Source organism: Streptosporangium sp. NPDC050148 (assembly GCF_055586505.1).
Window position 1 is genome coordinate 125,278 of record NZ_JBVJIA010000020.1, and the last position, 40,826, is coordinate 166,103.

At 73.4% G+C, this 40,826-nt stretch carries 39 protein-coding genes (1 of these 39 running past the window's edge); 21 read left to right on the forward strand and 18 right to left on the reverse strand.

Annotation, left to right across the window (positions count from 1 at the left end):
* The 5 genes from ACZ6RT_RS23130 to ACZ6RT_RS23150 form a co-directional block, all read right to left on the reverse strand.
* Positions 1 to 336: the 5' portion of a DUF1048 domain-containing protein gene (locus ACZ6RT_RS23130; RefSeq protein WP_470155984.1), read on the reverse strand. 99 nt of this gene lie to the left of the window's left edge; 336 of the gene's 435 nt are visible here — the first part of the coding sequence; its start codon is at positions 334 to 336; its stop codon lies beyond the left edge, outside the window.
* Between the two features lie 424 nt (positions 337 to 760).
* A complete protein-coding gene (locus tag ACZ6RT_RS23135) occupies positions 761 to 2,002 on the reverse strand; it encodes an ABC transporter permease (protein WP_470155987.1) in 1,242 nt (413 codons plus the stop codon).
* A complete protein-coding gene (locus ACZ6RT_RS23140; RefSeq protein ID WP_470155989.1) occupies positions 1,999 to 2,685 on the reverse strand; it encodes an ABC transporter ATP-binding protein in 687 nt (228 codons plus the stop codon). Before ACZ6RT_RS23140 ends, ACZ6RT_RS23135 begins: the two co-directional genes overlap by 4 nt.
* Positions 2,682 to 3,803: a peptidoglycan-binding protein gene (locus ACZ6RT_RS23145; RefSeq protein WP_470155991.1), complete on the reverse strand. Its 1,122-nt coding sequence runs from the start codon at positions 3,801 to 3,803 to the stop codon at positions 2,682 to 2,684. Before ACZ6RT_RS23145 ends, ACZ6RT_RS23140 begins: the two co-directional genes overlap by 4 nt.
* On the reverse strand, positions 3,800 to 4,291 hold the full coding sequence (locus ACZ6RT_RS23150) for a hypothetical protein (RefSeq protein ID WP_470155993.1): 492 nt from the start codon (positions 4,289 to 4,291) through the stop codon (positions 3,800 to 3,802). Before ACZ6RT_RS23150 ends, ACZ6RT_RS23145 begins: the two co-directional genes overlap by 4 nt.
* 140 nt (positions 4,292 to 4,431) lie before the next feature.
* Between ACZ6RT_RS23150 and ACZ6RT_RS23155 the strand changes: the two genes are divergently transcribed.
* The 6 genes from ACZ6RT_RS23155 to ACZ6RT_RS23180 all read left to right on the forward strand — a co-directional run bounded on the left by ACZ6RT_RS23155 (position 4,432) and on the right by ACZ6RT_RS23180 (position 11,009).
* Positions 4,432 to 5,817 carry a sensor histidine kinase gene (locus ACZ6RT_RS23155; RefSeq protein WP_470155995.1) on the forward strand — a complete coding sequence of 462 codons (1,386 nt, stop codon included), beginning with the start codon at positions 4,432 to 4,434 and terminating at the stop codon, positions 5,815 to 5,817.
* 155 nt (positions 5,818 to 5,972) lie between these two features.
* Positions 5,973 to 6,674 (forward strand): response regulator, encoded by a 702-nt coding sequence (locus ACZ6RT_RS23160; RefSeq protein ID WP_470156048.1) that lies wholly within the window; start codon positions 5,973 to 5,975, stop codon positions 6,672 to 6,674.
* A 142-nt stretch (positions 6,675 to 6,816) separates the two neighbouring features.
* Positions 6,817 to 7,773 (forward strand): D-alanine--D-alanine ligase family protein, encoded by a 957-nt coding sequence (locus ACZ6RT_RS23165; RefSeq protein ID WP_470155996.1) that lies wholly within the window; start codon positions 6,817 to 6,819, stop codon positions 7,771 to 7,773.
* Positions 7,770 to 9,149, forward strand: a complete 1,380-nt coding sequence (locus tag ACZ6RT_RS23170; protein WP_470155998.1) for a UDP-N-acetylmuramoyl-tripeptide--D-alanyl-D-alanine ligase — start codon at positions 7,770 to 7,772, stop codon at positions 9,147 to 9,149. Before ACZ6RT_RS23165 ends, ACZ6RT_RS23170 begins: the two co-directional genes overlap by 4 nt.
* 210 nt (positions 9,150 to 9,359) lie before the next feature.
* Complete coding sequence (locus ACZ6RT_RS23175; protein ID WP_399191643.1) at positions 9,360 to 10,052, forward strand: aspartate/glutamate racemase family protein; 693 nt, start codon at positions 9,360 to 9,362, stop codon at positions 10,050 to 10,052.
* A 102-nt stretch (positions 10,053 to 10,154) separates the two neighbouring features.
* Complete coding sequence (locus tag ACZ6RT_RS23180) at positions 10,155 to 11,009, forward strand: class I SAM-dependent methyltransferase (RefSeq protein ID WP_470156000.1); 855 nt, start codon at positions 10,155 to 10,157, stop codon at positions 11,007 to 11,009.
* 256 nt (positions 11,010 to 11,265) lie between these two features.
* Here the strand turns inward: ACZ6RT_RS23180 and ACZ6RT_RS23185 are convergent, their stop codons facing one another.
* A complete protein-coding gene (locus tag ACZ6RT_RS23185) occupies positions 11,266 to 11,955 on the reverse strand; it encodes a DUF4097 family beta strand repeat-containing protein (protein WP_470156002.1) in 690 nt (229 codons plus the stop codon).
* 222 nt (positions 11,956 to 12,177) lie between these two features.
* Between ACZ6RT_RS23185 and ACZ6RT_RS23190 the strand changes: the two genes are divergently transcribed.
* Positions 12,178 to 12,912 carry a GbsR/MarR family transcriptional regulator gene (locus ACZ6RT_RS23190; RefSeq protein WP_399191637.1) on the forward strand — a complete coding sequence of 245 codons (735 nt, stop codon included), beginning with the start codon at positions 12,178 to 12,180 and terminating at the stop codon, positions 12,910 to 12,912.
* Between the two features lie 117 nt (positions 12,913 to 13,029).
* Here ACZ6RT_RS23190 and ACZ6RT_RS23195 read toward each other — a convergent pair whose 3' ends face one another.
* Entirely contained in the window at positions 13,030 to 13,377 is a 348-nt protein-coding gene (locus ACZ6RT_RS23195; protein WP_470156004.1) for a YciI family protein, read from the reverse strand.
* A 437-nt stretch (positions 13,378 to 13,814) separates the two neighbouring features.
* Between ACZ6RT_RS23195 and ACZ6RT_RS23200 the strand changes: the two genes are divergently transcribed.
* The 10 genes from ACZ6RT_RS23200 (at position 13,815) to ACZ6RT_RS23245 (ending at position 27,113) form a co-directional block, all read left to right on the forward strand.
* On the forward strand, positions 13,815 to 18,284 hold the full coding sequence (locus tag ACZ6RT_RS23200; RefSeq protein ID WP_470156006.1) for a ThuA domain-containing protein: 4,470 nt from the start codon (positions 13,815 to 13,817) through the stop codon (positions 18,282 to 18,284).
* Positions 18,285 to 18,745: 461 nt separating this feature from the next.
* Positions 18,746 to 19,903, forward strand: a complete 1,158-nt coding sequence (locus ACZ6RT_RS23205) for an inositol-3-phosphate synthase (protein WP_470156008.1) — start codon at positions 18,746 to 18,748, stop codon at positions 19,901 to 19,903.
* Entirely contained in the window at positions 19,903 to 20,787 is an 885-nt protein-coding gene (locus ACZ6RT_RS23210) for an SCO3242 family prenyltransferase (protein WP_399191629.1), read from the forward strand. The genes ACZ6RT_RS23205 and ACZ6RT_RS23210 overlap by 1 nt, the downstream gene beginning before the upstream one ends.
* Entirely contained in the window at positions 20,784 to 21,701 is a 918-nt protein-coding gene (locus tag ACZ6RT_RS23215; protein WP_470156010.1) for a sugar phosphate isomerase/epimerase family protein, read from the forward strand. The genes ACZ6RT_RS23210 and ACZ6RT_RS23215 overlap by 4 nt, the downstream gene beginning before the upstream one ends.
* Complete coding sequence (locus tag ACZ6RT_RS23220) at positions 21,698 to 22,372, forward strand: EboA domain-containing protein (RefSeq protein ID WP_470156012.1); 675 nt, start codon at positions 21,698 to 21,700, stop codon at positions 22,370 to 22,372. Before ACZ6RT_RS23215 ends, ACZ6RT_RS23220 begins: the two co-directional genes overlap by 4 nt.
* Positions 22,372 to 23,226, forward strand: a complete 855-nt coding sequence (locus ACZ6RT_RS23225; protein ID WP_399191623.1) for a TatD family hydrolase — start codon at positions 22,372 to 22,374, stop codon at positions 23,224 to 23,226. The genes ACZ6RT_RS23220 and ACZ6RT_RS23225 overlap by 1 nt, the downstream gene beginning before the upstream one ends.
* Positions 23,226 to 24,353, forward strand: coding sequence for a metabolite traffic protein EboE (eboE, locus tag ACZ6RT_RS23230; protein WP_399191621.1), 1,128 nt, complete (start codon positions 23,226 to 23,228; stop codon positions 24,351 to 24,353). The genes ACZ6RT_RS23225 and eboE overlap by 1 nt, the downstream gene beginning before the upstream one ends.
* A complete protein-coding gene (locus tag ACZ6RT_RS23235; protein ID WP_470156015.1) occupies positions 24,350 to 25,726 on the forward strand; it encodes a nucleotide pyrophosphatase/phosphodiesterase family protein in 1,377 nt (458 codons plus the stop codon). The genes eboE and ACZ6RT_RS23235 overlap by 4 nt, the downstream gene beginning before the upstream one ends.
* A gap of 76 nt (positions 25,727 to 25,802) precedes the next feature.
* Positions 25,803 to 26,288: a hypothetical protein gene (locus ACZ6RT_RS23240; RefSeq protein WP_470156017.1), complete on the forward strand. Its 486-nt coding sequence runs from the start codon at positions 25,803 to 25,805 to the stop codon at positions 26,286 to 26,288.
* 162 nt (positions 26,289 to 26,450) lie between these two features.
* On the forward strand, positions 26,451 to 27,113 hold the full coding sequence (locus tag ACZ6RT_RS23245; RefSeq protein ID WP_470156019.1) for an O-methyltransferase: 663 nt from the start codon (positions 26,451 to 26,453) through the stop codon (positions 27,111 to 27,113).
* 62 nt (positions 27,114 to 27,175) lie between these two features.
* Here ACZ6RT_RS23245 and ACZ6RT_RS23250 read toward each other — a convergent pair whose 3' ends face one another.
* The 4 genes from ACZ6RT_RS23250 to ACZ6RT_RS23265 are packed head-to-tail and all read right to left on the reverse strand — an operon-like array spanning position 27,176 to position 31,226.
* Positions 27,176 to 27,808 (reverse strand): hypothetical protein, encoded by a 633-nt coding sequence (locus tag ACZ6RT_RS23250; protein WP_399191613.1) that lies wholly within the window; start codon positions 27,806 to 27,808, stop codon positions 27,176 to 27,178.
* A 3-nt stretch (positions 27,809 to 27,811) separates the two neighbouring features.
* On the reverse strand, positions 27,812 to 29,014 hold the full coding sequence (locus ACZ6RT_RS23255; protein ID WP_470156021.1) for a hypothetical protein: 1,203 nt from the start codon (positions 29,012 to 29,014) through the stop codon (positions 27,812 to 27,814).
* A gap of 44 nt (positions 29,015 to 29,058) precedes the next feature.
* Entirely contained in the window at positions 29,059 to 29,517 is a 459-nt protein-coding gene (locus ACZ6RT_RS23260) for a hypothetical protein (RefSeq protein WP_470156023.1), read from the reverse strand.
* Entirely contained in the window at positions 29,514 to 31,226 is a 1,713-nt protein-coding gene (locus ACZ6RT_RS23265; protein WP_470156025.1) for a hypothetical protein, read from the reverse strand. The genes ACZ6RT_RS23260 and ACZ6RT_RS23265 overlap by 4 nt, the downstream gene beginning before the upstream one ends.
* A gap of 142 nt (positions 31,227 to 31,368) precedes the next feature.
* Here ACZ6RT_RS23265 and ACZ6RT_RS23270 point away from each other — a divergent pair, with 142 nt between their 5' ends.
* Together ACZ6RT_RS23270 and ACZ6RT_RS23275 are read left to right on the forward strand one after the other, a co-directional pair.
* Entirely contained in the window at positions 31,369 to 32,064 is a 696-nt protein-coding gene (locus ACZ6RT_RS23270; protein WP_470156027.1) for a response regulator transcription factor, read from the forward strand.
* Entirely contained in the window at positions 32,057 to 33,151 is a 1,095-nt protein-coding gene (locus ACZ6RT_RS23275) for a sensor histidine kinase (protein ID WP_470156028.1), read from the forward strand. The genes ACZ6RT_RS23270 and ACZ6RT_RS23275 overlap by 8 nt, the downstream gene beginning before the upstream one ends.
* Positions 33,152 to 33,233: 82 nt before the next feature.
* On the opposite strand, the gene ACZ6RT_RS23280 is transcribed toward ACZ6RT_RS23275, so the two are convergent.
* Positions 33,234 to 34,178 carry an NADP-dependent oxidoreductase gene (locus tag ACZ6RT_RS23280; RefSeq protein ID WP_399191601.1) on the reverse strand — a complete coding sequence of 315 codons (945 nt, stop codon included), beginning with the start codon at positions 34,176 to 34,178 and terminating at the stop codon, positions 33,234 to 33,236.
* Between the two features lie 319 nt (positions 34,179 to 34,497).
* Between ACZ6RT_RS23280 and ACZ6RT_RS23285 the strand changes: the two genes are divergently transcribed.
* Together ACZ6RT_RS23285 and ACZ6RT_RS23290 are read left to right on the forward strand one after the other, a co-directional pair.
* Positions 34,498 to 34,686, forward strand: coding sequence for an NmrA family NAD(P)-binding protein (locus ACZ6RT_RS23285; protein WP_470156031.1), 189 nt, complete (start codon positions 34,498 to 34,500; stop codon positions 34,684 to 34,686).
* Positions 34,687 to 34,700: 14 nt separating this feature from the next.
* A complete protein-coding gene (locus ACZ6RT_RS23290) occupies positions 34,701 to 34,961 on the forward strand; it encodes a hypothetical protein (RefSeq protein WP_470156050.1) in 261 nt (86 codons plus the stop codon).
* Between the two features lie 9 nt (positions 34,962 to 34,970).
* Here the strand turns inward: ACZ6RT_RS23290 and ACZ6RT_RS23295 are convergent, their stop codons facing one another.
* The 6 genes from ACZ6RT_RS23295 to ACZ6RT_RS23320 all read right to left on the reverse strand — a co-directional run bounded on the left by ACZ6RT_RS23295 (position 34,971) and on the right by ACZ6RT_RS23320 (position 40,638).
* Positions 34,971 to 35,543 carry a TetR/AcrR family transcriptional regulator gene (locus tag ACZ6RT_RS23295; RefSeq protein WP_399191595.1) on the reverse strand — a complete coding sequence of 191 codons (573 nt, stop codon included), beginning with the start codon at positions 35,541 to 35,543 and terminating at the stop codon, positions 34,971 to 34,973.
* 12 nt (positions 35,544 to 35,555) lie between these two features.
* On the reverse strand, positions 35,556 to 35,690 hold the full coding sequence (locus ACZ6RT_RS23300) for a hypothetical protein (RefSeq protein WP_470156033.1): 135 nt from the start codon (positions 35,688 to 35,690) through the stop codon (positions 35,556 to 35,558).
* Between the two features lie 139 nt (positions 35,691 to 35,829).
* The gene (locus ACZ6RT_RS23305) at positions 35,830 to 37,524 is read right to left on the reverse strand and encodes an amylo-alpha-1,6-glucosidase (RefSeq protein WP_399191591.1); all 1,695 of its coding nucleotides are present in this window, start codon (positions 37,522 to 37,524) and stop codon (positions 35,830 to 35,832) included.
* A gap of 33 nt (positions 37,525 to 37,557) precedes the next feature.
* Complete coding sequence (locus ACZ6RT_RS23310; RefSeq protein ID WP_470156035.1) at positions 37,558 to 38,376, reverse strand: carbohydrate ABC transporter permease; 819 nt, start codon at positions 38,374 to 38,376, stop codon at positions 37,558 to 37,560.
* Positions 38,373 to 39,341, reverse strand: coding sequence for a carbohydrate ABC transporter permease (locus tag ACZ6RT_RS23315; protein ID WP_470156037.1), 969 nt, complete (start codon positions 39,339 to 39,341; stop codon positions 38,373 to 38,375). Before ACZ6RT_RS23315 ends, ACZ6RT_RS23310 begins: the two co-directional genes overlap by 4 nt.
* A 10-nt stretch (positions 39,342 to 39,351) precedes the next feature.
* A complete protein-coding gene (locus ACZ6RT_RS23320) occupies positions 39,352 to 40,638 on the reverse strand; it encodes a sugar ABC transporter substrate-binding protein (RefSeq protein ID WP_470156039.1) in 1,287 nt (428 codons plus the stop codon).
* Between the last annotated feature and the right edge of the window lie 188 nt (positions 40,639 to 40,826).

Sequence of the window (40,826 nt, forward strand, 5' to 3'; positions counted from 1 at the left end):
GCTGATCCACCGCCCCGTCGGGTAGTTCTGGACGAACGCCTCGACGAACCCCACGGGGTCGTCCCCGACGACGTCGCGGATCGGGGTTCCGCTCGCCGCGCTCTGCTCGAACAGGTCGGCGAGGTCCTCGTACATCGACGCCGCCTCGGAGCCGTCCCCGGGCCCGAACTGCATCAGGTAGCGCTCGATCGCCTCGACCGTCGTGCGGTAGTTCTCGGGAAGCTCCTTGACGCGCGCCCTGTACCGCCACCAGCGCTTCTTGTCCTCCAGCGGCCCGGTGACCACCTCCAGGTACTGCCGGTAGCGGCTCTTCGGCTCGTCCGACTCTGTGTTCATGTCTGCCTGCCTTCTTCGCGGAGCTGTCCGAGCCGTCCGGTGAGGGGGCTCCAGGTCCTCCGGAACCCTTCGAGGTGCTCTCGTCCCCGGGTGCCGAGGGGGCACGCCTTGCGCGGCGGCCCCGTACGGGAGGGGATCTTCTCCACCTACTCGGTGTCGCTGACTACCGGTACAAAGTAACACCGACTACCGGTATGCAGCAACACTGAATAGCTGGGGCCGCGGCGCGCGGACACCGTGATCGACGGGCACCTCATGGCGACCACCATCGCCGACCGCCCTGACACCGGGCCGTCGCGGCGCTGACACGACCGCTGACGCGACCGCTGACGCGACACCGTGGCGGGCCCGATCCGGTCCTCTCGGCGGACGGCCCCGTTCACGGTGCCGTCCTCCCGTGGCCGGGATCCACCGGCCGTCGCCGTCAGGCCGTGCGCAGCGCGTCGGTGGGGGACAGGCGGGCCGCCCGCATCGCCGGGTACAGTCCCGCCACGGCGCCCACGACGACCGCGGTGACCAGCGCCGCGCCCACCGCCGCCGGGGGGACCAGCGGCTGCCACCCGCGCTGGAGCGCCAGCGCGTACGTCACCGCGGCCCCGATCACCACCCCGCACACGCCACCGGCCACCGCGAGCATCAGCGACTCCACCAGGAACTGCACCGCGACATGGCCGCGCGCGGCGCCCAGTGCCCGGCGCAGCCCGATCTCCGTACGCCGCTCCAGCACGGCGATCACCATGACGTTCGCGATGCCGATCCCGCCCACCAGCAGCGCGACCGCTCCCAGTCCGACGAACAGCGAGGTCCCCGCGTCCGCGACCTCCAGGCGGGCCGACAGCGCGTCGGACGGCCGGCTGACGTCCACCTCGTTCGGACTCTCCGGGTTCGTCGCCCGCCCCAGCAGCCCGGAGACCTCCGTCGTCCGTGTCACGTCGGCCCGCACGTACACCCGGCTGGGCCGTCCCCCGTACCGGAGACCCTGCGCTGCGATCTCCGGGCCGATCAGTGCCGACAGGTCGATCTCCGGCGCCAGCTCGAGCGGCTCCAGGATGCCGATCACCGTGAACCAGCGGTCCTGGACCCACACCCGCGGGGTGCCGGCGAGATCCCGGATCCCCAGCGTCTGCGCGGTGGCGTGGCCCAGCACCGTGGTGGGGTAGGCGCTCGTGGCCCGGCTGAGGTACGTGCCGTGCGCCACCTTCGCGTTCAGGGTGGGCAGCAGCGAGGGATCGGCGACCCGGACCGAGAGCCCGCCGGTCAGCGTGGCCGGGATCCGGTCCGACCGGAACACCTGGACCCCGGGCAGTTCGGCGGTCGGCGCGGCGGACCGCACACCGTCGGTCCTCCTGATCGTCGCCGCGGCCGTCACCGGCAGCGGCACCTCGCGGCCGCTCGCGGACCGTCCGTCGGTCACCGTCAGCAGGTTCGTTCCCAGCCGGTCGATGCGCGCGAGCAGGTCGGCCTGGCTCGACCGGGTGATGCCCAGGACCGACACCACCGCCGCGATGCCGATGGCCACGCCCAGCGTGGACAGAACGGCACGCATGCGCCGCGTGCGCAGTCCCACGGCGGCCACCGGCAGCAGGTCCGCGGCGCGCAGCCGGGACGGCGGCGCGGCGCCCGCGGGCGTCCGGGAGGGCCCGGAGGGCTCGTCCGGCCCGGTCACGGACGGCTCGCGGAGTCGCGCACGATCCGGCCGTCGCGCATGTCGATACGCCGGCGCATGGCGTCCGCGACGCCGTGGTCGTGGGTGATGGTCACGATCGTGGTCCCGTCGTCGTTCAGCTCGCGCAGCAGGGCGAGGATCTGCGCGCCGGTGGCGGAGTCCAGGTTGCCGGTGGGCTCGTCGGCCAGCAGCAGGCAGGGACGTCCCACCAGGGCCCGGGCGATGGCCACCCGCTGCCGCTCGCCGCCGGAGAGCCGCCGGGCGAGGTGGTGTGCCCGGTGCGCCATGCCGACACGGGCCAGCGAGACGGCGGCCGCGGCCCGGCGCCGGGTGGCCGGTACGCCCCGGTACAGAAGGCCGGTGGCGACGTTGTCCAGCGCGGTGAGCCGGTCGAGCAGGTGGAACTGCTGGAACACGACACCGAGCCGGTGCGCCCGCAGCCCGGACAGCCGCCGATCGGTCATCGGCTCGATCGCCTGGCCGGTGATGCGGATCGACCCGCTGGTCGGGCGGTCCAGCCCGGAGGCCAGGTTCAGCAGAGTCGTCTTGCCGGAACCGGACGGGCCCATGACGGCCACCAGCTCGCCGCCGTGGACGGTGAGGTCGACGCCGCGCAGCGACTCCACCGGCGGCGTGCCGGGATACACCTTGCGGACGGCGCGCAGGTCGAGGACGGCGGTCATGGCGACGGCACCTCGACCCGGTCGCCGGGCCGCAGGGCGCCGGTCACCTCCACCGTGCCGGCGGAGTCGTCGAACAGTCCCGGCTCCACCCCGGTGAGCCGGCCGTCCGCCAGGCGCACCTGGTATCCGCCGCCGGGGCGGGCGAGCAGCGCGGTGACCGGCACCATCAGCACGTCCTCGCGGGTCGCGGTGGTGATGCCCAGCCGTACCGGAGCCTGGTCGAGCGCCGCGCCGTCCCGCGGCGGCCTGACGCCGATGACGACGGTCACCGTCGCCGCTGCCTCACCGCCCTGCGCGGGGTCGTTCCGCGGTGCGGCCGTGGCGACCCGTCCGATCCGCAGCACGGTTCCCCGCAGCGGTTCCGCACCGGTCATGGAGACGTGGACCCTGTCGCGGGCCCGCACCAGCCGCCGGCGGTCGGCGCCGATCCGCGCGGTGATCACCAGTCGCGTCGACGTCGCCCCCAGCACGGGCGTGTCCGGCCTGACGGTGCTCGCCGGCGTGGCGCGCACCTGCCGTACGCGCAGCCTGCCCGGCAGGAACACCACCTCGCCCATGGCCAGCCGGCCGTCGCGGCGCCAGGAGGGCAGCCCCCAGGACGCCTGCCAGCGCCGCACCGCCGCGCTCGTCGCCCAGGTGAAGCGCGCGTCGACGACGATGTCCCGGCCGGGATCCATGCCCAGCGCGACGAGGTTGCGTTCGAGCTGCCGGACGTCGGCACCGTCGGTGGTCGCCGGTCCGAGATCCCGGTAGGCCGGTGTCGTGCCGTACAGCAGGCGCACCGGTCGCGCGTCCACCGAGTACAGGCGTCCGCCGCGTGCGACGACGTCGCCCGGGGCGGGCAGCGTGGTCAGCACGCCGGGGGCGCCCTGGTGGACGACGGTGTACGAGCCGTCGAAGGTCAGGGTGCCGCCGATCCGGATCCGCTCGGTGACGGTGCCGCGGGTGACGGCCGCCGTCGCGGTCCGCACCTGAGGGGACGTGTCGCCGGGAGCCGGGCGGTGGGCGGTGGCGCGCCAGAGGGTGACGGTCGCGGCGCCGGCGACGACCACCACCATCACCGTGATCGCCGCCCGCCTGGACGGGCCGGAACGGCGGGGGAGATCCGTCTGTGTCACGAGACGCTCCAGCTTCGGTCCCAGTGCTTCCGGCACGCCGCCAGGGCCCGCTGAAGCTCCGGGGTCTTGCCGTCCAGCGGGGTGCCGAGAACCGGGAAACTGCCGTCGGGCCTGGGGTCCGGCCAGTCCGGCACGCCGTTCTCGCGCAGGCACCGCGCGAACGTGCGCAGCCGGGGCACGTCGCGCGCGCCGGATCCCTCCCCGCCCGGCCGCCGGGGGATGCGGTCGACGATGCTCCGGCATGCCGCCATGGCGTCGTCCACCGCGTCGGCCGGCTGGTCCTGGGGCATCACCAGGTCGCCGTCGCGGACGGTCGGGTCGGGGAACTCCGGCACCCCGTTGTCCCGTACGCACTTCGAGAGTTCCCTGCCGAGCGCCTGCAGGTCCGTGTCGCTCGTCCGCCCGCCGGGTTCCCCGCCGCCCGGGCCGCACGCGGCCGGGCCGATCAGGAGCGTGACGGTGGCCACGATCCGAAGGAGTCTTGTCATGGGTCCAGGGTCGCGGCCGGGCGGAGGGACGTCGTCGGAGCATGATCCGGTCTCGGCGTCGCGGCCGTACGACCGCAGGGGGAGGCGGTGTACGAGCCGGGTCCGATGCCGGGCGAGGGGCGGCTGCCTACGATGGGCGTATGCCCGGCTCCGCCCGTGTCCTCGGCCACGTCCCACCCGGCCGGTGGGCGGTGGCGCGCGACGCCGGCCTCGTGCTGCCGCTCGTCCTGCTCTCGGCCGCGTCGGCCGCGTGGCCCGGCACCGGTGAGACCGTCACGCCGTCGGTGTGGTGGTGGTGGGCTGCCACGCTGCTGCTGGTCGCCGCGGTGCCGGCCCGGCGCCTCTGCCCGCTCGTCGCGGTGGTGCTGGCCGCCGTCGGCGGCGTGGCGCACCAGCTGGATCCGTACGTGCCGTTGCAGCCGATCGACCTCGTCGTGCCCTGGGCCCTGTACGGGCTCGTCGCGAGCCCGCGCGGCCGTCGCGGCGGGCGGGCGGCCTTCGGCGTCCTGCTCGTCGTCACGTACGCGGCGAGCCTGTGGGCGGTGTGGCGGCCACCGGTGCGTGGCGGGTGGCTGGCCTTCCCCGGGATGGCCACCAAGGCCGACCTCGTACGGGGCGCCGCGGCCGGGCCAGGTCTCCCCGACGTGCTGGGCGTGGCCGCCGCCAACGCGATCGGGACGGCGATGGTGCTCGCGCTCGCGTACGCGTGGGGGATCGGGGTGCGCGACCGGCAGGAGCGGCTGGAGGTGCTGGGCAGGCACGCCGAGGACCTGCGGCGGGAGCAGCGGCAGCGCGTCGCGCTGGCGACCGCGGCCGAACGTGCCAGGATCGCGCGCGAGATGCACGACGTCCTCGCGCACAGCCTCGCGGTGATCGTGGCGCAGGCCCAGGCCGCGGTGGCCGTGCAGCAGCGCCACCCCGAGCTGAGTGCCGGGGCGATGCGGGAGGTGGTGACCGTCGGCCGCGCGTCGCTGGCCGAGCTGCGCCAGCTGCTCGGCGTGCTGCGCGGCGACGCCGGGGAGGAGCGTGACCACGCCCCCCGGCCCGGGATCGGCGAGCTGCCGGCCCTGGTCGACCGCGTGCGGACGGCCGGGATCCCGGTGCGGTTCGACATGGCGGGCACCCCTCGGGTGCTGCCGGCGCTGCTGGACATGTCGGTCTACCGCATCGTGCAGGAGGTATTGACCAACACCGTGAAACACGCCGGTCCGGGCGCCGGGGCCGTGGTCCGCGTCCGGTTCGGCGACGACGGCGTGGAGGTGGAGGTCACCGACGACGGAGCCGGTCCGGCCGACGGGACGGACGACGGCGAGGGCAACGGGCTGCGCGGCATCGCCGAGCGGGTCCACCTCCTCGGCGGGCACCTGGAGACCGGGCCGGCCGGCGCGCGCGGGTTCCGCGTCCGGGCGCGGCTGCCCGTCGGCGGCCACCCGACCGGCCCGGTGCAGACAGCGAAGACGCCGCTGGAGACAGGGGAGACGGCGGAGACGGTGGAGACAGCGGAGCCGGCGGGAGATCGGGCGTGACCGGCTCCGAGGGGACGGCCCCGGGCGTTCGCGGGCGGACGGGCGCCTTCACGGCGACGGGTGGTCCCGGGGCGTCCGGAGGTTCCGCCGGTTCCGCCGCGGGGAGTGGCCCTGGGACGGACGCGGCCGGTGGGACGTCCCCCCGCGTCGTGCGGGTGGTGCTCGTGGACGACCAGGCGCTGCTGCGCACCGCGTTCCGGCTGATCCTCGACCAGGCGGACGACATCGTCGTGGTCGGCGAGGCGGCGGACGGCGACAGCGGTGTCGCCGTGGTGGAACGCACCGGCCCCGACGTCGTGCTGATGGACGTCCGCATGCCCGGCACGGACGGCATCGAGGCCACCCGGCGCATCCGGGCGCTCGACGGCGGCCGTTCCACCGCGGTCCGGCCGAGGATTCTCATCCTCACCACGTTCGACCTCGACGAGTACGTCTACGAGGCCCTGCGCGCCGGTGCCAGCGGTTTCCTGCTCAAGGACGCCCTCGCCGAGGACCTGTTGTCCGCCGTCCGGGCCGTCGCCTCCGGCGAGGCGGTCACCGCTCCCAGCGTGACGCGCCGGCTCATCGCCCACTATCTCGACCGCGCCGAGCCGGAGCCGCGGCCCGCGGCCTCTCCCGTGCCCGACCGGCTCGCCGTGCTCACCCGGCGCGAGCGGGAGGTGCTGACCCTCATCGCGCGGGGCCGCACCAACGGTGAGATCGCGGCGGAGCTGCATCTGTCGGCCGGCACCGTACGGACCCACATCGGCCGCATCTTCGCCAAGCTGCAGCTGCGCGACCGGGTTCAGGCGGTCATCCTCGGCTACGAGTGCGGGCTGGTGCCCCCGGCCGACACCAGGGGAGAGCGGCACCGGTGATCCGGCCGGTACGGCCGTGACACGACCATGACACGGCGCTGACGAGGCGGGGACACGGCCGCCCCACAGTGGACGGAGTCGACCGGCGCCCCTTCCCGGAGGGGGCCGGCTGTCTCGTACCACCGAGGAAGGCTGATCGATCGTGACCGAACGCGTGCGCGTGGCCGTGCTGGCGGGCGGGCCGTCCGCGGAGCATGAGGTGTCGCTCCAGTCGGCGCAGGCCGTGCTCAACGCCCTGCCCAGGGATCTGTACGAGCCCGTCGCCGTCATCATCGACCGGCAGGGCAGGTGGCCGGTGGAACTGCGGCGCGATCTGGCGGACGTGGTCTTCCCCGTGCTGCACGGGCCGTTCGGCGAGGACGGCGTCGTCCAGGGTCACCTGGAGACGCTGGGCATCCCGTACGTGGGCTGCGGCGTCATGGCCTCCGCCGTGGCCATGAACAAGGTCGCGATGCGGCGCGCGTTCCTGGCGGAGGACATCCCGATCACCCCGCACGTGTGGTTCACCGAGTACGAGTGGCGCACCACCACCGACCCCTGGGGGCTGGTGAAGTCGCTCGACTGGCCGATGTACGTCAAACCGGCCGGCATGGGCTCCTCCATCGGCATCTCACGTGTCACCTCCATGGAGGAGCTGCGCGCGGGCGTGGACCTGGCACTGGGTTACGACCGGATGGTCGTCGTCGAGCAGGGCGTGACCGCGCGCGAACTCGTCTGCGGCGTGCTCGGCGACCATGACACCCCGGACGCCTCGGTGCCCGGCGAGCTCATCGTGCCCGGCGACTGGCTCGACTACGAGGCCAAGTACCTCAGCCCGGCCGAGATCGCCACCATCCCCGCGGCGCTGCCGGAACGGGTGGCCGAGGACGTGCGCGAGCTGACCCTGCGCGCCTTCCGGGCGGTCGGTGGCTACGGCCTGTCCCGCGTCGACTTCCTCTACGAGCAGGACACGGGGCGCCTGTACGTGCTGGAGATCAACACCATGCCCGGCTTCACCTCCCGTTCCGTCTACGCCAGGGCGTGGGCCGCCAGCGGTGTTCCGTACCCGGACCTGCTGCGCCGTCTCGTCGACCTCGCGTTCGCCAGGAGCGGCTCATGATCCCCATGACGCTGGAGAGGATCGCGCGGGTCGTCGGCGCGCGCCTGCACGACGTGCCCGACCCGCGGGCGCAGGTGACGGCGCCCGCGGCGGCCGACTCCCGCGAGGTGGTGCCCGGCGGCCTGTTCGTCGCGACGGCGGGCGCCCGCGCCGACGGACACGACCACGCGGCCGGTGCCGTCGCGGGCGGCGCCGTGGCCGTGCTGGCGTCGAGGCCCGTCGGCGTGCCCGCCCTGGTGGTCGAGGACGTCCGGCTCGCGATCGGCCTGCTGGCCGGGCACCTGCTGGAGCACATCGGCCCGACCGTGATCGGCCTGACCGGCTCCGTGGGCAAGACCACGACCAAGGACCTGCTGGCCCAGGTGCTCGAACGGCACGCCGCGACGGTCGCCACCGACAGGTCGTTCAACAACGAGCTCGGGCTGCCGCTCACCGTGCTGCGTGCCGACGCCGCCACCCGGTACCTGGTGCTGGAGATGGGCGCGGGCCGCAAGGGCGACCTGACGTACCTGACCGGGATCGCACCGCCCCGGGTCGGGCTGGTCCTCAACGTCGGCACCGCCCACGTGGAGCGCATGGGAACCGGACCGGCCGACGTGGCCGAGGCCAAGGGCGAGCTGGTCGAGGCACTCCCGGCGGACGGGTTCGCGCTGCTCAACGCCGACGACCCGTACGTCATGGGCATGGCCGGCCGTACCGGGGCCCGGATCCTGTCGTTCGGCCGGTCGGCGCGGGCGCAGGTGCGGGCCGAGGCCGTGCGCACGACCGGCCGCGCGCGACCCGCGTTCGAGCTGGTGACGCCCTCCGGCCGCGCCCCGGTCGAGCTGGACCTCATCGGCGAGCACCAGGTGGGCAACGCCCTGGCCGCGGCCGCCGTCGCCACCGCGCTCGGCCTGGGCGTCACCGAGATCGCCGACGGGCTGACCGCGGCACGGCGCCGCTCCGCCGGCCGCCTGGAGATCGTCGAACGGCCCGACGGCGTCACGGTCGTCGACGACGCCTACAACGCCAGCCCCGAATCCATGCGGGCCGGGCTGCGGGCCGTGAAGGCCCTGGCCGGGACCCGCCGTACCGTCGCCGTGCTCGGCGCGATGGGGCAGCAGGCGGAGGCCTCCCGCGCCCGGCACGCGGAGATCGGCCGGCTCGTCGCCGACCTCGGCTTCGACGTGCTGATCGCGGTCGGAGCGGGGGACCCGCTCGCGACGGCGGAGGCGGCGCGGTCCTCGGACCGGGACGTGGCCGTCCACACCGTCCAGGACGTGGCCGACGCCCTCGCGCTGGCCACCGCGCTTCTCGAACCGGGAGACGTGGTGTTCGTCAAGGCCTCCAGCGAGATCGGGCTCGGCGCCTGCGCCCGCGCGCTGGCCCGCGGCTGACCGCCGGCGCGCCCGTCACCGAAGGACCGGGCGGATCGGGCACGTCCACGCCGGCGCACCGCCCGGCCGCACCCAGGCCGCACCGCCCGGCTGCACCGCCCGGCCGCACCGCACTTCCATGCCGGCGCACCACCCGGCCGTGCCAGGCCGCACCGCTGGCGGCACCGTCACCATCACCGGCACCGTCACACGTCATCGAAACGGGGTTCCATGCGCACCATCGGTCTCATCGGCGGGTTGAGCTGGGAATCGACGGTGGTCTACTACCAGATCATCAACCAGCGGGTACGAGAACGGCTCGGCGGCAGCCACTCCGCCAACAGCCTCATCTGGTCGGTCGACTACACGACCGTCGAGGACCTCATCTTCGCCGGCCGCTGGGACGAGGTGAGCACGCTGCTGGCCGACGCCGGCAGGAAACTGGAGGATCTCGGCGCCGAGGTCCTGCTCGTCTGCAGCAACACCTTCAGCCGGGTGAGCGACGACGTGGCGCGGGCCGCGAACGTGCCCGTGCTGCACATCGCCGACGCCGTGGGCGCAGAGGTCCGCGCCAGGGGGATGCGCAGGGTCGGCCTGCTGGGCACCCGCTTCACCATGGAGCAGTCCTTCTACCGGGACCGGCTGGCGGCCCACGGCTTCGACGTGGTCGTCCCCCGGCGCGAGCAGCGGGAACGGGTCCACCGCGTGATCTTCGACGAGCTGGTGCGCGGGGTGCTCCGGGAGTCCTCCAGGGACGCGTACGCCCGGATCATCGCCGAGCTCGCGGCCGACGGGGCCGAAGGCGTCGTCCTCGGCTGCACGGAGATCGAGCTCCTGATCACCGAGAAGGACACCGCCGTCCCGCTGCTGCCGAGCGCCCGGCTGCACGCGGAGGCGGCGGCCGGCTTCGCGCTGGCCGACTGATGCCCCCGGCCGCCTTCCTCTTCCCGATCATTTCTCATGGCGATCAAGTTGATCGGAAGTAATCGCTTTTCGCGATGGAGGACGGCTCCTAACGTGGTCCGCATGACAGTGACCGCCGACGGGTCGGCAGGAGCCCGAAGCCCCCGCCCCCTCACCGGGCAGGCCGGCCTGTTCGACTACGACGCCGAGCTGCGCCTGCACAACGAGCTCTTCCGCGCCGCCGCCCGCGTCGGCCCGCGCGACCGTGTGCTCGACATCGGCTGTGGTACGGGGCAGTCCACCCGCGAGGCCGCCCGCGCCGCCGCCACCGGAAGCGTGGTGGGCGTCGACCTCTCCGCACCGATGCTCGAACGGGCCCGCCGGCTCAGTGACGACGAGGGACTGACCAACATCACGCACCGGCGGGCGGACGCCCAGGTCCACCGCTTCCCACCGGCGCACTTCGACCTGTGCATCAGCAGGTTCGGGGCGATGTTCTTCACCGACCCGATCGCCGCGTACACCAACATCGGCCGGGCCCTGCGCCCCGGGGCGCGCCTCGTGCTGCTGGTCTGGCAGGGGCGCGACCGCAACGAATGGGCCTCCGCGATCCGGCGGAGCCTCACCGCGGCGACGGCCGCACCCGCCCCGCCCACCGGGGGGCCGGGCCCGTTCTCGCTCGCCGATCCGGCCGTCACGCGAGGCGTCCTGACGGCGGCGGGCTTCACGCGGATCGGCTTCACCGACGTGCACGAGCCCGTCTTCTACGGCCCGGACACCGCCACCGCCTTCGACAACGTGCTCCGCCTCAGGGAGTACGGGGACCTGCTCGCCGGCCTCGACACCGCGACGGCCGAGCAGGCGCGCACGCGGCTGCGCGCCACCCTCGCCGCCCACGACACCGGCAACGGTGTGTACTTCGACTCGCGTGCCTGGATCGTCACGGCCCGCCGTCACCGGTCACCGCACCCGGCCTGACCCGGACGGCCCTCACGACGGGCCCGGCGGACGTGCGAGCCGGAACCCGGCGCGGTTCCGACGCGGTCCCGGCACGGTCCCGGCACGGGGTCCCGGCGCCGGGAGCCGGTGGGCCCTCACCGGCGCCCTTCCCGGCGTGCCCGGCGCGTCGTGAGCCGCGCGGCCGGTTCGACGAGTCCTCGGGTCGTCTTCCGGAGGGCCTCGCCCGGGTCGTCTCGGCCCGGGTGAACGGGCCGGGGCGTCGCACCCGGGGTTCTCACAGGCTGCGGGCGGTGATGTCGCCGTGGGAGGTGGTGGCGTGGATGGTCAGGTCGGCGCCGTCGGCACTGCCGGTGCCGCCGGTGCCGGTGTTGGTGAGGGCGTTGTGGATGCGGCCGTAGGTGGTGCCGGCGTCGAGGGTGGCGGAGGCCCCGCGGGTGGCGCCGATGTGGATGTCGCCGGAGTCGGTGCGCAGGGTGAGGGTGCCGCGGGTGGCCTCGGTGATGTGCAGGTCGCCCTTGTGGGTGCTGATGTGGGCGGGGCCGTTCAGGCGGTCGACGGTGAGGTCGCCGGACTGCAGGGTGAGGCGGGCGGCGGTGGTCTCGTCGAGTTTGGCCGAGCCGTGGGCGCTGTCGAAGGTGACCTCGCCGAGTCGTCCGACGCCTCGCAGTTCGGCGCTGGCGGCCGTGGCCTTGATGTGGGAGCCGGCGGGCAGCTGGACGGTGACCTCGACGGCTCCGGAGGCGCCGAGGAGCTGGTTCTTGGCCTGCGGTGCGGTGATGTGCAGGACGCCGTCGTTGTAGGTGATCTCGGTCTGCTGGGCCGCCTTGACGTCGCGGTTCTTGGTGGTGTCGGCGGGCCGGACCTCGACGGCGGTGTCGGTGCGGTCGGCGGCGATGAGGTGGATGCGGCCGGCGGGGATGTCCAGGACGGCGGTCACGGGGGTGGGGGTGTCGAACTTCTGCATGGTGCCGTCCTTCGGCTCGTTGTTTCTGATGAGTGAAACACTACGTTGCATTTCTGGATACGGCAACATGCGAGTTGCGTATGAGAGGCGTAAGTCCAGTTCGACAACATGAAAATGTTGCAATGGGTATGCATCTAATGCAATAGCCGTCATCCTGCTCGTTGCAATAGGGGAAGGATGAACGCTATGGTGGGGACACCACGGACCACGAAGGAGACCGCGATGCCGGGAGGCAGACTCACCCAGCAGGACCGCCAGCAGATCGCGCTGGGACTGGCCGACGGTCTGGCCTACGCGGAGATCGCCAGAGGTCTCGACCGTCCGACCTCGACGATCACGCGTGAGGTGATGCGCAACGGCGGCCCCACCGCCTACCGTGCCGACCTGGCCCACCGCGCCACCGAACACCGCAGCCACCGCCGCAGGCGCACCGCCCCCCGGGACCCGGGCGCGTCCCCGGAAGGCCACGGACGCGACAACGAGGCCGTGCGGGAGTACGAGGAGGTGTTCGCCACCGTCTTCATGCAGTCGGGCCTGCCCAAGATGACGGCCCGGGTGCTGAGCAGCCTCTACGCCACCGACACCGGCAGCCTCACCGCCTCCGAGCTCGCCGGGCGCCTCCAGATCAGCCTGGCGTCCGTCTCCAAGGCGATCACGTTCCTCGAGAGCCAGGGCCTCATCCGCCGGGAACGCGACGAACGCCGCCGCGAGCGCTACATCGTCGACGACGACGTCCTGTACCAGTCGACGATGGCCAGTGCCCGCGCCACCGCCCACCTCGGCGAGGTCGCCCGGCAGGGCGTCGGCATCCTCGGTCCCGGCACCCCGGCCGCCGCCCGCCTGGAGAACATCGCCCGCTTCGTCGACTTCGTCTCCGAGAGCATCGCCCGCGCCGCGGACCAGGCCCGCGAGATCCTCCACGCGAAACCCGGGACGACCCCGGACGGCGCCACCTGAGCAGCGAACCCGCCTGACCGTCGACTCACTCCCATCGTCATGCGGAAGGGTGAGGCGTCCCGGTCCAGGAGATTCAAGCGTCCCGGAATCCGAGGGCTCCGGCCGGCCCCGGCCGGGTCAGGAGGGTGACTCCCGGACGGGGCGGATCTCGATGCCCGCTCCCAAGGGGCAGTGACGTGCGATCTCCTCGGCCTCGTCCAGGTCCGCGCATCCTATGAGGTGGTGACCCGCCGGCTCCTGTCTCAGGGGCACGAACGGCCCGTCGGCCACGACCGGTTTCCGCCCCGACGGGCGGAGCGACCTGGCCTCCTTCGCCGGTTCAAGGGCCTCTCCTGAGAACGCGGTGCCCCGTTCCCGCAGGTACCGGGCGAATGCCTCATGCTCGGCCAGTGCCGCTCCCGTCTCTTCCTGCGAGATCGAGTCCCCGTGGTTCTCGGGATCGAACAGCAGCAGCGCGAACTTCATCGTCGTCCTCTTCGTGTTCGACGAGTGAGAAACATATCCCGTCCGACCGGCCGCTCGTTTCCACCGGAGCCGCCGACGCCGGTGCCCCGCACGAGGAAGCCACTCGACGCGCTGATTCGCCGGTTTATCATCATTCGTCCTATTCGACGGCTTTTACGTGTCTTGGCGGCCTTCCGTCGCCTGTCCCTTTTTCAGAACGCGTCACGCCCCTCGGCGACGACCGGGACGGCGAGCCGGTCGGGTCATTACGCCCCCTGTCAGGCGGTTTCTTTGCTTTGCATGACATGTGAGGGTTTCTGTCTGGCTAGCTATGTATTTGATGACCGGACTTTTATTGACAGTCGACATAAGTCCGATCTACCGTCGCGAAACATACGTGACATACGTCCCGTTCCGTGCCGGGACGTGTTGCTCCACCAACCGAAGGGATACCCGCCATGCCCCCCAGGCGGAGATCAACCCACCCTCGCCGGAGGATCGCGCAGCTCTGCGCCGTGATCCTGGCCTTCACCGGAGCGGCCGTGCTCAGCGCGCCCCTGCCCGCGCAGGCGGTCGCGGTGATCGACCCGGCCGACTACCAGCGGGTGGAACTGGCCAAGGGCGCCGCCGAGATGGGCGAGCCCATGACCATGGCCGTGCTGCCCGACCGCTCGGTGCTGCACACGGCGCGTGACGGCAACCTGCGCCGTACCAGCGCGACCGGAGCGACGACCGTCGTCGGCACGCTGCCCGTCTACACCCACGACGAGGAGGGTCTGCAGGGCGTCGCCGCCGACCCCGGGTTCGCCACGAACAGGACGATCTACCTGTACTACGCGCCGAAGCTGAGCACCCCGGCGGGTGACGCCCCGGCCACCGGCACCGACTGGACGGCGTGGAAGGGCGTCAACCGGCTGTCGCGCTTCACCGTCAAGGCCGACTGGACGCTCGATGTCGCGAGCGAGAGAACGGTGCTGGAGGTGGCGGCCGACCGCGGCATGTGCTGCCACGTCGGCGGCGACATGGACTTCGACGCCCAGGGCAACCTCTACCTGTCCACCGGCGACGACACCAACCCCTTCGACTCGGCCGGGTACGCGCCCATCGACGAGCGCACCGCCCGCAACCCCGTCTACGACGCCCAGCGCACCTCCGCCAACACCAACGACCTGCGCGGCAAGATCCTGCGCATCAAGGTGGACCCGGCCACCGGCGCCTACACCGTCCCCTCGGGCAACCTGTTCGCGCCCGGCACGGCGGGCACCCGGCCCGAGATCTACGCGATGGGCTTCCGCAACCCGTTCCGGCTCAGCGTCGACAAGGCCACCGGCGTCGTCTACGTCGGCGACTACGGCCCCGACGCGGGCAGCACCGACGCCGCCCGCGGGCCCAGCGGCCAGGTCGAGTTCAACCGGGTGACCGGGCCGGGCAACTACGGGTGGCCGTACTGCACCGGGACCAACACCCTGGCCGAGACCTACGGCGAGTACACCTTCCCCTCGGGCCCCGCGGGTGCGAAGTACGACTGTGCCGCCGGTGGCCCGGTCAACAACTCCTTCCGCAACACCGGCCTGTCGAAGCTGCCGCCCGCCAAGCCCGCCTGGATCAGGTACGGCGGCGACGCCGGTTCCCCGCCGGAGTTCGGCGGCGGCTCCGAGTCGCCCATGGGCGGCCCCGTCTACCGCTACGACGCCGCGCTGAACTCCACCGTCAAGTTCCCCCGGGAGCTCGACGGCCACTTCTTCGCCGGTGAGTTCGGCCGCAGGTGGATCAAGGCGATCGAGGTGGGCGCCGACGGCTCACGCGGCGCCATCGCGGGCTTCCCGTGGACCGGCACCCAGGTGATGGACCTGGCCTTCGGCCCCGACGGCGCGCTCTACGTGCTCGACTACGGCTCCGGCTACTTCGGCGGCGACGCCAACTCCGCGCTCTACCGCGTCGAGTACATCAAGGGCGTGAACCGCGCACCCGTCGCGGTGGCCAAGGCCGACAGGAGCTCGGGCAAGAGCCCGCTGACCGTCACCTTCTCCTCGGCCGGTTCCGCCGACCCCGACGGGCAGGCCATCACCTACTCCTGGGCCTTCGGCGACGGCACCACCTCCACCGCCGCCAACCCCGTCAAGACGTACACGGCCGACGGTGACTACACCGCCACGCTCACCGTGCGCGACCCCCAGGGCGCCACCGGCACCGCGAGCGTGCCCATCACGGTCGGCAACACCGCGCCCACCGTCGTCATCGAGAGGCCACGCCGGGGCCAGCTGTTCCAGTGGGGCGACACCGTGCCGTTCACCGTCAAGGTGACCGACCCCGAGGACGGCACCGTCGACTGCGCGAAGGTCAAGATGACCTACGTGCTGGGCCACGACACCCACGGCCACCAGATCACCTCCAAGAACGGCTGCTCGGGCGAGCTGACCATCCCGGCCGACGGGGAGCACGACGACGCGGCCAACATCTTCGCGGTCTTCGACGCCGAGTACACCGACCGGGGCGGCCTGACCACCCACACCCAGCACGTCCTGCAGCCCAGGAAGCGCCAGGCCGAGCACTACGCGACCATGTCCGGCGTCTCGCCCATCACCAAGACGGCCGCGCACGGCGGCAGGACCGTGGGCGACGTCCACAACGGCGACTGGATCTCCTTCAAGGGCTACGACCTGGCCGGGACCACGAGGATCGACGCGAGGGTCTCCTCGGCGGGCGCCGGAGGCTCCATCCAGGTCCGCGCGGGCTCGGCGACCGGCACCCTCCTGGGTACGGCGACCGTGGCGCCGACCGGCGGCTGGGAGACCTTCGTGAACGTCTCGGCACCGCTGGCCGGGGCACCGGCCGGGCCGACCGACCTCACGCTGGTCTTCACCGGCGGCGCGGGAGCGCTGTTCGACGTGGACGACTTCACCCTCACCGGAGGGGGCACCACCGGACCGGCCGCAGGGCGGATCACCGGCGCCGACGGCAGGTGCGTCGACGTCGCGGGCGGCCTGAGCACCGACGGCACCAAGGTACAGCTGTACACCTGCAACGACACCGGTGCGCAGAACTGGGCCAGGGAGGGCTCCACCCTCAGGGCGCTCGGCAAGTGCATGGACGTCGCGGGCGGCGTCGCCACCGACGGCACCAGGGTGCAGATCTACACCTGCAACGACACCGGTGCGCAGAACTGGGCCAGGGAGGGCTCCACCCTCAGGGCGCTCGGCAAGTGCCTCGACGGCACCGACGCCGCGCAACTCGTCATCAGGACCTGCAACGGAAGCGCCGCGCAGAACTGGACGCTGCCCGGCGGGACGGGCCCCGGCCCCGGCCCGGATCCCGGCCCCGGGACGGGCAGCGGGGACGTCCTCGTCTTCTCCCGTACGGTGGGCTTCAGGCACGACTCGATCCCCGCGGGCATCCAGGCCATCAGGGATCTGGGCTTCACCGTCACCGCCACCGAGGACCCGACGGCCTTCACCACGGCCAACCTGGCGAAGTACAAGGCCGTCGTCTTCCTCAGCACCACCGGGGACGTGCTCAACGCCGCCCAGCAGGCCGCCTTCGAGTCCTACATCAGGGCCGGCGGCGGCTACGCCGGCATCCACGCGGCCTCCGACACCGAGTACGACTGGCCCTGGTACGGCAACCTGGTCGGCGCCTGGTTCGCCTCCCACCCCGCGGTCCAGCAGGCCACCGTCAAGGTGCAGGACCGGGCCCACCCGTCCACCGCCCACCTCGGCCCCACCTGGACCCGTACCGACGAGTGGTACGACTACCGCACCAACGCCCGCACCGGAGCCCGCGTGCTGGCGACCCTGGACGAGTCCACCTACTCGGGCGGCGGCATGGGCGCCGACCACCCCATCGCCTGGTGCAAGGCGTTCGACGGAGGACGGTCCTTCTACACCGGCGGCGGGCACACCGCCGCCTCCTTCGCCGAGCCCGCGTTCCGGCAGCACCTGCTGGGCGGGATCGAGTACGCCACCGGCAAGGCCAAGGCCGACTGCCGCGCGGAGAACGGCTACACGCCGATCTACGACGGTTCGGTCACCGGCTGGGAGCAGGCCGGGCCGGGGAGCTTCGCCAACGCCGACGCCACCCTGACCTCGCAGGGCGGTATGGGCCTGTTCTGGTACAGGGCGAAGGAGTACCGCTCCTACTCGCTGAAGCTGGACTGGAGGATGGCCGGGGACGACAACTCCGGCGTCTTCATCGGCTTCCCCGCCTCCACCGACCCCAACTCGGCGGTCGCGAACGGCTACGAGATCCAGATCGACGCCACCGACACCGCCGACAGGACCACCGGTTCGGTCTACGGCTTCAAGTCCGCCGACGTGGCGGCCAGGGACGCCGCGCTCAACCCGCCGGGACGGTGGAACACCTACGAGCTGCTGGTCGAGGGGGAGAGGCTGCAGGTCTTCCTCAACGGCGTGAAGATCAACGACTTCACCAACACCGATCCGGCCCGCTCGCTCCAGCAGGGGCACGTGGGCATCCAGAACCACGGCGCCGGGGACGACGTCTCCTTCCGCAACATCAGGATCAAGGAGCTCGGTTCGGCCGGGGGTGACACGACCGTCCAGGCGGAGAACTGGTCGCAGGCCAGCGGCGTGCAGACCTATCCGCACACCCCCGCGCACGGCGGCACCGTGCTCGGCTACGTCAACCCCGGCGACTGGGCCGCCTACGACGGGGTGAACCTGACCGGCGTCACCGGCTTCCGGGCCAGGGTCGCCTCACCCACCCCGACCGGCGGTTTCCAGATCCGTACCGGCTCGCCCACCGGTCCGCTGCTCGGCAGCGTCACCGTGCCGGCGACCGCCGGGTGGGAGACCTACACCGACGTCTCCACCGCGCTCAGCGGGGTCCCCTCCGGCACCGCCCGGCTCTACCTGGTCTTCACCGGGGCGGACTTCGACGTGGACGACTTCACCCTCGTCCGCGCGCCGTAGGGGAGCGGGGTCGCGCGTCATAGGAGCCGTGTCTGAAACATGAGGGACCGTCCGCCGCCCGCGGCGGGTGACGGACGGACCCTCACCCCGCTCCGCCGACGAACCCCGGGCGGGCGCGAGGACCGGATCTCCGGGGCCGGACGGGCCGGACGTCCCGGGACGGGGTTTCCGGCCGCCTCCCCTGACCGGGCCTCCTTACCTCGCACCGCCCTGACTGAAAAATATGTTCCTGAAACATATATCCGTAATATCCGCGCAAAGTACGATTCATTGCACAGGCGGGTCGAGCCTCCCGGCCCGGCCCGCCGCGGAGTCGTCTCCTCCGCCCAGCGACCACGTATGCCCGCCGTGACATCCCCCGGGCCGGACGGCCGGAACGGTGATGTCGACGGCACCGCCCGGCCCCGGCCGGGCGGACGAGAACCGTCATCCCCAGGAGCCGACTCACCACAGGAGGTCAGATGCGCACGGGAGTGTGGCTGGTAGGAGCCCGAGGCTCCGTCGCCGTCACGAGCGTGATCGGAGCGCTCGCGGTACGCGCCGGTCTCGCCCCGCCGACGGGTTGCGTCACGGAACTCCCCGAGTTCCGCGACGCCGGGCTGCCGGGTCTGGGAGACCTGGTCTTCGGCGGGCACGACATCGTCGCGACCCCGCTGGAGAAGAAGGCCGCCGCGCTGGCCGGGGCCGGGATCGTACCGGTCAGGCTGGTGCAGGCGCTGCACGACGAGCTCGCGCGGGTCGAGGAGGACCTCCGGCAGGTGCCGCTCGCCGCGAACGCCGGGAACCAGGCCGCGGCCGCGGAGCTGATCGGCGCCGACATCACCGAGTTCCGGCTGCGGCACGGCCTGGAGCGGGTCGTCGTCGTCAACGTCTCGACCACCGAGCCGGCCCCCGCGCCCCACCCGGCCCACGCCGACCTGGAGCTGCTGGAGGCCGGGCTGGCGAGCTCGCGGGACCTGCTGCCGCCCAGCGCCCTGACCGCGTACGCCGCCTTCCGCGCGGGCTGCCCGTACGTGGACTTCACCCCCTCGACGGGCGCCAGGCTGCCCGCCCTGGACCGGCTCGCCGGCCTGCTGGGGCTGCCGTACGCGGGCCACGACGGCAAGACCGGCGAGACGCTCGTCAAGTCGGTGCTCGCCCCGATGTTCGCCCAGCGCAACCTGCGGGTCCGCACCTGGTCGGGGATGAACCTCCTGGGCGGGGGAGACGGCGCCAGCCTCGCCGACCCCGCCGCCAACGCCGCCAAGGCCGCCAGCAAGCAGCGGGTGCTGGGCGAGACGCTCGGCTACACCCCGCAGGGCGAGACCCGCATCGAGTACGTGGAGGACATCGGCGACTTCAAGACCGCCTGGGACCTCGTCACCTTCGAGGGCTTCCTGGGCACGCCCATGCGCATGGAGTTCACCTGGCACGGCTGCGACTCCGCCCTGGCCGCGCCCCTGGTGCTGGACCTGGCCAGGCTCACGGCGGCGGCGCACCGCCACGGCCGCACCGGGCCGCTGGGCGAGCTGGCCTTCTTCTTCAAGGACCCGCTCGGGCAGGTGCCGCACGCGCTGGCCGACCAGTGGGGGACGCTCCGCGCGTTCGCCGCCACCCTCGGCGGACGGGAACCGGCCTGATGACGTCGGTGCGCGACCTCGCGGAACTCGTGCGCGCCCCGGCCGCCCTGTCGGTACCCGGTGACGTCGCCGCCGGGGCCGCCGCGGGGCAGGTGCTCGGCGGACGCACCCTCGGCCTGGCCTGCTCCTCGGTCTGCCTGTACTGGGCGGGAATGGCCGCCAACGACTGGGCCGACCGCCACCTGGACGCGGTGGAACGCCCGGAGCGGCCCATCCCCTCCGGCCGCGTGTCGCCCGGCACCGCGCTCGGGATCGCCGCGGGACTCACCGCCGCCGGTCTGGCGGTGGCCGGGCTCTCCGGCGGTCGCCGGGCCCTGGCGGTCGCCGTCCCGCTCGCCGCCGCCGTCTGGTCCTACGACCTGATGGCCAAGAACACGGCGGCGGGACCGCCCGCGATGGCGCTCTGCCGCGGCCTCGACGTGCTGCTGGGCGCCACCCCGGGGCGGAGCCTCGCCAAGGCGCTGCCCCCGGCCCTCACCGTCGCCGCCCACACCTACCTGCTCACCGCGCTGTCGCGCGCCGAGGTCTCCGGCTCCGGCCGCGGCCTGCCCGCGGCGACCCTCGCCGGCACCGCCGCGCTCGCCGTGGCCACCGCCCTGGGACGGGGCGAGGCCGCGCACGGGCCGCGGGCCGCGCGGGTGGTGCGGGCCGTGCGGGCCGGGCTCACCGGCTGGTACGCCGCCGGGTTCGGCCTGTCCCAGGCCCGGGCGGTCGCCGAGCCGTCGGCCTCCCGGCTGAGGACCGCCGTCGGCACCGGCATCGTCGCGCTGCCCGCCCTGCAGGGCGCGCTCGTCGCCCGCGGCGGCGCCACCCGGGAGGGCCTCGCGGTCGCGGCGGCCGTCCCGCTGGGCCGGGCCCTGGCCAGGAAGGTGTCACCCACGTGAGCCCCGGCGGCACGAGCGCGATCCCGGACGCGAGCCCGGACGGGGGTCCGGGCGGGGGTCCGGGCGGGACCGGCGGGGGGACGAGGTTCGGCTACGGCACCAACGGGTTCGCCAACCACCGGCTGGCCGACGCGCTGCGGGTCATCGCCGACCTCGGCTACCAGGGGGTCGCCCTCACCCTCGACCACGACCACCTGGACCCGTACCGGGAGGGGCTGGCCCGCAGGGTCGCGGCCGTCTCCGACCTGCTGCGCGACCTCGGCCTCGGCGTGGTCGTCGAGACCGGCGCCCGCTACCTGCTGGACCCCTGGCACAAACACGCCCCCACGCTGCTGCACGACGAGCGGGAGGCGCGCCTGGACTTCCTGGGCCGGGCGGTGGCCGTGGGCGCCGACCTGGGAGCCGAGGCGGTGTCGTTCTGGGCGGGCGTGCGCCCGGAGACGGTCGGCGAGGCCACGGCCTGGGCCAGGCTCGTCGACGGCTGCGCCCGCGTCACCGAGAAGGCCGCCGCCGCCGGCGTGCCGCTGGGCTTCGAGCCCGAGCCCGGCATGCTCGTCGAGACGATCGCCGACTGGCGCAGGCTCCACGCCGACCTCGGCGAACCGGCCGGGTTCGGCATCACGCTGGACATCGGCCACTGTCGCTGCCTCGAACCCGACCCGGTCCCCGACTGCGTCAGGGCCGTCGCCCCCCACCTGGTCAACGTGCAGATCGACGACATGCGCCGCGGCGTGCACGAGCACCTGGAGTTCGGCGAGGGGGAGATCGACTTCCCTCCCGTGCTGCGCGCCCTGGCCGGATGCGGCTACCGGGGCCTGGTCGCGGTCGAACTGCCCCGCCACTCGCACGCCGCGCCGCAGGTGGCCGCCCGGTCCCTGGACTTCCTGCGCGCCGCCGAAGGGACGAACGCATGACCCCGCCACCCGCCCCCGGGACGGACGACCTGCTGGCGGCGCTCGGCCAGGAATGGCTGGCCGAGGCCCGGCGCGGCGTCGCCGCCGAGCCCGGGACCCTCGCGCGGCACTTCGCCTCCGCCGGGCGCCGCGCCGGACGGGCGCCGCTGCCGGACGTGCCCGGCTGGAGGGCCGACGAGGCCGCCAGGGCCGTCCTGCTCGCCGCGCTCCCGCCGGACGCGGCGGCCGGGCAGGTCGCCGACCTGTACCGCTACGGCGACGCCGACGAGAAGCGCGCCGTGCTCAAGGCACTGCCGCTGCTGCCCGTCGGCGCCGAGGCGGTGCCGCTCCTGCACGACGCGATCCGCACCAACGACCCCCGCCTGGTGGCCGCGGCGCTCGGCCCGTACGCCCGTCACCTCGACCAGGCCGCCTGGCGGCAGGCGGTGCTCAAGTGCGTGTTCATGGGCGTGCCGCTGGCCGCCGTGGACCGGCTGGAGGAACGCGCCGACGCCGAGCTGGCCGGGATGCTGGCCGCGTTCGCCGAGGAACGCGCCGCGGCCGGCCGGCACACCCCCGACGACGCGACCGCACTGCTCGACCACCTGACCGGCGGGACGCCCGACCCCCCGACCGGCGATCCGGCCGGTGACCCGACCGGCGATCCGGCCGGCGAGAAGAAGGAGGCCTGATGCGGATCTTCGACCCGCACATCCACATGACGTCGCGCACCACCGACGACTACGCCAGGATGGCCGCCGCCGGGGTGCTCGCCGTCGTGGAACCCGCCTTCTGGCTGGGCCAGCCGCGCACCAACCCCGGCTCGTTCACCGACTACTTCGACTCGCTGATCGGCTGGGAGCCCTACCGCGCCGGCCAGTTCGGCATCCTGCACCACGCCACCATCGCGCTCAACCCCAAGGAGGCCGGGGACCCGCGCTGCCGGCCCGTGCTCGACCTGCTGCCCCGCTACCTGGACAAGGACCGCGTCGTCGCGGTCGGCGAGATCGGCTACGACTCGATGACCCCCGAGGAGGACGACGCCTTCGAGCGCCAGCTCGCGATGGCCGTCGACCACGGGCTGCCCGCGCTCGTGCACACCCCGCACCGCGACAAGGCCGCCGGCACCCGGCGCACCCTCGACGTCGTCGCCGCGTCCGGCATCGACCCCGGACGGGTCGCCGTCGACCACCTCAACGAGGTCACCGCCGGGATCGTGCACGACTCGGGCTGCTGGATGGGCTTCTCCATCTACCCCGAGACCAAGATGTCGCCGCCCCGCATGGTGGAGATCCTGCGCGAGCACGGCCTGGAGCGGGTGCTGGTCAACTCCGCGGCCGACTGGGGCGTGTCCGACCCGCTGCTCACCCTGGAGACCGGCAGGGCGATGCTGGAGGCCGGGTTCGGCGAGGACGACGTCGACCGGGTGCTGTGGCGCAACCCCGTGGAGTTCTACGGCCAGTCCGGGCGCCTGGACCTGTCCGAGGTCGCCGGGGCGGGGGAGCCCACGTTCGAGGGCAGCTCCATCAAGCGCGGAGGGTCGTGATGCGGCTGCGTCACCCCGGCGGGCGGACGCTGCACCTGAGCTACTGCACCAACGTGCACCCGGCCGAGGACCTCGGCGGCATCGTCGGGCAGCTCGACACGTACGCGGTGCCGATCCGCGCCCGCCTCGGCGCCGAGACGCTCGGGCTCGGGCTCTGGCTGGCCGCGCCCGTCGCCGCCGCGCTCGCCGCCGACCCCGCGCTGCTGGCCGGGTTCCGCCGCGAGCTGGACGCGCGGGAGCTGGAGGTCGTGACGCTCAACGGCTTCCCCTACCGCGCCTTCCAGGACCCGGTGGTCAAGCACGCGGTCTACCACCCCGACTGGACGACCCCCGAACGGCTCGCCTACACCCTCGACCTGGCGCGCGTCCTGGCCGCCCTGCTGCCCGACGACGCCGCCAGGGGATCGATCTCCACGCTCCCGCTCGCCTGGCGCACCCCCTGGGACCGGGACATGGCCGGCCTCGCCGGGCGCAGGCTCGACGAGCTCGCCACCGGGCTGGCCGCCGTCGAGTCCGACACCGGCCGCCTGATCCGGGTGGCGTTCGAACCCGAGCCCGGCTGCGTGGTGGAGACCACCGACCAGGCCGTGCGCGCCCTGTCCGGCGCCGACACCGGGCGGCTCGGCGTCTGCCTGGACCTCGCCCACCTGGCGTGCGCCTGGGAGAAGCCCGCCGACGCGCTGCGCCGGTACGCCGAGGCGGGCCTGCCCGTCGTCAAGGTGCAGGTCTCCGCCGCCCTGGAGAGCGACGACCCCGAGGCCCTGCGCGAGTACGCCGAGCCGCGCTTCCTGCACCAGACCCGCAACGCGGCCGGCGACGACGCCGACGACCTCGACGAGGCGTTCGAGCGGGGACTGCCCGGACCCTGGCGGGTCCACTACCACGTACCGCTGCACGTCGCACCGCAGGCGCCGCTCGCCACCACCGTGCCGGTGCTGCGCGAGGCCCTCGCGGAGCTGGTCGGCGGCCCCGAGCCGCTCTGCGACCACTTCGACGTGGAGACCTACACCTGGGGCGTGCTGCCACCGGCGCTGCGCCCGCAGACGCCCGGCCGGCTCGCCGCGGGCATCGCCGACGAGCTGGACTTCGCCCGTGCCGAGATGCGCGACCTGGGAGTGAGAGCATGACATCGTTGCTGGTCCTGGACGTGGTGGGCCTGACCCCGAGGTTGCTGGCGCACATGCCGAGACTGCGCGCCGTCGCCGACGGCGGCTTCCAGGCCGAGCTCGGCACCGTGCTGCCCGCCGTCACCTGCTCGGTCCAGTCGACCTTCCTCACCGGCGTCGAGCCCTCCGGGCACGGCGTCGTCGGCAACGGCTGGTACTTCCGCGAGCTCGGCGAGGTCCTCCTGTGGCGCCAGCACAACGCGCTGGTCGGCGGGGACAAGCTGTGGCACGCCGCCCGCCGCGAGCGGCCCGGTTTCACCGTGGCCAACGTCTGCTGGTGGTACGCCATGGGCGCCGACGTCGACTGGACGGTCACCCCCCGGCCCATCTACCGCGCCGACGGGCGCAAGGACCCCGACTGCTACACCTACCCGCCCGGCCTGCACGAGGAGCTCACCGCCACGCTGGGCCCCTTCCCCCTGTTCACCTACTGGGGCCCGGGGGCGGGCATCGCCTCGTCCACCTGGATCTGCCGCGCCACCGAGCAGATCATGAGGGACCACGACCCCGACCTGACCCTGGCGTACGTGCCGCACCTGGACTACGACCTGCAGCGGTTCGGCCCGTCCGACCCGCGCTCGGCCGCCGCGGCCTCCGAGCTCGACACCGTGCTGGCCCCCCTGCTGGACGCCGCCGCCGCGCGCGGGACCACCGTGGTGGCCCTGTCGGAGTACGGCATCACCGACGTCTCCCGCCCGGTCGACGTCAACCGGCTGCTGCGCACCGAGGGACTGCTGAAGGTCTACACCCAGGACGGCATGGAGTACCTCGACCCCTGGACCTCGCGCGCGTTCGCCGTCGCCGACCACCAGGTGGCCCACGTCTACGTCGCCGACCCGGCCGACGTCCCGGCCGTCGCCAAGCTCTGCGCCGGCCTGCCCGGGGTCGCCGAGGTGCTCGACGAGGAGGGCAAGGCCGAAAGCGGCCTCGCGCACCCCCGCGCCGGAGAGCTGGTCCTCGTCTCCGAGCCCGACGCCTGGTTCACCTACTACTACTGGCTCGACGACACCCGCGCCCCCGACTTCGCCAACCTGGTCGAGATCCACCGCAAGCCCGGCTACGACCCCGCCGAGCTGTTCTTCGACCCCGCGGCCCCCGGAGCCGCCAAGCGCCGCGCCGCCCTGGCGCTGCTGCGCAAGAAGACCGGCATGCGCTACACGATGAACGTCGTCGGCCTCGACGCGGGCGCCCGCGCCGTGCGGGGCTCGCACGGCCGCCTGCCCGACGGCCCGCTCGACGGGCCGGTGCTGCTCTGCTCCGACCCGTCCGCGGCCAGGGATCGGATCGCCGCCACCGAGGTCAAGGACCTGCTGCTCGGGTTGTCCCTGCGCTGACCGGGCCCGTGCCCCACCCCGGCCGGCCGGGGTGGGGCCGGTCGCCGGGGGCATCCGCGGCGGTCAGGTGGGGGAGGTGTCGCCGCCGGTCGTGACGGCCCTGCGGACGCAGTCGCGGAGCAGGGCGCGGCGCCGGTCGTGCACGTCCTCGGGTTCCCGGTCGTCGGCCGCGTACACGTTGCTGACCGGGGACCAGGCCGGGCAGGAGAACTTCTGCCACTCCTTCCCGACCCTGACCTACGGCGGCACCGACCGTGAGGACGGGTCGACCACCCTGGGCGGCTACTCCCGCGAGTACGTCGTGCGCGAGGCGTTCGCCTACCCGCTACCCTCCGGCCTCGACCCGGCCGCGGCCGCCCCGCTGCTGTGCGCCGGCGTCACCGTGTGGGAACCCCTGCGCTCCCTCGGCGTGGGTCCCGGCAGCCGCGTCGCCGTGGCCGGGCTCGGCGGCCTGGGCCGACAACGGCATCGCCACCGACGTCGAGGTGTTCCCCTCCTCACAGGTGCACACGACACTCGACCGCCTCGGGCGCAACGACGTCCGCTACCGCTTCGTGCTTGACGTGTCCGACCTGGACTGAGACGGAAGAGATCGTCGAGGCGCCCGGCCGCAGGCGGTCCGGCCGCCCGGGGAGGGAGCCCACGTGCGTGCTCCCGAGCCGTCCGTGCCCCGGCCCCGTTGGGTAAGGTCGGCGCCAGGACCGACCCGGGGGGACGTCAGGCGATGTACGAGTCAACGGAGCAGTGGCGAGCGGTCGACGACTACTTCGTCGCCACGCTGGTCGACGAGGACGCCGCTCTGGCACAGGCGCGGCGGTCCAGCCGTGACGCCGGTCTGCCCGACCACGAGGTGGCGCCCAACCAGGGCGCCCTGCTGTCGCTGCTGGCCCGCATGTGCCGGGCACGCCGCGTCCTGGAGATCGGTACCCTGGGCGGTTACTCGACCATCTGGCTCGCTCGTGCCGCCGAGCACGTGACCACGCTGGAGGCCGACGCCGAGTACGCGCGGCTCGCCCGGCGCAACCTCGAACACGCCGGCGTCGCCGATCGGGTGGACGTGATCGTCGGCGCGGCGGCGGACGGCCTCGACGAGCTCATCGCCCGCCGGGCCGAACCGTACGACCTGGTGTTCATCGACGCCGACAAGCCGAACAACCCGCGCTACCTCGAGGCCTCGTTGCGCCTGACCCGTCCCGGCAGCGTGATCGTCGCGGACAACGTCGTCCGCGACGGAGCGGTCACCGATCCCGGCAGCACCGACGAGCGTGTCCGGGGGGTGCGCCGCTTCCTCGAACAGGTCGCCGCCGACCCGCGGCTGGACGCCACGGCCCTGCAGACCGTCGGGTCGAAGGGGTGGGACGGCTTCGCCCTGGCACTGGTCCGGTAGCCCGGCCCGGTGCCGTCCCGGCCCGGGCCGGGAGTCGTGCGGCCGCGTACGGCGAGCGCCCGTCAGACGCCCATCGCCTCCAGGCGGCGGGAAGGGCGGTGACGACGCCAGGCGACGACCAGGAAGGCGGCCGGGACGACGACGGGCAGGGCGCAGACGGCCCAGCTCAGCGCCGGCGGCGGGCCGGGCTGGTCGAGGACCGTGATGTCGTCCAGGGTGCCCGTTCCCCGTCCCCGGGGGCCGTCGACGGTGAAGGTGAGGCTCCACGTCCCGGCCGTGGGCAGCGACTGGATGTCCAGGCCCCACACGTCCCGTTTACGGGGATGGCGAGAGAGCGGAGCCGCCCCGCGCATCGTCCCTTCCATGCCGGGACCGGTCATGGCGAGGGTGCCGGACTTGCCGGCCAGTCCCCCCTCGGGGGCGAAGGTGAAGTCCAGCGACCGCATGGCGCGCAGCGGCCACGTGGAGAACCCCACGGTCAGCCGGTACGGGCCGGCCTGCACCCGCTCGGTGTGCACGACCTCGACCGGCGCGTACACCTGCTCGGGCTCCGCCCGCGCGTGCGCCAGGGCGGACGGGGCCCAGATCACGGCTCCCAGGACGCACACGGCGACGAGCAGGGCGCGGACGCGGCGCCTCGGCGCGGAACGCGCGGAGCGGACCGGCCGGGGCCGCGGATACGTGCGGACGTTCACGGGTCAGCGGCCTTCCTGGTCGGCGGCGGGGGCGTTGAGACGCAGCAGTACGGCGAAGCGGGCCGCGAGGTAACCGGCCAGGGCACCGCACACCAGCCCGAGGAGCACCGCGGCCAGCACCGCGGCCGGCACCGCGGTCGCCGACGTGGTGGCCCGGCCCATCGGCCCTCCACCGGCCCCGGGGCGGAGCATCGACGCCTGGACGAGCATGGACAGGCTCACCACCACGCCGCCGACGGCGCCGGCCAGCTGCGGCAGCCGACGGGCCGACCAGCCCCGCCCGCGCCCCAGCCGGAGCAACCCCTCGATCACCAGGGCCGCGGCGAGCATGAACATCGGGATGCCGGCCGGGAGCTGGGGCGCCATGTCCGGGAGGTTGTCCCGCAGCGGCAGGCCGACGTGGTCCGCGTAGACCCTCGTGGCCCACGGCGAGAACGACCAGAGGAACAGCTGCAGGACGCCGAGGACGATCGCGATGGACAGGGCCACGCGCGGGCGACGCAGGGTGATCGCTCCCAGGAGCACGAAGCAGACGGCGAAGAAGACGGTGCCCGCGAGGCCGGGGTCGACGGGAAGGGGCAGCCTCCGGAAGGCGGACGTGATGATCGGGGTGAACGTCATCAGCACGGCGATGCCGGCGACGAGGCCGATCCGCCCCCAGAGCCGTGCTCGGGCGGCGGAGAAGACGATGACGCCGCCGACCATGGTCAGGCTGATGGAGACGAACAGGGCGACGTGCGGCGGGGAGTCCAGTACGGCGTCGAAACCGTACAGGGAGTGCCACCACAGGTCGAACAGGCCGTAGAGCAGGAACGACGCGGCGCCCGTCCCGGCGACGAGGTATCCCAGGGGCGCGGTGAACGTGCCGCCGAGAACCCGGACCGGGCCGCCGCCCGCGGCCGGGTCGGCGGGGCGCCCGGCCCGCTGGGCGAAGGTGGCGCGCAGCACCATCACCAGGCCGGCGATGCCGGCGACGGCGCTGCCGGAGTACAGGATCAGGTGGGGCAGGGTGAAGAAGGTGTCCGGGCCGACCTCGATGTGCCACTGCACGTCCCAGCCGAGGCCGGCCGTCGACAACAGCGTTCCGGCCAGCACGGTGTACGCGCCGGCCACGTCGGCCACGCCGGCCGTACCGGCCACGCCGGCCGTACCGGACGGTGGCCGGCCGGACGGGGCGGGCCCGCCCGGACCGGCCGGCACGGACACGGGAACAGGATCCATCGGACATGCCTCTCTCGCGAAGGGGTGGGTCAGGGGGAGACCGTGAGCGGGAAGACGAGCCGCTCACGGGGGCCGTCGCCGTCCACGGTGACCAGGAACTCCCACCGGCCGGGCATCATCAGCGGAAGGCCGTCCACGTGGTGGACGTCGCCGGAGACGCGTACGGCGGGAAGTCCGGGTACCGCGTGGCCCGCCGTGGGCAGCACCGCGGAGACCGTGACGGCCGGTGGCGGCCGCACGGCCGCGTCGCGCGGTTCGAGCCGGACGTCGACCGCGGTGACCCCGGTGACGGGAGCGGAGACCGTCAGGGTCACCACGTGCCGGGCCGTGCCGCCCGTGAGGGTCACCGCGCCCCGCGGGGCGGAGCCGGACGCGGGCCGCGTCCCGCCCGGCCACGGCTCCCGCAGGGCGTGAACCGACAGCGCGGTGAGCAGGATCGCCGCCACGATCGTCGCGGCCACCAGGATCCGCAGGCCGGAGAGGCTCACGGGGCCTGCTCCGCACCGGCGACGTGGAGCAGGTAGGGGACGGTCAGGATCGTGTCGTCACGCTGGGCCTGGATCCACACCCGGTAGTGGCCGGCGGCCGGGAAGGTGTGGACGAAGGTGATGTCGGGGCCGTAGGCGGCGACGGTCTCGTCGGCGACGCCGTCGGCGGAGGCCGGGCCGCTCATCAGGTGCTTCTGCGGGGAGGAGACGGAGGACGGTCCCGGCGGCGCGTGCGCCCCCGCGTGTGCCCCCGCGTGCGGTGTCCCCGGCGTCTCCGGTGTCCCCGGCGTCCCCGGCGTCTCCGGTGTCTCCGGCGTCCCGCTCGCGTCGCGGGCACCGGCCGGCAGCGCGCCCATGGAGTGGGAATGGGCCCACAGCTGGGCCTTCTGCGTCTGTTCCCCCACCGTCCCCGCCGCCCCCGCCGCCGCGGGGGAGAGCGGGCCGACGACGACCAGGTGGCCGAGCATGCCGAGCCAGGGCTGCAGGGTCGCCGTGTCCCCCACGCGGGCGGTCAGGACGGTGGCCTCGCCCGCCACCGGCGGCGACACGGTCAGCCGCACCTCGACCCCGGCCACGGTCCGCACGCCGGTCCCCGCCCGCACCGGGGCGTCACCGGCCGTGGCCGGTGCGCCGGCGCCGGGACCGGGCACCGCGTCGATGCCGGTGGCGGAGCGCAGCTGCTGGACGCCGCCGCCACGGCGGGCGAACTCGGCGGAGACCGCGTAGTGGCCCGCCTCGGACAGCGACAGGGAGACCTCGAACACGCCCGGCCCGGTCCGTACGGGATGCAGGTGCCACAACCGTCCCGAGGGGCCGATGACCAGCAGGTGCATCAGCGCCCCGTCGTGGACGACGACGTCGTCCGCGGGCAGGCCGGTGGCGGCGTCCGACAGGGTCAGCCGCAGCTCGGCGACCTCGCCGGCTCGGTCCGTGGAGGACGACAGCAGCAGCGTGGCGGGCGGGCGCGAGTGGTCGCCGGCCGGCCGCCCGGCGGCGGCGTAGGGATCGTCGACGCCGTCGATGGTGGCGTCCACCTGGCCGCCCTGGGACGGCGGCGGCGGCAGCCGGGGCGACAGGAGCGCGCCGGTGACCGCCACGGTCAGGCAGGCCACGAGCCCGCAGGCCGGCACCAGGGTCCACCGGCCGCGGCGCGCGCGTACGGCGACCAGGACGGTGACCAGGATGAGGGCTCCGGCGCCGGAGAAGCCCAGGTAGGCGGCGGTCTCCGCCGGGGAGGTGGCCTGCTTCGGGACGACGAAGGGGATCGTCGCGACCCTGTGCCCGTCGCCGAGCGACAGCTCCCACGGACCGGCCCGGGTGACGTCCAGCACGGCGGAGTGGGTCCGCGGCCGGTCGCCCAGGGTCACCACGGCGGTGTCCGCGACCGTGCCCGAGGCCGAGGCGGCGGAGGCGGACGCGGAGACCCCGGTGGGCGTCACCGCGAGGTCCAGGGTGCCTGCGGGCGTGCCCGTATGCGTGATCACGTCCACGTGGAGGGGGCCGGGCACCCCGGTGACCCGTCGCAGGACGACGGTCAGCTCCCGGTCCCCGAGCGTCTGGGCGACGTGCACGTCGCCGCCGTCGCCCGGGTCGGCCCCGGCCGGGGGGCTCGTGGCGACCGTCAGGGCGCAGGCGCTCAGCAGAACGGCGAGCGCGGCACCCAGACGCGGACGTGAGGCGGTGTCGTCCATGTCATCCATGTCGTCCATGGACGCGGCAGAGGATCCGGCCGGTCGTCGTTCGCGCTGGTTCGCTGCGGTTCATGCCTCCAGCCAAGACGGCGCGGTGTTGCCGGCGCGTATGCGGTTTTCGATATGCCGGCGATACGGTCCGGCCGGTAACGTCGGGAGCATGCGGGTGCTGATCGTCGAGGACGAGCCCTATCTGGCGGAGGCCGTCCGCGACGGCCTGCGCCTGGAGGCGATCGCCGCCGACATCGCCGGTGACGGTGACAGCGCCCTGGAGCTGCTGAGCGTCAACGCCTACGACATCGCCGTCCTCGACCGCGACATCCCCGGCCCCTCCGGCGACGAGGTCGCCGCGCGCATCGTCGCCTCCGGCAGCGGCATGCCGATCCTCATGCTCACCGCCGCCGACCTGCTCGACGACAAGGCCTCCGGGTTCGAGCTCGGCGCCGACGACTACCTGACCAAGCCGTTCGCGCTGCGAGAGCTCGTGCTCCGTCTCAGAGCGCTCGACCGCAGGCGCGCCCACCACAGACCACCCGTGCGGGAGATCGCGGGCCTGCGGCTGGACCCGTTCCGCCGCGAGGTCCACCGCGACGGCCGCTACGTCGCGCTCACCAGGAAACAGTTCGCCGTGCTCGAGGTCCTCGTCGCCGCCGAGGGCGGTGTCGTCAGCGCCGAGGAACTCCTGGCGCGGGCATGGGACGAGAACGCCGACCCGTTCACCAACGCCGTGCGCATCACGGTCTCGGCACTGCGCAAACGGCTCGGCGAACCCGGCATCATCGCCACCGTGGCCGGTGTCGGCTACCGCATCGACACGGCACCCGGCACCGGGCGGGCGGCGGGGGAGCGTGGATAGGGCGCCCGGGCCGAGCGTCCGCCTCAGGCTCACCCTCAGCTACGCCGGGTTCCTCATGCTCGCGGGCACCCTGCCGCTCGCCACCGCGCTGGTCTACGTCCTGCAGGGCCTGCCCGGCCGCGCGATCCACGCCAACGGCAGCTTCCTGATCGACCGCCCCCTCCTGCTGGGCTCGTTCGCCTCGGTCGCGGCCGTCGTGCTGGCGTTCCTGCTGGTGTGCGGTCTCGCGGGAGGGTGGATCCTCGCCGGCCGCATGCTCGCGCCCCTGACCCGCATCACCGAGGCCACCCGCGTGGCCACGAGCGGATCGCTCTCCCACCGGATCCGCCTGGAAGGCCGGAGGGACGAGTTCCGCGAGCTCGCCGACGCCTTCGACGCCATGCTCGCACGGCTCGAGGCGCACCTCGCCGAACAACGGAGGTTCGCGGCCAACGCCTCCCACGAACTGCGCACCCCGCTGGCGATCACACAGGCCCTTCTCGACGTGGCGCGCGACGATCCGGCGCGGGACCACGGCGAACTCGTCGGCCGCCTTCACGCCGTCAACGCCCGGGCGATCGACCTCACCGAGGCGCTGCTCCTGCTCAGCCGCGCCGAGCAGGGGTCCTTCACCCCAGAGCCCGTCGACCTGTCCCTCCTCGCGGAGGAGGCCACCGAGACGCTGCTCCCGCTCGCCGGGAGACGCGGCGTCACCCTCCACGTCTCCGGTGACACCGCCCCGGCCGCCGGGTCGCGGGCGCTGCTGCTGCAGATGACGACGAACCTGGTGCACAACGCCGTCGTGCACAACCTGGCCGGACAGGGCACCGCGTGGGTCACGACCGGCGTCCGTCCCGGGGCCGTGGTGCTCACCGTCGAGAACACCGGCGAGAGACTCGCCCCGCGGTCGGTCGCGACGTTCACCGAACCGTTCCAGCGCGGCACCGGACGGGTCCGCGACGACCACGCGGGCGTCGGCCTCGGCCTGGCGATCGTCAGGAGCGTCGCGCACGTGCACGACGGAACCCTCACCGTCGTCCCGCGCCCCGCGGGCGGGCTCCGCGTCGTCGTCCGGCTGCCCGCCCCACCGGTACCTACGGCGGGATGACCGGGCCGGAGCCGAACGTCCTGTCCGCCGGCGGCTCCGGCTTCGCCTTCCGGGCGCTTCGCTCCATGGGGACGTGAGGGGGTCAGGCGGCCGGCGCGAGGACGACGACCTTGCCGGACACGGCGCCGGCCGCGGCTTCCGCGTGGAAGGCCGGGAGGTCCTCGAGCCGGACGCGGCGGCTGACGTCGATGTGAAGCTCGCCCCGGTCGACCGCCGCCACGAGGCCGGCGAGCTGCTCCGCGTCGCTGCGGACGTAGAGGTTGAGCCCGCGTACCTGGCGTGCCTCGTCGCTCGGGGCCTGCATCCACACCGTGGTGTTGACCACCGTCCCGCCGGACCGTACGAGGGCGACCTGGTCGGCGAGCTGTGAGGGCTCGATCGGTGCGAGGTTGAGCAGGAGGTCGACCGGCAGGGTCACCGCGTCCGTCACGTCGGTCGCGGTGTGGTCGAGGATCTCGTCGGCGCCCGCGGCCCGGACCCGGTCCGCGCTGCGCGGGCTGGCCGTGGCGATGACGTACGCGCCGGCGTTCTTCGCCAGCTGTACCGCGTAGGCGCCGACGGCGCCTCCGGCGCCGGTGACGAGGACGCGTTGCCCGGTGGTGAGCCGGCCGAGCTCGAACAGTGCCTGCCATGCGGTCAGGCCCACCAGCGGCAGGGCGGCCGCGTCGGCGAGCGGCACGTTCGAGGGCGCGGCCGCCAGGATCCCGGCGGGTGCGACGACGTACTCGGCGGCCGCGCCGTCGCCGATCATCGGGAGGAATCCGACGACCGGGTCGCCGACGGCCACCGTGTCGACGCCGTCACCGAGGGCGTCGACCGTTCCGGCGACGTCGATGCCGGGTGTGTGGGGAAGCGTCACCGGGAAGGGGCCCTGGAGGCCGCCGCCGCGGATGCCGGCGTCGACCGGGTTGAACGACGTGGCCGCGACCCGGATGCGAACCTCGCCGGTGCCGGGGACGGGGAGCGGCACGTCCTCGTAGCGCAGGACGCCGGCATCGCCGTACTCGTGGAATCGCACTGCCTTCATGGCGGGCTTCTTTCTTCGACGGAGCAGTTATGCTTCGGATTCGAAGCACTTTGGTGAGATGAAGCTAGCACTGCTTCGAACTCGAAGCAAATGCGGGTACGACGGGACCGGGAGGCGTCCCCCTCACTTCGACCCCCGGACTCGGTGTGTAACGCGCGTTGATCCAGGTCGGCGGCCTGTGTGGGGTGGGATCATCCGGGCGGGCCCGAGGGCGGCGGTGCGGCCGTCCGAGTCCGCGTCGACGGGCATGGGCCCAGCATAGGGGAATAACGGAGGATTTCCTCCGGTTAAGCTGTCATCTTCTCGGATTGGACGACCCATGACTGATCTTCAGCAGCCCGTCGCCGTGATCGGTGCGACCGGACAGCAGGGCGGCGGCGTGGTGGACGCCCTGCTCGCGCAGGAGCAGGCGGTCCGCGCCCTGGTCCGCGACGCCGAGGGCACGCGCGCACGTGCCCTGCGAGCCCGCGGCTTCGCGACATCGGCGCCGCCGCCGCGCGGCTGCTGATCGCCCCCGATGCGATCGACGGTGAGGCGGTCGAACTCGCCGGCGACGAGCTCACCATGGATCAGGTGGCCGAGCGGGTCGCGTCCGGGCTCGGCCGGCCGGCGCGGTACGAAGGGCTGCCGATCGACGTGCTCGGTGACGACGAGGACATGCGGGCGATGTTCCGGTGGTTCGCCACCGTCCCCGCCTACCGGGCCGACTTCGACCTCACGCGCCATCTCGTCCCCGACGTCGAGGCATGGGTGTCCGGCCAGGGGCCCGCGCGCCGGAGCTGACGCGCCGGGCTAGACGCGATCGGGCGCGATGCCGCGCAGGAACACCGCGCGCAGCTCGGCGGCGGCCTCGGCCCAGCCGGGCACGTTCGACATCGGCTGGGCGAGCATCGCCCCGAAGCGCACCACGGTGCCCGCGGTCACGTCCGTGCGGACCGAGCCGTCCCGATGGCCGCGCTCGAGGATGGCGCCCATGGTCTGCTGCATGCGCGCGCGCAGCTCGGCGGACTCGGTGCCCTCGGTCATGGGCGCTCCGTGGAGCGGGAGCACCAGTTCGTCGCGATGGGCGAAGGTCCGATGGAGGAACCGGCTGATCGAGTCGTGGCCGGTGCCGCCGGAGCTCAGCGCGTCCTCGGCCTCGGCCAGGATCAGGCGGTAGGCGCGGACCGCCATCGCCTCCAGCAGCGCCTCCCGGTTCGGGTAGCGGCGGTAGAGCGTCCCGATCCCGACTCCCGCCTCGGCCGCGATCTGCTCCAGCGGGACGAACCTGCCCTCGGCCAGCCCCGCACGCACGGCCGCGGCGATCAGCCGCTCGGCGTTCTCCGCCGCGTCCTTCCGAAGCCTGCGCGTCCCCGAGGAGGTCATGGACAACGCATCCTACGCGAGCGGAAGTGCCTGGTGCACGGCGGATCGGACGATCAAGGAGGCGCCGGACGGGGGATCGAGCCCGGCCCGGTCGGCCTCCTCGTGGCGCAGGTCGACGGTGAGGCCGGCCCGGTAGCCCTCCAGCATGGCCCGTACCGCGTCGGGATTCCCGGTGGCCGCGCGGAACTCGTCGTGTGCGTCGCGAACGTCACGGTGATGCGGGACAGGTGCTCGCTCAGGGGCGGGCAGTCGATGGACGCCGCCCGGGAGACCGCGCCGGGCCGGTCTACGGCGTGCGGCGCAGGTGGGCGGCGGCCAGGATGAGATACGCGCTGGCCGTCCAGGTGTAGGCGCGGTCGCGCAGGCCCGTCCCGATGCGGGCGTCGAAGTTCTCCGCGAATCCCGACTTCTCGCACAGGGCGCGGAACCGGGCGCTGATCTCGTCGGCGAGGACGGTCTGACCGGCCCGGCGCAGGCCGTCCTCGATCAGGACCGTCGAGGGGGCCCAGATCGGGCCTCGCCAGTAGCCGTCGTCCCGGTAGTGCGGTGAGGCCGGCAGTTCGGTGGCGAGCCCGTACTCGGTCAGATGGGTCGTGATCCTGGCGGCCAGGACCGTCCGGACGTGCCGGGGCAGCTCCTCGCCCAGCACGATCGGCATCAGGTCGAGCAGGCTGCTGCTGGTCCAGGTCTCCTGCGAACTCGCGCTCCGGGTGACGAAGCGGTCGCCGCGCCACAGCCGGTCGAGCATGGCCCCGCCCATCCGGTCGGCCGCCCGCGACCAGCGGACCGCCTCACCGGGCAGGGAGAGGTCGCCCGCCAGGCGGGCGAGCGTGCGCATCTGGAGGATCAGGAACGACGCCAGGTCGGCCGTCTCGACGACGCGTTCGGGCGCGAACGTGGTCGCGTTGTCCCATCCGCTGTCGTTGCCGTGCTGGTAGTGGGCCAGTTCGTGGCCGGGCACGCGCCGGGCGGTGAGCCAGAAGGTGGTCCACCGTTCGAGCAGGCGGTAGACGCCGGCTCGTTCCGGTGCCGGCAGCGGCGGGAGGTGGCGCAGGACCCAGCCGTGGATGGGGGGCTTGACGAAGTTGTACAGGACCTCCGAGTGGGTGATCGAGTCGGGCAGCGCGCCGGTGGCCTCCTGGTGGTCGAAGGGCAGGTGGAACTGGTCCCAGGCCAGCGCGGGCAGGCCCTCGGCGAGGGCGATGGCGTTGAAGCAGTGGTCCCAGCTCCACACCTTGTCCATCCAGTGCTTGGACATCAGCACCGCGGTGCGGGTGACGAACCCCGCCGGGCGTACGGTGGCCGACCACAGCACGTAGGCGGCGAGTTCGGCGGCGGGGGTGCGGTCGTCGCGCCAGGGGGCCACGGCGCCGAGGTAGTCCTCGTAGTCGCGCCGGGCGGCGCCGGCCACCTGCTCGAAGTCGCGCCCGCCGGTGTACGGGGCGCGGGCGGTCTCGAACTCCTCGATGGCGATCTCCCACACGTCCCGGTCCCCGGTGACCACGACGCCCCGCTCGACGGTGCCGAGTTCCTGCGCGCCCAGGTGTTCGGTGATCCGCCCGGCCAGGAGCGTGACGCGGTAGCGGCGCCCGGTCTGGTAGACGGTGAAGACCGCGGACCCGTCCCGGGGGTCGCGGAAGAAGTAGGGGCCGCTGAACGGCGTCAGGACCGGGTCGGCGGCCAGCAGCCGCAGGTCGACCCCGTGCCCGCGCACCCGCACGGTGTCGGTGTCCTCGTAGGCGAGGTCGATCCGCCCCGGGGCGCAGTCCCAGGTGAGCCGGTGCGGGGTGGCGGTGACGATGCCGTCGGCGCTGGGGACCAGCCGCAGGACGGGGTGCATGCCGGTCTGGTGGGAGACCAGGTGGACGTCCCGGGCGTAGGTGTTCTCGCCGACGACCGGCGAGAAGCCGAACCAGGAGCCGCGGAAGCTGAACGGGATCTCCCGCAGGGAGAACACCGGGCCGGTGACGGCGGCGGTCATGAAGGGATGGTCCTTTCGTGCGGTGGAGCCCGGTCAGTTCTTGACGGCGCCCGCGGTCACGCCGGCGGTGACGTAGCGCTGTGCGACGACGAGGAGCGCGACCGCGGGTATCGACGCGACGACGGCGGTGGCCATGATCGCGTTCCACTGCTGGTTGTTGTTGCCGATGTAGCGGTAGATGCCCAGGGTGATCGGCTGGTGGTCTCCTCCGCTGTCCAGCGTGCCGGCGAAGACGAAGTCCGACCACGCCCACAGGAACGCGAACAGCGACACCGTGATGATCGCGTTGCGGCTGACCGGCAGGACGATCGACCAGAAGGTGCGCGCGGCTCCGGCGCCGTCGACCCGGGCGGCCTGGAGGAGTTCGTGCGGGATGCCGGACATGAACGTGGTGAGGACGAGGACGGCGAAGGGGACCGCGAGGGTGGAGTCGGCCACGATCAGCCCGGGGAGCGTGTTGAGCACGCCGAGGTTGAGGTACATGGCGTAGAAGCCCATCGCCATGACGATCCCGGGGATCATCTGGGCGATCAGCAGCGCGAAGCTCAGCGCGCCACCGCCGCGCGGGCGCAGCTTGGCCAGCGAGTACGCCGCCGGGGCCGCGACCGCCAGGGTCAGCAGCACCGTCCCCAGCCCGACGACCAGGCTGACGCCCAGGTAGGGAAGCTGCTGGTCGAGGACCGCGCGGTAGCCGTCCAGGGTGGCGTCCACGGGGAACCACGACGGCGGGCTCCTGCGCATGTCGCGGTCCCGGGTGAGCGACACGTTGATCATCCAGTAGACCGGGAACAACATCACGCCGGTCAGCGCGAGCCCGGTCGCGGTCTTCCACCAGCGGCGCGGGGATCTCATGAGGGGTCCTGCCTTCGCTGGAGGCGGATGTAGAGCAACCCGAAGATCAGCGCCGTCGCGATCAGGATGTTGCCGACCGCGGCTCCCGGGCCGAAGGCCGGCACCTGGTTCCCGAAACCCAGCCGGTAGGACCAGGTGGACAGGGTCGTGGAGGAGCCGCTCGGCCCGCCCTTGGTCATGATCCAGATGATGTCGAACACCTTCAGCGTGTAGACCAGCCCGAGCAGCAGAGTGATCGCCGAGACCGGCCGCAGCAGGGGGAGGGTCACGTTCCAGAACCGCTGCGGGCCCGACGCGCCGTCCAGGGCGGCGGCCTCGTGGACGGAGGGGCTGATCGACTGGAGCCCGGAGTAGAGGATCACCAGGTTGAACGGGACACCGATCCAGATGTTGGCGGCGATCACCGACCACAGCGACCAGTCCGGTGAGGTCAGCCAGTTGACCGGGCCGGCACCGAACGCGCCGAGCACCGCGTTGACCACGCCGGAGTCGCTGTTGAGCATCCAGGCCCAGGTCGAGGACGACACGATCAGCGGGAGCAGCCACGGCACCAGGAACAGGGCGCGCAACGTGGCCGACAACGGGAAGTGCGTGACGAAGAACAGGGCCAGGGCGAGACCGACGGTGAACTGGAAGGCCAGTGACACCACGGTGAACACCACGGTCTGCCACAGCGCGGGCCCGAACGTGGCGTCCCCGATCACTTCGAGGTAGTTGGCGAACCCGGTGAAGGGCGCGTCACCCCGGACGAACGAGCGCACCGTGTAGTCGCGCAGGCTCAGCTCCACGTTGCGGAACAGGGGATAGGCGTAGAACAGCAGCAGGTAGGCGACGATCGGTACCAGGAAGGCCCGTGCCGCCCACCGGTCCGGCCTCCGCGGGGCCGCTCTCCGGCGACCCGGCCCGTCCGGTGCGGGACCGGCGCCGGCAGGGGCCGGGGTGGGGGCCTGCGCGATTCGGCTCATGGCGCGGGCCTTACCGGATCGCGGCCGCCGCCGCGGCCTGCGCGTCGGCCATCGCCCGCTCGGGGGTCTTGGCCCCGCTCAGCGCCGCCTGCACCGCGCCCCACAGCGGTTCGGAGATCTTCGGATACCTGGTGCCGAGGTCGTCGCCGGTACGGCCCTTGGCCGCCTTGACGGCCTTGACCCACACCGCGAGCTTGGGGTTCTCGCTGCTCTGCCGGGTCTGGACCTGCTCGGTGGGCGCGATGTACGACAGCGCCGTCGCCGTGGCGAAGGAGTTGTCGGTGCCGGTCAGGCACCTCACCAGCTTCTGCGAGGTGGCGTAGCGCGCCGTGTCCTGCTGGACGGGGACGCTGACGAACTCACCGCCCGTGGGCGCCGCCGCGGTCCCGCCGTCCTTGGCCGGCACCGGGATGACGCCGTACGCGAAGCCGGTCTCCTTGGCGCCGGCCAGTTGCCAGGTGCCGTTCTCGGCGAAGGCGTACTCGCCGGTGGCGAACTCCTGCCAGCTGGTGGTCTGCGTGTTGTTGATGACCGAGTTCGGGGCGAGCCCCTTCTTCAGCCAGCCGGTCCACAGCGCCACCGCCGACACGCCCTGCGGCGAGTCGAGTTCGGTGAGCTGCGCGCCCGAGCCCCAGAACCAGGGCAGGAACTGGAAGCTGCCCTCTTCGGTGCCGATGGCGGAGAACGTGATGCCCTTCCTGCCCGCCGCCTTGACCTTCTCCAGGGCCGCGGTCAACGAGGCCCAGTCCGTGACGGAGGCGATGTCCACCCCCGCCCTGTCGAGCACCGCCTTGTTGTAGTACAGCGCCAGGGTGTTGGCGCCGATCGGGACGCCGTAGGTGTCGCCGCCGCTCTGCCCGGCCGCGAGGAGGTTGGGCGAGATCGCCGAGATGTCGATCTTGTTCTCCGCGGTGGTGGTGAGCACGCCGGCCTCGGCGAGCGTCGACACCACCGGGTTGTCGACGACGAGCACGTCGGGGGCGGTGCCCTGCTGCGCGGCGAGCAGCGCCTTGTTGGTCAGGTCGGTGGTGTCGTAGCCCGTGCGTTCGATCGTCACACCGGCCTGGGTGCCGCAGGTGTCCAGCAGCCTCACCCAGTCGGAGGTCCCGTCGTACTGCGGATAGGGGTCCCAGACGGTGTACGTCCCGCCGCCCGCCCGGCCGGGGTCTCCCGTGGCGCCGGAGGTGGGGGAGGTGGTCGAACAGCCGGCCAGGCAGCCGGCGGTCAGAAGGGCCAGACCCGCGCCGAGGGTGCGCCTGCTCGATCCCGCTGATCCCGCTGATTTCGATGCTGACATGGCTCCGGCCGTCCTTTCGGGGGCGGGGGATGGGGACGTTCGTCGTTCGCGCCGTGCCGGCCTTCGTCGGCCGGTGTCACGCGCCTGTTTCCGCTAGGGCGTGTCGTCAAAGTTTCATAGCCACATCAGCAGTGACGCGAGGGTGACTGCGGCCTGGTAGGACTCGGCGGTCTTTTCATACCGGGTGG

Coding starts and splice junctions, on each gene's coding strand:
- ACZ6RT_RS23280 (WP_399191601.1), bottom strand. CDS start 34,178: ATGAAGGCAGTGCGATTCCACGAGTACGGCGATGCCGGCGTCCTGCGC.
- ACZ6RT_RS23305 (WP_399191591.1), bottom strand. CDS start 37,524: ATGACCGCCGCCGTCACCGGCCCGGTGTTCTCCCTGCGGGAGATCCCG.
- ACZ6RT_RS23200 (WP_470156006.1), top strand. CDS start 13,815: ATGCCCCCCAGGCGGAGATCAACCCACCCTCGCCGGAGGATCGCGCAG.
- ACZ6RT_RS23320 (WP_470156039.1), bottom strand. CDS start 40,638: ATGTCAGCATCGAAATCAGCGGGATCAGCGGGATCGAGCAGGCGCACC.
- ACZ6RT_RS23310 (WP_470156035.1), bottom strand. CDS start 38,376: ATGAGATCCCCGCGCCGCTGGTGGAAGACCGCGACCGGGCTCGCGCTG.
- ACZ6RT_RS23140 (WP_470155989.1), bottom strand. CDS start 2,685: ATGACCGCCGTCCTCGACCTGCGCGCCGTCCGCAAGGTGTATCCCGGC.
- ACZ6RT_RS23190 (WP_399191637.1), top strand. CDS start 12,178: ATGCCGGGAGGCAGACTCACCCAGCAGGACCGCCAGCAGATCGCGCTG.
- ACZ6RT_RS23175 (WP_399191643.1), top strand. CDS start 9,360: ATGCGCACCATCGGTCTCATCGGCGGGTTGAGCTGGGAATCGACGGTG.
- ACZ6RT_RS23235 (WP_470156015.1), top strand. CDS start 24,350: ATGACATCGTTGCTGGTCCTGGACGTGGTGGGCCTGACCCCGAGGTTG.
- ACZ6RT_RS23180 (WP_470156000.1), top strand. CDS start 10,155: ATGACAGTGACCGCCGACGGGTCGGCAGGAGCCCGAAGCCCCCGCCCC.
- ACZ6RT_RS23300 (WP_470156033.1), bottom strand. CDS start 35,690: ATGCTGGAGGGCTACCGGGCCGGCCTCACCGTCGACCTGCGCCACGAG.
- ACZ6RT_RS23210 (WP_399191629.1), top strand. CDS start 19,903: ATGACGTCGGTGCGCGACCTCGCGGAACTCGTGCGCGCCCCGGCCGCC.
- ACZ6RT_RS23205 (WP_470156008.1), top strand. CDS start 18,746: ATGCGCACGGGAGTGTGGCTGGTAGGAGCCCGAGGCTCCGTCGCCGTC.
- ACZ6RT_RS23195 (WP_470156004.1), bottom strand. CDS start 13,377: ATGAAGTTCGCGCTGCTGCTGTTCGATCCCGAGAACCACGGGGACTCG.
- ACZ6RT_RS23270 (WP_470156027.1), top strand. CDS start 31,369: ATGCGGGTGCTGATCGTCGAGGACGAGCCCTATCTGGCGGAGGCCGTC.
- ACZ6RT_RS23185 (WP_470156002.1), bottom strand. CDS start 11,955: ATGCAGAAGTTCGACACCCCCACCCCCGTGACCGCCGTCCTGGACATC.
- ACZ6RT_RS23170 (WP_470155998.1), top strand. CDS start 7,770: ATGATCCCCATGACGCTGGAGAGGATCGCGCGGGTCGTCGGCGCGCGC.
- ACZ6RT_RS23220 (WP_470156012.1), top strand. CDS start 21,698: ATGACCCCGCCACCCGCCCCCGGGACGGACGACCTGCTGGCGGCGCTC.
- ACZ6RT_RS23225 (WP_399191623.1), top strand. CDS start 22,372: ATGCGGATCTTCGACCCGCACATCCACATGACGTCGCGCACCACCGAC.
- ACZ6RT_RS23315 (WP_470156037.1), bottom strand. CDS start 39,341: ATGAGCCGAATCGCGCAGGCCCCCACCCCGGCCCCTGCCGGCGCCGGT.
- eboE (WP_399191621.1), top strand. CDS start 23,226: ATGCGGCTGCGTCACCCCGGCGGGCGGACGCTGCACCTGAGCTACTGC.
- ACZ6RT_RS23155 (WP_470155995.1), top strand. CDS start 4,432: ATGCCCGGCTCCGCCCGTGTCCTCGGCCACGTCCCACCCGGCCGGTGG.
- ACZ6RT_RS23245 (WP_470156019.1), top strand. CDS start 26,451: ATGTACGAGTCAACGGAGCAGTGGCGAGCGGTCGACGACTACTTCGTC.
- ACZ6RT_RS23295 (WP_399191595.1), bottom strand. CDS start 35,543: ATGACCTCCTCGGGGACGCGCAGGCTTCGGAAGGACGCGGCGGAGAAC.
- ACZ6RT_RS23150 (WP_470155993.1), bottom strand. CDS start 4,291: ATGACAAGACTCCTTCGGATCGTGGCCACCGTCACGCTCCTGATCGGC.
- ACZ6RT_RS23265 (WP_470156025.1), bottom strand. CDS start 31,226: ATGGACGACATGGATGACATGGACGACACCGCCTCACGTCCGCGTCTG.
- ACZ6RT_RS23285 (WP_470156031.1), top strand. CDS start 34,498: ATGACTGATCTTCAGCAGCCCGTCGCCGTGATCGGTGCGACCGGACAG.